Origin of the sequence: Alicyclobacillus shizuokensis NBRC 103103 (assembly GCF_001552255.1) — a bacterium.
Taxonomy (GTDB): domain Bacteria; phylum Bacillota; class Bacilli; order Alicyclobacillales; family Alicyclobacillaceae; genus Alicyclobacillus_G; species Alicyclobacillus_G shizuokensis.
This window is the reverse complement of the sequence record NZ_BCQV01000022.1, coordinates 1-57671: the sequence shown is the minus strand read 5'-3', so window position 1 is coordinate 57671 and position 57671 is coordinate 1. Positions and strand designations below refer to the sequence as shown.

Annotated in this window: 51 protein-coding genes; 9 read left to right on the top strand and 42 right to left on the bottom strand. The window is 62.0% G+C overall.

Translation table 11 applies throughout. The features are described 5' to 3' along the window. Positions 1–5: 5 nt before the first annotated feature. From ASH01S_RS09885 to ASH01S_RS19245, 4 genes are all read right to left on the bottom strand, one after another. The gene (locus ASH01S_RS09885; protein ID WP_067927221.1) at positions 6–194 is read right to left on the bottom strand and encodes a hypothetical protein; all 189 of its coding nucleotides are present in this window, start codon (positions 192–194) and stop codon (positions 6–8) included. Further along, positions 187–1308 (bottom strand): GerAB/ArcD/ProY family transporter, encoded by a 1122-nt coding sequence (locus ASH01S_RS09880; RefSeq protein ID WP_067927218.1) that lies wholly within the window; start codon positions 1306–1308, stop codon positions 187–189. Before ASH01S_RS09880 ends, ASH01S_RS09885 begins: the two co-directional genes overlap by 8 nt. Continuing rightward, complete coding sequence (locus ASH01S_RS09875; RefSeq protein ID WP_067927215.1) at positions 1308–3182, bottom strand: spore germination protein; 1875 nt, start codon at positions 3180–3182, stop codon at positions 1308–1310. The genes ASH01S_RS09880 and ASH01S_RS09875 overlap by 1 nt, the downstream gene beginning before the upstream one ends. A gap of 110 nt (positions 3183–3292) precedes the next feature. Continuing rightward, positions 3293–3901: a DUF2140 family protein gene (locus ASH01S_RS19245; RefSeq protein ID WP_067927212.1), complete on the bottom strand. Its 609-nt coding sequence runs from the start codon at positions 3899–3901 to the stop codon at positions 3293–3295. A 120-nt stretch (positions 3902–4021) separates the two neighbouring features. Between ASH01S_RS19245 and ASH01S_RS09865 the strand changes: the two genes are divergently transcribed. Continuing rightward, positions 4022–4324, top strand: a complete 303-nt coding sequence (locus tag ASH01S_RS09865; protein ID WP_067927208.1) for a DUF2614 family zinc ribbon-containing protein — start codon at positions 4022–4024, stop codon at positions 4322–4324. Here the strand turns inward: ASH01S_RS09865 and nth are convergent. From nth to ASH01S_RS09845, 4 genes are read right to left on the bottom strand one after another with little or no spacing between them, the layout of a single operon-like run. Then, the gene (gene nth, locus ASH01S_RS09860; protein ID WP_067927205.1) at positions 4312–4977 is read right to left on the bottom strand and encodes an endonuclease III; all 666 of its coding nucleotides are present in this window, start codon (positions 4975–4977) and stop codon (positions 4312–4314) included. The genes ASH01S_RS09865 and nth overlap by 13 nt on opposite strands. Then, positions 4977–6434, bottom strand: a complete 1458-nt coding sequence (locus ASH01S_RS09855) for a bifunctional metallophosphatase/5'-nucleotidase (protein ID WP_067927265.1) — start codon at positions 6432–6434, stop codon at positions 4977–4979. Before ASH01S_RS09855 ends, nth begins: the two co-directional genes overlap by 1 nt. 33 nt (positions 6435–6467) lie before the next feature. Further along, positions 6468–7040: an HD domain-containing protein gene (locus tag ASH01S_RS09850; RefSeq protein ID WP_067927203.1), complete on the bottom strand. Its 573-nt coding sequence runs from the start codon at positions 7038–7040 to the stop codon at positions 6468–6470. Continuing rightward, positions 7037–7678, bottom strand: a complete 642-nt coding sequence (locus ASH01S_RS09845) for a YktB family protein (RefSeq protein WP_067927200.1) — start codon at positions 7676–7678, stop codon at positions 7037–7039. The genes ASH01S_RS09850 and ASH01S_RS09845 overlap by 4 nt, the downstream gene beginning before the upstream one ends. A 335-nt stretch (positions 7679–8013) precedes the next feature. On the opposite strand from ASH01S_RS09845, the gene ASH01S_RS09840 reads away from it, so the two are divergent. Continuing rightward, entirely contained in the window at positions 8014–11490 is a 3477-nt protein-coding gene (locus ASH01S_RS09840; RefSeq protein WP_067927197.1) for an efflux RND transporter permease subunit, read from the top strand. Here ASH01S_RS09840 and ASH01S_RS09835 read toward each other — a convergent pair. Continuing rightward, positions 11481–12956, bottom strand: coding sequence for a ribonuclease H-like domain-containing protein (locus tag ASH01S_RS09835; protein ID WP_157067082.1), 1476 nt, complete (start codon positions 12954–12956; stop codon positions 11481–11483). The two genes, ASH01S_RS09840 and ASH01S_RS09835, sit on opposite strands and share 10 nt — an antisense overlap. Continuing rightward, on the bottom strand, positions 12949–15234 hold the full coding sequence (locus ASH01S_RS09830; protein WP_067927192.1) for a DEAD/DEAH box helicase: 2286 nt from the start codon (positions 15232–15234) through the stop codon (positions 12949–12951). The genes ASH01S_RS09835 and ASH01S_RS09830 overlap by 8 nt, the downstream gene beginning before the upstream one ends. Positions 15235–15459: 225 nt before the next feature. Here ASH01S_RS09830 and ASH01S_RS09825 point away from each other — a divergent pair, with 225 nt between their 5' ends. Next, positions 15460–16041: a transcriptional regulator gene (locus tag ASH01S_RS09825; RefSeq protein WP_067927188.1), complete on the top strand. Its 582-nt coding sequence runs from the start codon at positions 15460–15462 to the stop codon at positions 16039–16041. Positions 16042–16044: 3 nt separating this feature from the next. On the opposite strand, the gene ASH01S_RS09820 is transcribed toward ASH01S_RS09825, so the two are convergent. The 8 genes from ASH01S_RS09820 to mutY all read right to left on the bottom strand — a co-directional run bounded on the left by ASH01S_RS09820 (position 16045) and on the right by mutY (position 23896). After that, positions 16045–16548, bottom strand: coding sequence for a DUF402 domain-containing protein (locus tag ASH01S_RS09820; RefSeq protein ID WP_157067081.1), 504 nt, complete (start codon positions 16546–16548; stop codon positions 16045–16047). Next, positions 16545–17795, bottom strand: a complete 1251-nt coding sequence (ytvI, locus tag ASH01S_RS09815) for a sporulation integral membrane protein YtvI (protein ID WP_083517010.1) — start codon at positions 17793–17795, stop codon at positions 16545–16547. Before ytvI ends, ASH01S_RS09820 begins: the two co-directional genes overlap by 4 nt. 35 nt (positions 17796–17830) lie before the next feature. Next, positions 17831–18022, bottom strand: a complete 192-nt coding sequence (locus ASH01S_RS09810; protein ID WP_067927182.1) for a DUF5325 family protein — start codon at positions 18020–18022, stop codon at positions 17831–17833. A gap of 192 nt (positions 18023–18214) precedes the next feature. Beyond that, on the bottom strand, positions 18215–18649 hold the full coding sequence (locus ASH01S_RS09805; RefSeq protein WP_067927178.1) for a hypothetical protein: 435 nt from the start codon (positions 18647–18649) through the stop codon (positions 18215–18217). 125 nt (positions 18650–18774) lie between these two features. Next, the gene (locus ASH01S_RS09800) at positions 18775–19461 is read right to left on the bottom strand and encodes a FadR/GntR family transcriptional regulator (protein ID WP_067927176.1); all 687 of its coding nucleotides are present in this window, start codon (positions 19459–19461) and stop codon (positions 18775–18777) included. 4 nt (positions 19462–19465) lie between these two features. Beyond that, the gene (gene leuS / locus ASH01S_RS09795; protein WP_067927173.1) at positions 19466–21895 is read right to left on the bottom strand and encodes a leucine--tRNA ligase; all 2430 of its coding nucleotides are present in this window, start codon (positions 21893–21895) and stop codon (positions 19466–19468) included. Positions 21896–22054: 159 nt separating this feature from the next. Next, positions 22055–22696, bottom strand: coding sequence for a Bax inhibitor-1/YccA family protein (locus ASH01S_RS09790; RefSeq protein WP_067927170.1), 642 nt, complete (start codon positions 22694–22696; stop codon positions 22055–22057). Between the two features lie 42 nt (positions 22697–22738). After that, complete coding sequence (gene mutY, locus ASH01S_RS09785) at positions 22739–23896, bottom strand: A/G-specific adenine glycosylase (RefSeq protein ID WP_067927168.1); 1158 nt, start codon at positions 23894–23896, stop codon at positions 22739–22741. Between the two features lie 83 nt (positions 23897–23979). On the opposite strand from mutY, the gene ASH01S_RS09780 reads away from it, so the two are divergent. Beyond that, positions 23980–24198, top strand: coding sequence for a hypothetical protein (locus ASH01S_RS09780; protein ID WP_067927166.1), 219 nt, complete (start codon positions 23980–23982; stop codon positions 24196–24198). 91 nt (positions 24199–24289) lie between these two features. On the opposite strand, the gene ASH01S_RS09775 is transcribed toward ASH01S_RS09780, so the two are convergent. The 15 genes from ASH01S_RS09775 to ASH01S_RS09710 all read right to left on the bottom strand — a co-directional run bounded on the left by ASH01S_RS09775 (position 24290) and on the right by ASH01S_RS09710 (position 40057). Next, positions 24290–24808, bottom strand: a complete 519-nt coding sequence (locus ASH01S_RS09775) for a ribonuclease FAU-1 family protein (protein WP_067927164.1) — start codon at positions 24806–24808, stop codon at positions 24290–24292. 130 nt (positions 24809–24938) lie between these two features. Continuing rightward, the gene (locus ASH01S_RS19500; protein ID WP_281178210.1) at positions 24939–25067 is read right to left on the bottom strand and encodes a hypothetical protein; all 129 of its coding nucleotides are present in this window, start codon (positions 25065–25067) and stop codon (positions 24939–24941) included. A 108-nt stretch (positions 25068–25175) separates the two neighbouring features. After that, positions 25176–25853: a hypothetical protein gene (locus ASH01S_RS09770; protein WP_067927162.1), complete on the bottom strand. Its 678-nt coding sequence runs from the start codon at positions 25851–25853 to the stop codon at positions 25176–25178. Positions 25854–25928: 75 nt separating this feature from the next. Then, positions 25929–26186: an HPr family phosphocarrier protein gene (locus tag ASH01S_RS09765; RefSeq protein WP_067927159.1), complete on the bottom strand. Its 258-nt coding sequence runs from the start codon at positions 26184–26186 to the stop codon at positions 25929–25931. A gap of 124 nt (positions 26187–26310) precedes the next feature. Next, entirely contained in the window at positions 26311–27246 is a 936-nt protein-coding gene (gene whiA, locus ASH01S_RS09760) for a DNA-binding protein WhiA (protein ID WP_067927262.1), read from the bottom strand. Between the two features lie 99 nt (positions 27247–27345). Then, positions 27346–28353, bottom strand: coding sequence for a gluconeogenesis morphogenetic factor MgfK (gene mgfK, locus ASH01S_RS09755; protein WP_373278563.1), 1008 nt, complete (start codon positions 28351–28353; stop codon positions 27346–27348). A 174-nt stretch (positions 28354–28527) separates the two neighbouring features. Then, positions 28528–29397, bottom strand: a complete 870-nt coding sequence (gene rapZ, locus ASH01S_RS09750; protein ID WP_169794217.1) for an RNase adapter RapZ — start codon at positions 29395–29397, stop codon at positions 28528–28530. Between the two features lie 57 nt (positions 29398–29454). Continuing rightward, positions 29455–30387 (bottom strand): ROK family protein, encoded by a 933-nt coding sequence (locus ASH01S_RS09745; RefSeq protein ID WP_067927153.1) that lies wholly within the window; start codon positions 30385–30387, stop codon positions 29455–29457. Further along, on the bottom strand, positions 30384–30941 hold the full coding sequence (locus ASH01S_RS09740) for an NUDIX domain-containing protein (protein WP_067927150.1): 558 nt from the start codon (positions 30939–30941) through the stop codon (positions 30384–30386). Before ASH01S_RS09740 ends, ASH01S_RS09745 begins: the two co-directional genes overlap by 4 nt. 160 nt (positions 30942–31101) lie before the next feature. Continuing rightward, on the bottom strand, positions 31102–32700 hold the full coding sequence (locus ASH01S_RS09735) for a SagB family peptide dehydrogenase (RefSeq protein WP_067927148.1): 1599 nt from the start codon (positions 32698–32700) through the stop codon (positions 31102–31104). 18 nt (positions 32701–32718) lie between these two features. After that, entirely contained in the window at positions 32719–34662 is a 1944-nt protein-coding gene (locus ASH01S_RS09730; protein ID WP_067927256.1) for a TOMM precursor leader peptide-binding protein, read from the bottom strand. Further along, positions 34659–36593, bottom strand: coding sequence for a putative thiazole-containing bacteriocin maturation protein (locus ASH01S_RS09725; RefSeq protein ID WP_067927146.1), 1935 nt, complete (start codon positions 36591–36593; stop codon positions 34659–34661). The genes ASH01S_RS09730 and ASH01S_RS09725 overlap by 4 nt, the downstream gene beginning before the upstream one ends. Before the next feature lie 199 nt (positions 36594–36792). Further along, on the bottom strand, positions 36793–37014 hold the full coding sequence (locus tag ASH01S_RS09720) for a heterocycloanthracin/sonorensin family bacteriocin (RefSeq protein ID WP_067927144.1): 222 nt from the start codon (positions 37012–37014) through the stop codon (positions 36793–36795). Positions 37015–37304: 290 nt separating this feature from the next. Further along, complete coding sequence (gene trxB / locus ASH01S_RS09715) at positions 37305–38264, bottom strand: thioredoxin-disulfide reductase (protein WP_067927143.1); 960 nt, start codon at positions 38262–38264, stop codon at positions 37305–37307. Between the two features lie 68 nt (positions 38265–38332). After that, positions 38333–40057 carry a tetratricopeptide repeat protein gene (locus ASH01S_RS09710; protein ID WP_067927140.1) on the bottom strand — a complete coding sequence of 575 codons (1725 nt, stop codon included), beginning with the start codon at positions 40055–40057 and terminating at the stop codon, positions 38333–38335. Positions 40058–40280: 223 nt separating this feature from the next. On the opposite strand from ASH01S_RS09710, the gene argS reads away from it, so the two are divergent. Further along, positions 40281–41984 carry an arginine--tRNA ligase gene (argS, locus tag ASH01S_RS09705; RefSeq protein WP_067927136.1) on the top strand — a complete coding sequence of 568 codons (1704 nt, stop codon included), beginning with the start codon at positions 40281–40283 and terminating at the stop codon, positions 41982–41984. An 84-nt stretch (positions 41985–42068) separates the two neighbouring features. Here argS and ASH01S_RS09700 read toward each other — a convergent pair whose 3' ends face one another. Further along, the gene (locus ASH01S_RS09700; protein WP_067927130.1) at positions 42069–42494 is read right to left on the bottom strand and encodes a Fur family transcriptional regulator; all 426 of its coding nucleotides are present in this window, start codon (positions 42492–42494) and stop codon (positions 42069–42071) included. 227 nt (positions 42495–42721) lie between these two features. On the opposite strand from ASH01S_RS09700, the gene ASH01S_RS09695 reads away from it, so the two are divergent. The 4 genes from ASH01S_RS09695 to ASH01S_RS09680 are packed head-to-tail and all read left to right on the top strand — an operon-like array spanning position 42722 to position 46252. Beyond that, a complete protein-coding gene (locus tag ASH01S_RS09695; protein WP_067927127.1) occupies positions 42722–43675 on the top strand; it encodes a metal ABC transporter solute-binding protein, Zn/Mn family in 954 nt (317 codons plus the stop codon). A 17-nt stretch (positions 43676–43692) separates the two neighbouring features. Beyond that, positions 43693–44514 (top strand): metal ABC transporter ATP-binding protein, encoded by an 822-nt coding sequence (locus ASH01S_RS09690; RefSeq protein ID WP_217996311.1) that lies wholly within the window; start codon positions 43693–43695, stop codon positions 44512–44514. Next, positions 44514–45401: a metal ABC transporter permease gene (locus ASH01S_RS09685; RefSeq protein WP_245629021.1), complete on the top strand. Its 888-nt coding sequence runs from the start codon at positions 44514–44516 to the stop codon at positions 45399–45401. The genes ASH01S_RS09690 and ASH01S_RS09685 overlap by 1 nt, the downstream gene beginning before the upstream one ends. Next, entirely contained in the window at positions 45392–46252 is an 861-nt protein-coding gene (locus ASH01S_RS09680) for a metal ABC transporter permease (RefSeq protein WP_067927119.1), read from the top strand. The genes ASH01S_RS09685 and ASH01S_RS09680 overlap by 10 nt, the downstream gene beginning before the upstream one ends. A gap of 2 nt (positions 46253–46254) precedes the next feature. On the opposite strand, the gene ASH01S_RS19010 is transcribed toward ASH01S_RS09680, so the two are convergent. The 8 genes from ASH01S_RS19010 to ASH01S_RS09640 all read right to left on the bottom strand — a co-directional run bounded on the left by ASH01S_RS19010 (position 46255) and on the right by ASH01S_RS09640 (position 57573). Then, entirely contained in the window at positions 46255–46854 is a 600-nt protein-coding gene (locus tag ASH01S_RS19010) for a M23 family metallopeptidase (protein ID WP_373278562.1), read from the bottom strand. Beyond that, on the bottom strand, positions 46820–47749 hold the full coding sequence (locus tag ASH01S_RS09670) for a hypothetical protein (protein ID WP_157067079.1): 930 nt from the start codon (positions 47747–47749) through the stop codon (positions 46820–46822). Before ASH01S_RS09670 ends, ASH01S_RS19010 begins: the two co-directional genes overlap by 35 nt. 78 nt (positions 47750–47827) lie before the next feature. Next, on the bottom strand, positions 47828–48769 hold the full coding sequence (gene hprK, locus ASH01S_RS09665; protein WP_067927112.1) for an HPr(Ser) kinase/phosphatase: 942 nt from the start codon (positions 48767–48769) through the stop codon (positions 47828–47830). A 209-nt stretch (positions 48770–48978) separates the two neighbouring features. Next, complete coding sequence (locus ASH01S_RS09660) at positions 48979–50112, bottom strand: ABC transporter ATP-binding protein (RefSeq protein WP_067927111.1); 1134 nt, start codon at positions 50110–50112, stop codon at positions 48979–48981. 144 nt (positions 50113–50256) lie between these two features. Further along, complete coding sequence (locus ASH01S_RS09655) at positions 50257–51399, bottom strand: PucR family transcriptional regulator (RefSeq protein ID WP_067927108.1); 1143 nt, start codon at positions 51397–51399, stop codon at positions 50257–50259. Next, on the bottom strand, positions 51399–54284 hold the full coding sequence (uvrA, locus tag ASH01S_RS09650; protein ID WP_067927107.1) for an excinuclease ABC subunit UvrA: 2886 nt from the start codon (positions 54282–54284) through the stop codon (positions 51399–51401). The genes ASH01S_RS09655 and uvrA overlap by 1 nt, the downstream gene beginning before the upstream one ends. A gap of 107 nt (positions 54285–54391) precedes the next feature. After that, complete coding sequence (gene uvrB / locus ASH01S_RS09645) at positions 54392–56383, bottom strand: excinuclease ABC subunit UvrB (RefSeq protein WP_373278561.1); 1992 nt, start codon at positions 56381–56383, stop codon at positions 54392–54394. Between the two features lie 185 nt (positions 56384–56568). Further along, positions 56569–57573 (bottom strand): SPL family radical SAM protein, encoded by a 1005-nt coding sequence (locus ASH01S_RS09640; RefSeq protein WP_169794216.1) that lies wholly within the window; start codon positions 57571–57573, stop codon positions 56569–56571. Positions 57574–57671 lie beyond the last annotated feature (98 nt).

Here is a 57671-nt window from a genome sequence, read left to right as displayed (position 1 = left end):
GCAGCTCAGGTCATCATGCGCCACAGCACAACACCGGATACCGAGAGGGAGACGACGGCGAGGACGTAGGCGGAGACGCTGCCGATGGTGGAACCCTTGCTGCTCACCCAACGTCCGAAGCGGTAGGTGTAAAAGCCGATGCAGAGCGGAATCGACATGGTCAGAACAAACTCGAGAATGCTGATGCTAGGCACGTCCGAATCTCTCCTTGCCGCCACCACGGCGCCGCAGGGAGCCAAGGGTGACCATCAGGACCGGCAGGCCAAAAACCACCGCGGCCCCCCAGGCAATCAGATAGGTCTCGACCAGGTTCACAGCTTGGCCGACATCGGCCGGAAGGAGGCTGAGCGCAAAGCACAACAGCGCCAGGGCGGGAATCGCCGGCCGGGTGGTCGGCCAGTGCAGCCCGCGCGCAAACAGGTAGGCGGCCGCCCACAGGCTCATGCCCATGCGTACAATGGCCACGGTCACCCAGAGGAAGATGAAGATGCTCTCCATTCGCTGCACAAAGCGTCCGAGATAGATAATCCGCGCCAGTTGGAACAGTGGGAACGCGGACAGCTGCGTCTCAATCGCCGGGAACACCATGTTATACGTGGCGATAAACCCGGCCATGAGGAACGCCGGGACGACGATGCTCCAAATCCCCACCCAGCGCAGCGAACGCGCATTGTGGGCGTGCGGATACACGATGCACAGCAGCAGGACATTCATGAACACCGCTGCGTCGCTAGCGGCGGCGAAGAGGATGTGGTTGACGCCGGCGCCAAAGATGGGCAACAACATCAGCGGATGCCACCACTTGGCCGTAAGCAGGCACAGCCCGATGGCCCCGACCAACAGAATGGGCATCAGAAGGTGGGCAATGCGGCAGATGCCCTCCAGGCCATGGTAGGCGATGTAGCCAATGGTGATGGTGTACATGCTGCCCACCACAAGGATGGGCGTGTTGGGTAGGACGGTGGTCGTCACGTGCTCGCTGAACTGGCGCATCACCCCGGCCGTTTCCAGCAGAAAGTAGAGGCCAATGATGACCGCCAGGACGCTGCCGGCCACGGACCCGAGGGTGTCGACGGTGACCTCCACGATGTCCATGCCGTAAAAGTGCTTGCGCAGCATGCTGTCGACGTACAGGAAGATCGCCAAAGCGATGATGGCAGCCAACAGCGGCACCATCCAGGCGGCCTCCAGGGCCATCGCGGTGGCGTGCTGCGGAAAGCTCAGGAACGTGTCCGTGGAGACGAACAAAGTCATCATCGCAATCAGCTCTCTGGTTCCAATGCGCGCCTTCATGTCCGAATTGGCCATCACTTGTTCCTCCTTCGGAACAGATTGCGGCGGGCAGCTTTGCGTGTGTAAGGGCTCCACGGCCGCGTTATCGGCTCCTGCCGCTGCTGCATCTGTGTGCGCAGGTAGGACGGCCGCTGGTCCATGCTGTAGGTTTGTCCCCGCACCCACACATCGCGTGAGCTGGGAGTCACCGGCGTGATGGGCGAAAGCAACGGCACCCCGAACGACTTCATCACCGCCAGACGCACCATCAGCATGCACATCAGCAGGGCAATCGCATAGAAACCGAAAAACGCCGCGCAGATCAGAAACACAAAGCGCAGGATGCGCACCGCGTAGGACAGCCCGTAGTCCGGTATGGCAAAGGAACAAAGAGCGGTGACGGCAACCACAATCACCAGCAGCGGGCTCACCAATCCGGCCTCGACCGCCGCCTGTCCGATGATCAGCGCCCCGACGATGCCGATGGTGGGACCAACGGCGTTCGGAATCCGAATGCCGGCCTCGCGAATCAGCTCAATCGCGAACTCCATCATGATCACCTCCATGATCACGGCAAACGGAACCCGTTCGCGGCTGGCCGCGATGGCCAGCATGAGGTCGGTCGGGATCATCTCGGAGTGGTAATTGGTGATGGCGACGTAGCAGGCGGGAAGCAGGAACGCGGCCAACAAAGCGACCCAGCGAATGATGCGGCCGAAGGTGCCAAAAGGAAAGCGCAAAAAAGCGTCCTCTGGACTCTGCACCATGGTCCACAGCACAACGGGAACGGCCAGCGCATACGGGCTCTGCCCAACCAAGATCGCCACATGCCCTTCGCTCAGCATGTGCGCGATTCGGTCCGGGCGCTCCGTCGCCAGAACCTGCGGGATGAGGCTGCCAGGGTTATCCTCAATAAATTGTTCCAGCAGCCCGCTGTCGGGCAGATAGTCGACATCGATGGCCTGAATCCGGCGCTTGACCTCGGCCACTAGCGACTTGTTGGTCAGACCTTCGATATACATGACGGCCACGTCGGTTTTCCCCACCCGGCCAACCGACAGAATTTCCGTCACCAGGCGCTCGCTGCGCAAAAACGCGCGCACCAAACCCGTGTTGGCGCGAAAGCTTTCTGTGAACGCGTTGTGGGGCCCACGCACCACCTGTTCGGTTCTGGGCAGGTTGACCGAGCGGTGCTCCCAGCCTTTGCTTTCGACCACCACCGCCTGTCTGCAGCCGTCGACAAAGACCACGGTCGATCCGGCCACAACCCCGCTCACGACGCCCTGCCATGTCTCGACCAGCTGAATCTGGTTGCCGGGCAGGAGCGCCTGCGTAATCGGCTCCATGCGACGGGAGGTGTCGTCCTCCGCCACTTCCGAAAGGAACATCAACGGCTGCAAGATGTGAGTGTTGATGACCATCTTGTCGGCCATGCCGTCGATGAACACCGCCAAGGCCGGCCAACGCCCACGGCCGACGACAAACTCGCGGACAATCACGTCCTTGTTGGCCGGTAGATGAAAGAGGGCGGACAGCTCCCGCTTCACCTCTGCGAGCTCGGCAGGCAACCGATCGTCCTGCCCAGGCGGTTGGCGCGTTGTGTCTTCCTCCCGTTGCGCCTGTTGCACGTAGTCCTCTATCGCCACGGGACGCACGGGCCGCGGGCCGCGCGCGTCTTGCTGTCCTCTGCGCACAGGAGAGCCTTCCTCCGACTCGCCGCCTCTGTCTTGGTCTTGCTCCCCTGCTCGTTGCGCCTTTGCGTCTGCTGCGTCAGCAGATGGCTCGGTGGTCGGATTCTCTTTGGAAGGGTCGTTCGAGTCCTCCACGACCTCGTCGGTCAACACGAATTGCTCAGCCAGAAGGGAATCATCAACGCGAAACAAAGCCTGTATCCATGCTGGGATCTGCACGCTACCAAGCCCCTCACGCTGGTCGAAAATGACAGGTCGCAGGACTAGGTTGCGAAGTGAGGGCAGGAAATATGCGGGTCGCCCGCCAAAGAGGTGGATTGGCGGGCCGTTCAAGATTTGCCTGCAAGCAAGGTCTTGGGAACAATCGTCACTTTCAGGGTCAGAAGACGGGTCTTCGGCGCATAGCGGAGCACCCGCAGCCCATACGGTTGCTGGGGCCGTTGGCTGAAGTTGAGGTTCAGAGCCCGCTCCTCCCCGTTGACAGAAATCCATGCCGGCCACGGCAGGTGGCGGAGGATGACAATCAGGGCGGACGGAGGCAGAAACACCTGGCCGAGGTCGGCGCTGTCTATTCGCAGCTCCAGGTTCCCGTTGTGAATCACCGGTGTGAACACCACGTTGAACGGAACCACCCGATCCGCCAGTTTGGCGCCAAGCTGCACCTTCCATGTGGTTTCGCCGAAGCGCACGCGGGCATACGAGAGGGTATTCTTCAAGTCGGGCTGCTCGCTGAGGGCGTAATCCAGGTACGCGTTGACAGCGTCCTGCCCGATGCTCAACTGGATGGTAGCCGGCTTTCCGGCCTGTCGGCCGCTGGTCACCGGGCTCGGTGTCGATGCGGCCTTGGGCAGCGTGCCCCACCAAACGGTAACGGCGACCACGACCAGCAAGTCCAAGGCCAGCAAGACGATGAACGCCCGCTTCCAAAACCCACGCATGCCGCCGCCTCCTCTCGCTGCCCAGTCGCCTGGACACGCACCATGTATTCGGATACTATGAATTTACGGTTGAACATGAATTTTTCCTCGCATTCCAAACCTACCGGTGGGTGAGACTCGATGAACGTCAACAGGTGGCGCAACCTGGCCTTGGTCTTCCTGTTTGCTGGGTTCTTCGTGATGTACCTGGGTGTGTACAGCAAACGCCTGCTCCCCTACCTGACCATCGCAGGCGGGATTGGCGTCCTCGCCGGCATCCTGCTGTATTTTCGGTTTGGACCGGTCAATCCGAGCATTCGCACCATCCAGTGTCCGCGCTGCGGACGCGATACCCGGCCGACCGGCCAGTACGATGCGTGTGCCCATTGCGGGCTGCCGCTGCAGAGGACACCCGCCGGCACCTATGAACCCTATGTCAAGTGAGCCTTCTCTTCTTTTTGCCGCTGTTTGACATATTGACACTCAGCCTGAACCGGACACACAGCACACTCGGGCCTGCGGGCGTGGCAGACCTGGCGTCCGTGATGAATCAACCAGTGGTGGGCGGATGACCACAAACGCTTGGGCACCAGCTCGCACACCTGCTGCTCTATCTGCAGCGGATTGTCACTCTCCGCCAGGCCAATCCGATTGGCGACGCGCGCTACATGCGTGTCCACAGCCAGAGCCGGAACCCCAAACGCCACTGAGAGGACCACGTTGGCCGTCTTGCGCCCCACACCTGGCAGCCGTGTCAACTCTTCGCGCGAGGCCGGAACCTCGCCCCCGTACTCCTGGATAAGCATGCGGCAGGTCGCCACGATGTGCTCTGCCTTGGACCGATACAATCCCAACTCTTTGATGTCTTCTTGCAGTATTTCCGGAGACACGGCCGCGTAGTCCTCGGCTGTGCGATATTTCACGAACAGACTCTTTGTCACTTTGTTGACGCGGGCATCAGTGGATTGGGCAGAGAGCATCGTCGCTATCAACAGTTCCAACGCGTTTTTGTGGTTGAGTGCGCAGCGGGCGTCGGGATACACTGCGGCCAACTTTTCCAACACCCGCTCCGCCGTCTGTTTCGAAATCCGTGTCATCATGTAACGCTCCTGACCATAGGTTGACTGCCGGGCGGCTGCACGCGGTAGCGGCGGCGTCTCGCCGCCGCAATACAGCCCGCATCGCCCAACGACTTTTGCAAAAGCTCGCGCACCAACGGCGGCATCACCTGCACATCCCGCCCCCGCTGCATCTCTTCGAACACCGGCGCCAACCAGAGATATTCACAGGTGATGATGCGGTAAGCGCGCTCAGGATCAAGCTCCTGCCCGCCAATGCGCACCGAGCGCACGCGCGTCCCGGCCGGCGAGGCGCACAGTTCCACCTCTGCCCCCGCCACCGCCAGCCAGCCCACCACCGCGCCGCGAAAGCCAAAGCCTAGGCCCGGCCGCAAGTGGTATTCGGATTGCACAGCCTTTTCCAGAACGCGCCGGATCTCCGCGCCCGTCAAGGTCATCAGCAGCGGTCGCGTCGGGGTGGAGCAGGCGGCGAGCGTGTGCCGACGGGTGACCGGCCCCGCGAGCAAACTCGCCGTCAGCGCGCCCGCCATCATCATCCCCATGTCGCAGGGATATGCCTGGAACAGGCTGTCCACCAGCAGATTGGCAAACTCCGACTCCTCGTCATACGCCACCGGCAGCGGCTGTGCCAACTCGGCAATGACCTCTCCGAGCTCCTGTTCGACGGCCGGCAACCACCCCCGGTAGGCAGACAGCATCGATTGATCGAGCGGGCCGTGGATGTCTATCGGAATGGCCTCGCAGCGGACCTCCTTCACTCGCTCGGCATCCTCGTCCCACACAATCTGGGTGTGACCGAAGGCCAACGCATGCTTGCCGACCTGAAAGATGTGCGTCTCCCCCACCCGCTCCGGCTGCTGCATGAAGTGGTGGGTGTGTCCGCCCAGGATGACATCGATGCCCGGGACCTCCGCGGCCAATTGTCGATCCGCATACAATCCGAGGTGGGACAACGCCACGACAATCTGGCAGCCCGCGGCCCGCAGCTGCCCGACCTGCTCCGCGGCCGCCGCAAACGGGTCCACAGGGGTGGCGCCGAGCAACTCATAGGGCTTCGGATAGTCAGGGGTCAGCCCGAACACTCCCACCCGCAATCTGCCGGCGTGGAACACGGCCCGTTCGCGCACAAAGGGAAACCGGCCGCCGCCGCTCCGTTCCAGGTTGGCGACGAGAATCATCGTCTCGCTTTGCTCCGACAGGCGAGGCCAAACCTCGGCCGGCAACGTCAGGCCCTCGTTGTTGCCGAACACCCACGCTTCGCAACCCAGGGCGGCCAACAAAGCGGCGTTGATCTCGCCGAGCGTCCCTTCGCTCTCGGGGCGCATCCGGTCCACCAGATCGCCGATGTCGAACGTGAACGCCGGCTCCCCGCGCCGCCGCACCGCTTCACGGCGGCCGCGCAGCAGAGCGCCCAGGCGCATGTAATTTTCCAATCTGCTGTGAACATCGTTGACATGAAACAGGTGAATCCGCACCATGGCACCTCGGTTTTCGCCCCGCGCCTATACTTATGCGCTCTCTTGTCCGTTCAGTCCCAACCGCGCCGCCACCCGAGTGAGTGCGCCGATGACCATCTCAATGTGCTCCTCAAGCGCCACCCCCAGCTCCTCGGCGCCGCGATACACGTCATCGCGGTTGACCCCGCGGGCAAACGCCTTGTCCTTCAGTTTCTTCTTCACGCTCTTGACGCTGACATCACGCAGGTCTCGGGTCGGCTTGACCATCGCCACCGCCATGACAAAGCCGGACAGTTCGTCGCAAGCGTACAACGTCTTGGCCAGCAGTGTATCCCGCGCCACCCCGTTGCGGTCGTTGTGCGCGAGGATGGCGTGGACAATCTCTTCGGGCCAATCCTGCTCCCGCAAAATTCTCGCCCCGACCACCGTGTGTTGGCTGAGGTCGGGATAACGCTCATAGTCAAAGTCGTGCAGCAGTCCGGTCATCTCATACGTATCGGGGTCTTCACCAAATCGCTCCGCGTATGCGCGCATCGACGCCGCAACCGCGTACGCATGCCGGCGCAGCGATTCTCCCTGCGTGTACTCGTGAAGCAGCGCAAGCGCGTCGCCAATCGTTTTCAAGCCGTAACGACCTCCTCCATCGCCAGTTGATAGAACGGGGTCAGGCGTTGGAACGTTTCCTTCACCCGCTGTTCAAATCCGCTCGCCCCCAGCTGGACAGCTTCCTCCCGGGGCACGCGAATGCCCACCAGCAGCTCACCCTGGCGTGTCTCGCCCAGTCGCTGAATCAGCTCGACCAACCGCTCCCTGTTGACTGCGGCTGCCGGCAATGCCACAGGACTGGTATGATCAGGAATCCACACGTAATCCTCCGGTACCCAAGCCCGCACTTCATCCAGTCGCTCCAATAGCCGCCTGGCATACTGGGGACGCTGGGCGGATTCAGAAATCAACCCGAACACGGCGAACGCGTGCGTGCGCCAGGCACCCACCTGAAAGTGCGGATGCTTCTTGTACCCGCGCCGCTCATGACAGAACGCCACCCAGCTGTCATCGGGTGGGTTCACCGTCCGCCGGGCGTGCTTGGCCACGTGCGCCCATATCGGCCGCTGCAGGTGGGCGCTCAAGTATTCCGACAGGTCTGCCCCCAACTGTTCCAGCTTGGGCCGCAAGTGCGCTTTCAGTTCGGCCATTCTCGGCTCCAGCCCCGGCACAGCAAACACCTCGAAGTCTGCCTCCGTAAATCCGCTGAACTGCACACCCATTCCTCCCTACGCGCGCCGCACCGGCCGACCACAGGCTGGCCGCCTGCCCGGCATGGACTGTCATCATCTGCGCCATCGGCGGCCGCCCCGCCAAGCGGCCACGCCCCACCGCCATGGCGCGGCGAGGACGGCCCAGCGGCAGCCGGGACCGGCTCTCCTTACAACAGTAGACGAGAGGAGGATTGTCCGCAAGTCTAACAGCGATGACCCATCCTCCCCCATCTGTTTCTTAATGAAAATGTTTTATCACTAAAGTGCCTTGCGGTGCGTGTCCATGTGCGCTTAGAATTGAGGAAGAGACAGAACCATACTCGACAAGGAGTGCCAGCATGCGCTTTCTCACCCGTTTTTCCCTGCAAAACCCAATCGTCATCGCCATTCTGGTCGTCCTCGTAACGATTGGAGGCGTACTGTCAGGCCGTCAGCTCCAGGAAGAGTTGATGCCCGACATCTCTCTGCCCGTCGTGTCAGTGGTCACCTCCTATCCGGGCGCGGCTCCGGAGCAGGTGGCCAGCGACGTCACCGAACCCCTGGAAAAGGCGCTCAAAGGCCTGCCCGGAGTTCAGAACGTCCTGTCTACTTCGGTGGCCAATGTGTCGGAGATTCAGGTGCAGCTCGACATGGACGCCAACATACAGGACGCCGAGCAGAAGATTCAGGCGGCGCTGAACAAGGTCCAGTTGCCCGCCGGAGCGGACCAGCCGAGCGTGCAAGATTTCTCGTTTGACTCTTCGCCCGTCCTATACCTGACCGTGTCGGCGGGCCAGGACAGTGCGCGGCAACTGCGCGACGTGGTGAACAACACCATTGTACCCGCACTCACCGGCGTCAGCGGCGTGGCCAGCGTGAGCACAGCCGGCGCAGCCCCGGACCAAGTGGTGATGACGTTTGACCCGGATAAACTGAAGAAGTACAACCTCACCCTGGACCAGGTGCTGCAGGACCTGCAGGCGGACGACACGGCGATGCCGCTAGGAGCGGCGGTGATGGAAGGTAAGGAGCAGCCGGTCCAACTCACAAGCTCCGTGTCCACCCTCTCCGATCTCCGCAAGCTGCGCATCCCCGTACCCGCCAACCCGGCGGCGGGCCTGAACACGCTGAACAAGAGCATGCAGCAGTTGGGATCGGCCGTGGGACAAGTATCCGCCGGCCTCGGCCAGGTCGGCCAGGGGCTGGGCGTGGTTCAGGCTGAGACTGAACTCCTCAGCTCCCTGCAAAACGTCGAGGGCCAACTGTTTGGGGCGGAAATGGCGCTCAACCAGGAGCTCCAGAAACCGGCGGCGACCCGTGACAGCCAAAAAATTGCGCAGCTGCACGGCCAAATTTCCGGTCTGCAGAAGACGCAGGCCCAGCTTTCCGCTCAACTGCAAGCGCTGCAAAAGCAGGCGCACGCAAGCAATGGGCACACTGCCTCCGCCAGCGTTGCGGCGGCGCCACCCTCGGCGCCGGCCAGCCGCCAGGAGCAATCGAGCACGCAGAAGACAGTCGCCCTGGGAACCCTGGCCAAGATGGAACTGAAGCAGCCGGATACGGGATCCATCAACCGGACCAACGGCCGTACCAGCGTGTTCCTTGGCGTCAGCAAATCCGAGGACGCCAACACCGTTGCGATGGCAAAGGCGGTCTCCGCCGAATTGGCGCACTTGGCGCCCGAGCTCCCGCAAGGGGTGCGCGTGCACACCTTGTTCGACAGTTCACAAATGATCACCGCGTCGCTGAACGGAACCATCCGCGAGGCGGTGCTGGGCGCGATATTCGCGGTCGTGGTCATCCTCCTGTTCCTGCGCAGCCTGCGGACCACGGTCATCGCCGTCGTGTCGATCCCGTTGTCGATTCTGATTTCCCTGGTGCTGCTCAATCGCTTCCACGTTACCCTCAACATCATGACCCTAGGCGGCATGGCGGTCGCAACGGGGCGGGTGGTGGACGACAGCATCGTGGTCATCGAAAACATCTACCGCCAGTGGCGGCGTGGTGCCGAACGGGGGCGCGAGCTGGCGCTGTCCGCCAGCGCGGAGGTGGGACGGGCCATCACATCTTCGACTCTTACCACGGTCGCCGTGTTCCTGCCGCTAGGGCTGGTCAGCGGGCTGGTCGGCAAGATATTCTTCCCGTTCGCGCTGACGGTGGTCTGTTCCCTGTTATCGTCGCTGCTGGTAGCGCTGACGGTCGTCCCGCTATTATCGTGGCTCCTGGTCACGCGCCGAGAGCCGCGGCGGACCCGCGAGGATGGAGAGCCTAGACGGAATTGGCGGCGGCCATATGAACGAGCCCTGGGTTGGTGCCTAGACCACAAGGCCCTGGTGTTGTCCGGTACTGCGGTAGCCATAGTGGCATCGATTGCCGTGCTGCCGCTGGCCGGCAGCACATTCATTCCGCAGACGGAAGAGAAGTTTGTCACCATATCCATCAACATGCCCATCGGGACAGCGCGCGCGACCACCGACGTCAAGGCACGCCAGGTGGAAGCGGTGGCACGCCGCCTGCCTGCGGTGACGCAGATGAACACGCAGGTGGGCAGCGACAGCGGCCAACTGTCGATGAGCGGCAGTGTGGCCGGCAGCAACCAGGCCACCATCATGCTGAGATTGCGTCCGGATGCGGATGTGGACGCCGTCACCAGCAAGCTCCGCAGTCGGCTCAAGCCCATCGCCTCTCCGGCCAAGATTCAGGTGAACACCCTGAACATGGGAGGCTCGTCCGGATCGTTCTCCCTCGTCGTGAGTGGCGCCAAGGAGGAGAACATCCGCCGCGCAGCCGTGGACATCACCAAGGCACTGGCTGACGTTCCGGGTCTTGCGGACGTCACCAACAACCTGAGCCAGACGCAGCCACAAGTGGAGGTGCGCACAGACGCGCAGAAGGCGGCCAAGTACGGGCTCACCGCGTATCAGGTGGGAAGCTACGTAAAGGACTACATCGGCGGGAATCAGGTGGGCAACATCCAGTTGCAACAAAACACGTACGCGCTGGTGGCCAAGCTGAAATCCGATCATCCACTCGACCAACTGAACACCCTCAAACACCTGCCCATTCCGTCGACTACGGGCCAAAGCCTGGAACTGTCGGATGTGGCGACGGTGCGCATGGTGCAGACGCCGGTGTCCATTCAGCACCGTGACGGACAGGCGTACGCCAGTGTAACCGGCACCTTCACCACGCAAAACACCGGCCGTACGACCCAACTGGCGCTGGCGAAGGTGGACTCCCTGCATCTGCCGCGTGGCGTTCAGACCGAACTGTCGGGAGACAGCCAGCAGAAAGACCAAAGCTTTAACCAGCTCATCGAAGCCATCATTGTCAGCGTGGGGATTGTCTACTTGGTGATGCTCATCACATTCGGCGAATGGTCGGCCCCGTTTGCGATTTTGTTCTCGATGCCGGCAGCGCTGATTGGGGCGTTTTTCGGCACCGTTGTCACGCACCAGCCGGTCAGCGTATCCTCGCTCATCGGTATCCTCATGCTCATGGGCATCGTCGTCACCAACGCCATCGTGCTCGTGGACCGGGTGGAACAGCGACGGCGCGCCGGCCTCTCCATCCGCCAAGCGCTGTTGGAAGCCGGAGCGACGCGGCTGCGGCCGATTCTCATGACCGCTGTCGCCACCATTTGCGCCCTGCTGCCGCTGGCGCTCGGGTTCTCCGAGGGGGCGCTCATCTCACAGGGGCTGGCCGTGGTGGTCATCGGCGGCCTGGTCACGTCGACCTTGCTGACGCTGATTCTCGTACCGGTCATGTACGAATTGCTGCACCTGCGCCAGCATCGTCGTCAGCAGCAGACGGCCGCCAAAGGCGGTCAAGCCTGACCCAGCTTGTGGTTCAGCCGCCGCATGCGGTGCAGCAGTTGAGCGCGCACCCGATCCCGTTGGTGCTCCGGCACCGCACCGGCGACCGACAACTGGGCGTTTTGCCAGGCTCTCAGTTCGGCCTCGGTGCGGATGCCGCCCGCCTCGGTGCGGCCAACCGGCTCCTGGCTGTCCAGCCGCTGCAACGCCTGGCGCGTCCAGGCGGCCGCAGCGGCGAGATCCTTCTCGCGGTGCTCCGCCAGCTTCGCCAATTCCACCAGCGGCGCCACCGTCCACAGAAATCGTTCGGTCATCTCCCGCCACACGGCGCCCGCCTCCGGCCAACGCTGTTGACGCTTGAGCAGCAATCCGCGCAGCCAGCGCGCCTGCCAATCGCTGTCCGGACACTCCGCCGCGGCCACCAAGCAGCGCTCTGCCAGGTCGTACTCCCCCCACTCCCCATACCACCGCGCCAGAGCCGTGTACTCGCCGCCCGTCTCCACCGGACGGCGCCCGGCCAACACGTCGGACACCACCGCCGCCAAGCGCGCCAAGCTGGAAACATCCGCGGCGTTATGGTCACAGACCGGCACGAGCGGGAGCGGATCGGCGTCGGCGAGGAACTGAAAGTAGCGCCCCGGCGCCTCCTTGCCGGGCAGGTCCGCCGTGCGGTGAACGCCGAGAATCCCCTCCTCCACACTGGTCAGGTTGGTGCGGCCCAACCGCCTGCGCCACAGTCGTCGGCAAGGATGTACCAGGTCCAACTGGCGCAGCCTGCGCGGCATCGACAAGCGGTAGAGGGTAAACCGGCTTTCCAGCAGTGGCCAGTCAAAGCTGCGCCCGTTATAGGTGACGATGACCGCTCCCGGCTGAAAGTGCCGGCAGGCCAAGGTTTGCAGCAGCGCCGCTTCCTCCGTGTAATCGGCCAACAGGTACTGATGGACGACCCACTCGTCGCCTTCCACCTGACCCACCGCGTGCAAAAACGGAAAGGTCCCCGCTCCGCTGCCGAGACCGGTGGTTTCAGTATCGTAAAAGCGTAGCGCCGCCCACAGCTGCGGCGCGGACGGCTGTATACCGGGCAAAGCCGTCGACGACGCGACGGATTCAGCCTCGCCAGTGGCTTCGTCCGCCACGGCGAGTCGCAGCAACGTCTCCAGGTCACACTCCAGCAGGTCGAGGAACGGCCCCGTCCCGTACCAAGCTAGAACATCGTAGCGCAGTTCACGGTGCCACACGGGGCCAAACCCATCGTCCTCCAGGCGGAAACCAAGCCGTTCCAGGGAAGGACGGGATGATGCGAAAGCGTCGGGCCTGTCGCCTGCCTCATCCCCCCGCCATCCCACCTGGATTTCGTGCGGGCGCTGCCCTGCCTCCATCGCCTCGGCCGTCGGGGCACCGGCGGAAGCGGACGCGGACGCATCCGGGCCCTGGCGGCGGACGGAGTGCTCCAACGCGGCCAGGCGCTCAAGCAACGACCTACCCACGCGCGCTCACCCGGCTTTCCTCCACGCACGTGGCCAACAGCGTGCTGACCCAGCCTTTGGCGTCCCCGTCCTCTTCTCCCGGTCCGATGCAGGACGGGCATCCATCCGTGCAAGGGCAGCCAAGCACCATCTCCAACGCCGTCCGATAGACTTCCTCGGCGATGCGGTGGACGCGCTCGGCCAATCCGACGCCTCCCGGGTAGGCATCATACAGGTACACGGTCGGCAGACCGGTGTGCGGGTCTTTGATGTGGGCGGCGGCGTGCAAATCCGAGGGCATGCACATGCAGTGCAAGGATGCCGCCTGACGCAGCACGTGCGCCACTCCCTTCAGCGCGCTTTCCCACTGGCTGCGGCTGGCCAACAGATTCCTGTCTTGCCACGAGCACCAGTACCCGGTTGTGTGCAGTTCCGCCTCCGGCAGATAGATCTTGCCCCAACCCAGGTTTTCGTTCGTGTCAAACTTCATCTTCTTGAACAACGTCGGCACCGCGTTGACCATGACCTCTCCGAAATAGTGCTGGGCGGCGGACGCCTCCGCAACTGGCCGCGTCTCCATCTCGTCGAGCACCTGCAGGCGGACTGCCAGCTCAGCGTCGGTGTAGTAGTCAACCGACACGGCGCGGACATAGGCCTTCCCGTTCTCCAGGTCGAGCTTCTCCACCTGGTACACCTGCGACTGGTGCATGTAGATGGCTTCCTCGTGCAACATCGTCAACGCGCTGAACCTATCCATCTCGCCAATGACCACATGCCGCGCGGAGGTCGTATCGACAATGACCACGTTATCCTGAGCGGCGCTGCGCAGCGAAACGGAATGGCTCGGCAGTGAGTCGGCCATCCAATAATAGCGGCCGTCGCGCCCCTGGTGCACAACCCTGGCGGCCGCCAGGTAGTCGAGCAGCTCCTTCGTCGTCTCCACGCCGAACCGCTCATCCGGCTGAAACGGGAGTTCGAACGCTGCGCACTTCAGGTGATCCACCAAGACCAGCAGGTTGTCCGGATAAATCCGCGCCGCCTCGGGGGAACTGGAGAGAATCTGCTGCGGATGGGCGGCGACATACTGGTCCAAGGCGGAAGCGTTGGCGATGAACAGCGACAGGGAGAGTCCGCTGCGCCGCCCAGCGCGGCCAGCCTGCTGGCGGAGGGACGCGATGGTGCCCGGGTAGCCGACCGAGATGGCCGCTTCGAGCGATCCGATGTCCACCCCCAGCTCCAGTGCGTTGGTGCTGACCACGCCGCGGATGCGTCCTTCCCGCAATCCGCGCTCAATCTGCCGGCGCTCACTCGGCAGGTAGCCGCCACGATAGCCCATCACCAGACCGTCCTCCCCACCCCGTACGCCGCGCTTCCAATAAGTGGCCAGCAGCTCGACCTGGTTGCGGGACTTCACAAAGGCAATCGTTGAAATGCCCTCGTTGAGCAGCCGGGTGCCGATGCGCCGTGCCTCTCCCAGCGCGGACCTGCGCAGGCCGAGTTTAGGATTCACGAGCGGTGGATTGTAGATGACAAGATGCCGCTCCCCCTGCGGAGCGCCTGATTCCTCGACCAAGACCACCTCGTCGCCGATGAGCTTGGCTCCCAGCTCTTCTGGGTTGGCCAGGGTAGCCGAGCTGAGAATGAACTGTGGCTGACTGCCGTAAAACGCGCACACCCGCCGCAGGCGCCGGATTACGTTGGCCACGTGACTGCCAAACACGCCGCGGTACGTGTGCGCCTCGTCAATGACGATGTAGCGCAGATTTTCAAACAGCCGCAGCCACTTGGTATGGTGTGGCAGGATGGCGCTGTGCAGCATGTCCGGATTGGTGACGACGATATGCCCGGCCTCGCGGATCTTGGCGCGGGCGTGAATGGGTGTGTCCCCGTCGTACGTAAACGAGTGAACGGTCGTCGTCAGGCGACCAATGAGATCCGTCAGTTCGGCTACTTGGTCCTGGGCCAGCGCCTTGGTCGGAAAGATGTACAAGGCGCGGCTTTGCGGCTGCTTGCAGACGCTGTCGAGCACCGGCAGGTTGTAGCACAGGGTCTTGCCGCTGGCGGTCGGCGTCGTGACCATCACGTTACGGCCGCGCCGAATCTGCTCTACGGCCTCCGCCTGATGCAAGTAGAGGCTGCTCATGCCGCGCCCTATCAAGGCGCTCCGCACCTCTTCGTGCAACCACTCGGGCAGGGGCCGCGTGCGCGCCGGTCGCGCCGGCTCCACCTGCCAAGCCGCCACATTACGCATAAACGCCTCATTGCGTCGCCATTCGTCGAGCAACAGTGTGAGTTCCATCGGTTCGTCCTAACCTCTTTCGCGTTCCTTCACTCGTATCGACCTTCCTACTTATTTCGCGATGCAACGGCGAACTCCTGTTCGCACCTCTCTACGAATTTCAGTGCAACAGGTCACGATTGCTCGCCTCGCACATAGCATAATAGTGGGTTTTTACCTGACAGGGTATGAATCTCGTACACCTTGGAAATAAATGATAGCAGCCGGTAGAAGGAGGAAGATGTGATGGAAGGTGCAGAACGCTGGACGACACGGTCTGACGCATGGTTGCCCAGCGATGATGAACGGCTGTCTGAGATCGTCTTACGTCACATCCGCAGCGGCAGCACGCAGTTGAAGGCGTTCGAGGAAGCCGCGGCCGAACTGGGACGCACTCCGGCCGCCTGCGGATATCGCTGGAACGGCGTGCTGCGCAAGGAACGCCGCGAGGAAATTGAACAAGCCAAGAAGGAGCGCAAGTCTGTACAGAAGATGAACGCGACAAACCCATCCCTCAAAGACTCTGCCAGTGTCATCACGGTTACAACGTCAGAATCCATGCAGGACGTCATCAAGTTCCTCCAGACATTCGACGCTGGATACCAGAAACTGCGGGCCCAGCTGGAACAGGTCGAGGCGGAGCGCGACGAGCTGGCCGCCAAGGTCAGGGAACTGGAGGTACAACTGGCGCGCAATCCGGTCGGCGATCTCGGTCCCGTCACTGCAGAGCAGCTAGAGCAGGACTCGAAGACCCTGTTTGCCATCATGGAGCGAGCGCGCAAACTTCTGGACGTGGACCTGCGCACCAGCCAGCGGGACAACGCTTGACAGTCAATCGCCGCGGCCCTGGCCGCGGCGCTCCACCCACGCACGCCAGCGGCTGGCTATGGCGGGGGTAAACGGACCGCTCTGAGTGCGGGCCGCTGCCGTCAGCCAGTCCCGCGCCGCTTGCGCCGCCTCCACCCACGCGGCCGGATATCGACGGCTGCGGATACGGAACTCCTCCTCATCCACCACCCGCAACTCACCCTTCATCAGCAGCACGTCGATATCCAGATCACGAAAGTACACGCCCGCATCAGATTGATAGACTGGCGGCGTGATGATATTGCAATAATAGTCTGTCCCGTACGGGCGCAGCAGCAAGCACACCTGATAGAATGCCCCGGGCCAAAACATCAGCAGCACCGGGTCCTCGTCCGTCCAACGGCGGCCGTCCGCCTCCACGACCGGACTCCCTGGCGGCACGTAAAACACCCACGGGTCATCGGTGCACATGGCCTCCGGCCAGCACCGGTGTGGTCGACCGTCCCCATGTAGGCTGGTGATCTTCACCGCTTTCCACCCCGCCCGTTTTCGCGTTCCCCATGCTCTCGTTCATCAACTCGACTATCCGTCCGCTCGGCCTGTGCCGCGCGGATCGACACACTGGGTAAATCCGCCTCCCCGCTGGGTGTCCCACTCGCTGCAACCGTGCGCGCATCCGCCTCCTGCACCGCCTCAGGCGGGAGAAAGTCGACGAACAGCCGGATGCGCAACAAGGACTTGACCCCAATCAAGGCAATAGGTCCCACAAACAGCCCTAGCACGCCGAGCAGCTTCATGCCGACGTACAGCGCAAACAGAGTCGACAGCGTATCCAACCCCACGCTGTCCGCCAAAATTTTCGGTTCGACCAGGTGACGAATAAAAGAGATGACCACCTGAATCAACAGGACCTTGATGGCCAGAGGTACATCGCCCAGGAGCAGCGCCCCGGCCGCCCACGGCACGGTCATGATGGCGGAGCCGAGAATGGGAATCATCCCCGAGATCCCGAACAAGAGCCCGAGAATCAGGGCATAGGGGATGTTGAGCAGCCACATCCCAAGGACTCCCAGAACCGCCGAGAGAATCATCAAAATGACCTGAACACGAATCGTGCCGAGGAAGGCACGGACCACGTCGTTAACGACCACCTGCACCTTGCTCGACCAGCCGGGCGGCAGCACGCCCAAAAACCGCTGATACATCCGCTCTCGCCGCACGAGCATAAAAAAGGTGGCAATCAGGGAAATCACGACCAGGAACGTCCATTCCGGCAGCATCGTCAAGGAATTGAGAATAAAAGACGCGAGGTTGTTGAACCAACCTTCAACGCTCTGCAGGACATGGTTGATCGCGTCCTGCAATCCGGAACTGACCTGGGGAGGCAGTTGGCCGTACATGTCCATACCCGCGTCGAGGCGCTGTCTGGCCCATTTCTGTGCCTCCGCCAGGTACGCGGGCAACTGCGCTGTCAACGTTGTGGCCTCTCGTGCAATCGAGATGGCCAAGTAGGTGAAGATGACCAGGAACAAAACCACAATGCCGACCATCACGGTCAAAACCGCGATTGTCCGTCCCATGCCGATACGTTCGCACCAGCGTACCAACGGCAGGAGGACCATGGCCAGCACGCCGCCAATGACAAACGGAAAGATGTACGGCCAAGCGGCCGCAAACGCTGCACACAGGAGGACGACGAAGGCCAACAGAGAAACCACTTCAATGACACGCCACAAATACCTGTGCATTTCCGCTTGATTCGACGACAACCTCACGGCCCGACCACCTTTCCCGTCTCCGTAGGCGGGACTCACGAACGCTGTGCGTGGCGAAGGATGCGCTTGCGGGTCATAAATCCGAAACCGGTAAGAACAACCGCGACGACGAACAGGAGCACTGCCAGTCCGCCGTGCTCCTCGGCCAACATCACGCTGCCCAAGGCAAAACAGGCCATCGTACAAACAGCCAAACAGAAAAACGTCACTTTATGCCGTTGCGACACGGTGTCACCTTCCTGCGCAGTGCGTATCAATGACGATAATACCACATCTGCATAGACCGTGTCCGCAACCTGCGCACCAGGGAAACGGGCGGTAACACGAAAAACACCCCTTCGGCCTGCTCAAGGACACGAAGGGGCCAATCCGTCGTTGTCCCGCGGTTGTCCACATTGTCTACGGCGCCGACGCGACGCCTACGCCGGCATATGTTTGGGCAGATAGCGGTAAAGCTGCGCCCACGCCGCCTCCCTGCTGGAGGAGACAATCACCTGATGTGCTCCCAGACTGCGAAACATCCGCCGATGACTCGGGTGCTCGGTGACCACCAGCACCTCGGGCACCCCCGCCTGACACAGGGACTGCACCACCAGCGCGCTGCGCACGAAGTCCACATCGTCGTGCACGACAGCCACGTCCAACTGTTCCTGGACCGCCGCTTCACGCACAGCCGCCCGGTTGCCGTCGGTGGTCAACAACATGTCCCTCCCGTACCATTGCCGCAGTTGGCGATGGTACGTATCAAAACAGTCGAGTACGCGTACCCGCGCCCCCAGCTCTTGGGCCCTGCGCGCGTAATCCACGCCCGCCTCCGAGAACGCGACCAGCAACAGTTCATACTCTCCGCGCATAACCGCTCATCTCCCCAGATGAAGTGGGAGTCCGACCTTGATTGATAGCGCTTACATTCGTATTATACACCGATCCCGCCGGTTTGAAAACGGATCGCCCATCTTCTGCAACGACGGCCGCACGCTCATCCGGTGCGCGCATCCAATCGTTCCAGCATACGCTGGCCGTACTCGTACAAGATGTCTCGCGCCGCCCGCGCGTCACCCGCCACGACCGCGTCGTAGACCGCGCGGCATGTCTGCGGCCCGCTCTGCCAATCATCAGACAGCAAGCGCAGGGCGCTGCGCAGTGCCTCCTGCGTCACCCGCAGCGCGTTCTCCAACACCTGGTTGCCTGAACAGGCGGCGAGAGTCAGATAAAACGCCATATCCGCGGCCACCGCGTCCTCGCCGCGCGGATAAGCGCATTCCACCTGAAACATCGCCTGAGTCAACGGCCCCCAATCAACCTGCCCCGCCCGCTGAGCGGTCACGCTGGCTGCGCCCGCCAAGAGCGCGGTCATCGCCTGCACCAGCTGCCGAGTCTCGGCTTGTCCAAGCAACAGGGCGGCTTCCAGCGGCTCCATCCACATCTCCACCGCGGCCGTGCGCACATACGTGCCGTTGCCGTGGCGAAACTCGACCAGTCCCTGCCCGCGCAGCGCCCCCAGCGCCTCCCGCACTGTGGCCCGGCTGCACCCAAACTGCTCCGCCAGTGCCGCCAGCGGGGGCAACCTGTCGCCCGGGCGCAGCACACCCTCTTCAATCATGCCGCGGATCTGCTGGGCAATGCGATAGTAGAGCTTGTGCTCGTCAGCCTGGACGGGAGGCATGGTGTCACCCTTTCACGACCAGATTGACCAAGCGGCCCGGCACGTAAATCTCCTTGACCACCGTCTTGCCGGCCAGCCACTGGGCAAGTTCTGGCGACTGCCGGACCTGGGCCAGCACCGCAGCCTTGTCCGCATCGGCCGCAACCACCGCGTGCGCGCGCACGCGGCCGTTGACCTGGACGGCGATTTCCAGCTCGTCGTCGCGCAGCCAGCGCTCGTCGTACGTCGGCCAGGCGGCCGCAAACACCGACTCGGAGTGTCCCAACTGCGACCACAGCTCCTCGCCTAGGTGCGGCGCGAAGGGGGCAATCGTCACCGCCATCGTCTCCAAGGTGGCCCTGTCCAGCCCGCCCTGCCGCGCCTCCTCGGCAAGGGCGTTGGTGTATTCCATGAACGCGCTGACCGCCGTGTTCAGCTTGAAACCTTGCATGCGTTCGGACAGCGTCGCCACGAAGCGGTGGCGGAGCCTCGTCAGCGACTCCCGCTCCGGAGCAGGACGGTCGACATGAGACATGAACAGCCGGTAGTAGCGGTGGAGGAAGCGGCTGACCCCTTCCAGTCCGTTCGTGCTCCACTCGGCGTCATCCTCCGGCGGACCGACAAACAGCTCGTAGACGCGCAGGGCGTCGACACCAAACTGTTCAATAATGTCATCCGGGTTGACCACGTTCCCTTTCGACTTGCTCATCTTCGATCCGTTCAGCGTCAACATGCCCTGGTTGAACAGGCGCTGGAACGGCTCGTCAAAGTCAATCAGGCCGAGGTCGTGGATAACCTTGGTGAAAAAGCGCGCGTACAGCAGGTGCAGCACCGCGTGCTCCACGCCGCCGATGTACATGTCCACCGGCAGCCACTTGTTGGCCGCTGCACGGCTGAAGGGTTCCTTGTCGTTGTGCGGATCGGCGTAACGCAGGAAATACCAGCTCGATCCGGCCCACTGTGGCATCGTGTCGGTCTCCCGCCGCGCCGGCCCGCCGCACTTGGGACAGGTGGTGCGGACAAAGGATTCGATGGCCGCCAGCGGCGATTCGCCGGTGCCCGTCGGCTCATAGCGTTCGACATCCGGCAGTGTCACCGGCAATTGATCCTCAGGCACCGCCACCGCGCCGCAATGTTCGCAGTAGACGATGGGGATAGGCTCTCCCCAATAGCGCTGGCGGGCGAACACCCAGTCGCGCATGCGATAGTTGACCGCCGAAGCGCCTGCGCCCTGGGCCTCCAGACGCTCTATCACGGCGCGCTTGCCGGCTTCCACGTCGAGGCCGTCGAGATCGCCGGAGTGAATCAGCCGTCCCGGCCCCGTGTAGAGACCGCCCTGAACCTCGGCGGCCAGTTCCGGGTCCTCCGGCTCAATCACCTGCCGCACTGGCAGGCCAAACGCCTGTGCGAACTCGTAGTCGCGTTCATCGTGCGCCGGCACCGCCATGATGGCACCGGTGCCGTAATCCATCAGCACATAGTCGGAGATCCAGATGGGCAGCGCCTCGCCGGTTAACGGATGTTCCGCGTAGGCGCCGAGAAACACGCCCGTCTTGGTTTTGTCCACCACCTGCCGGTCAATTGCCGACTTTTTCATCGTCTGCTGTACATACGCCTCGACGCTGTCGCGCTGCTCCGGCGCGGTGATGCGTTCGACCAACGGGTGCTCAGGAGCTAGCACCATGTACGTTGCTCCATAGAGCGTGTCCGGGCGGGTCGAGAACACCTCAATGGTCTCGTCCGGGTGTCCTTTCACCCGAAACGTGATGCGGGCACCTTCGGAACGGCCAATCCAAGCCCGCTGCATGCGCTTCACCTTGTCCGGCCAATCGAGCTTATCCAGGTCCTGTAGCAACCGGTCGGCGTAAGCGGTGATGCGCAGCATCCACTGCTCCATCTCCCGCTTGGTCACGTCGCTGCCGCAGCGGTCACACTTGCCGTCAACAACCTCTTCATTGGCCAGCCCGGTCTTGCAGCTGGGACACCAGTTGATGGGCATCTTCTTCTTGTAAGCCAAGCCTCGCTCAAACATCTTGGTAAAAAAGTACTGGGTCCACTTGTAAAACTCCGGGCTGCTTGTATTGATCTCCCGATCCCAATCGTACATCGCGCCGATTTCTTCTAGCTGACGCTTGAAGTTGGCCACGTTTTCCGCGGTCGAAACGGCTGGATGAACGCCGTGGGAAATGGCGTAGTTCTCGGCCGGCAGGCCGAACGCGTCCCATCCCATTGGGTGCAGGACCTCGTACCCCTGCAGCTTTTTGTACCGGCTCCACACGTCGGAAATCGTATAGCCCCGCCAGTGGCCGACATGCAGGCCGCTCCCGGACGGGTAGGGAAACATGTCCAGACAGTAATACTTGGGTCTGTCGCTCGTCTCATCCGCTCTGTGCATACCCTGCTTGCGCCAACGCTGCTTCCACTTTCGCTCTACCGCTCGTACATCGTATTCCATCGTCCTTCGACTCCTTCAGGAAACAAAAAGCCCCCATCCTCGGGTGGACGAGAGGCCCATCTCCATCCGTGCAATCATGACCTGCGTCGGCCATTCGATTTTGCCAAACATTATAATCGACGGCACGTAATCTGCGCAAATCCAAGCGGATGAGCGCGCTCAATCGCGGGACGATTGCAGCACTCCCATCAGACGGAGGATGAACAGGAACAGGTTGAGGACGTCCAGATAAAGGGACAGCACCACCCACGGCACCTGCGCCTCCACCACGCCATGGCGGGCCATGCGGTTGATGTCAAACAGGACATAGCCGACAAAGACGGCAATCCCCAGCACGCAGTAAATCAGCTGCGCCACCGTCGAGAAACTGATGAACAGCGACACTACCCCCATCAGCAGCAGCGCCAGCAGGGCAATGAACAAAAACCCGGAAAGAAAGGAGAAATCAAAGTCGCTGCGCGCGGCCACAAGCGCGGAAATGAAGAACGTGGCCGCCGTCACGCCCGCCGCCTCCAGCACCAGGGTGGCGCCCAATTGCGACGCGTACACCGCGATCACGGGATAGAGGGTCAATCCGGAGACGAATGTGAAGACCAGCACAAACCCCATGCCGATGCGCCGCGACCGCTGCACGAACATGGCGACGATGATCATGACCACTTCGGCGACCATGGCAGCCAACAACAACGCAGGCGGCAGGTAGCGTCCCAGGCCGAGACCGACGAAGGCGGACAACAGGCTCAGGAAGAGACCAAAGAACACCTTGCTCATCAGCCGCTGACGGCTCAGGGTCAGTTCCATTTGGCATCCCTCCAGGCTTGTGGATGTCCCAATCCCATTCACTCACTCTTCACGGCAGAGATTCCTACCAGCTGGTATCGACCGCAGCAGCCGCTCGTATACCCTGGGCAGTGCAAACGGTCGCAAGTCATCCAGCCGGGCAAACCGATAAGGTTCTGGCAGACGCGCCGGATAGGCTGTCAACGAAATCGGGCGATAGACAAAGACCTCCCATTCCACATGCGAGAATACATGCCGGTCCCGGCCGACCAAGGCAAACGCACGCGGACCGGATTCGGCCACCGCTGTGGCCGCGGCCCCTCCTCCCTCCGTCCATTCGGCGGCGAACAGCTCGGCCAACTTTTGCCCGGCCGCCCGCTGCCTCGTCTCCTCATCGCTGGCCGCGAGCGGCATCGGCAGTTCGGTCGCCGGCAGCTGCCACAGGCGGGCCAGCAATCCCCGCCCTGGCCGCTGCTCCAGCAGGACCCCTCGAGCATCTTCGCACCACAGCGCCACCACGACCACCTCCCGCCGCGGGCGCGCCTTGGCGCGAACCGGCAATTCCTGCGTCCGATGCGTCCGGAAGGCGGTGCACTCGTCCTGCAGAGGGCAATCGGTGCAGCGCGGCTGCCGCGGCACGCACACCAGCGCGCCAAGCTCCATCAGGGCCTGCGTCAACTGGGACGGGCGGGTTTCGGCCAGCCATCCCGCGACCACGCTGTGAACTTGGCGCTTGACCGCCGGGGACTGAATCGGATCGTCAATGCCGAGAAAGCGCGCCATCACCCGCAGCACGTTCCCGTCGACGGCCGGCACCGGCTGGTCGAACGCGATGGACAACACCGCGCCGCGCGTGTAGGGGCCAACGCCCGGCAGCTCGGACAAACTCTCCTCGTCGTCCGGAATGCGGCCGCCGTACCGCGCCACCACCAGCCGAGCCGCCCGGTGCAGGTTGCGTGCCCGTGAATAATAGCCGAGCCCTTGCCACATCTTGAGCACATCCGCTTCTTCAGCTGCCGCCAGGGCGCCCACGCTGGGAAAACGGCGGAGAAACTCTTGGTAGTAGGAGATCACGGTTTCGACCCGGGTCTGCTGCAACATCGTTTCACTCAGCCAGATGGCGTACGGATCGCGCGTCCGGCGCCACGGCAGGTCCCGCCGATGCTGCTCGTACCATGTCACTAGTCTATGCGCTGCGCTGCATGAGTTTTCGTCCCGCACGCGAGTCCTCCTCACAGGTTGTCCTTGACTTCACAAATAGCAAATTCAACGGCTGGGTACAATACGCCCGGGAGGTGCTGGCCATGTGGGACCTGATGAGTGGAATGGCTGACGGTGTCCGTCACCGGATGATGCCCAGACGACGCAACGGCATGCATACGATGACCGCCATGTTGGTAGGGGCAAGCGTCGGCATCGCCGCCTGGGAGGCGCTGCGCAGGGGCGGACAGCGCTTCAAGCAAGACGGCGGGAACGCGGCGGCTGAGCAGGCCGCTGCAAAGGTGATGGAACAGATCGAGTAGCCTTATCTGCCCTGTGTCCACGCAGTCAGCAGGCAGGGTGCGGCCATCGGCCGCCTCTGTCTCCCTCTGCTTGTCTGCATCACGATGGTGGTTAGCGCGGGAGGTGCAACCGCGCCCCGTACTTTTGCTTCCACACCTGGTAAGACAGGCGGCTGCGCTTAATGCCGTCGACAAACCGCTGCGTGTTCTCCATCACCCGGTTTGCCTCAGCCGCGCTGATTTGCCGGTTGTATAGCGCCTCGCCGAACTCCTCCAGGTCAATCACATGGTAATAGGAACGCTCAAAGATGAGCACGTCGACGTACATATCTTCAACGTAGATGTAGTCTTGATCTTCCCACACCTTGACCAAGTCCACATAGTGATCAAAATGCAGGCGTGGGTGTTTGACCGGCTGACCATCAATCAGGCAGGTGCTCACACCAATCCCCCACTGTGGGTAGATCTCGCGCATCTGCTGCTTGTAGCCGCCCTCCAGGGCCGGTCGGCGGATGGTGATGAGCCCCTGACGACGTGAGAACCGCTCAATCACAAACGGCTCATTGCTTCGGTCGATGCCCCGATTTTCACGTTTATGAATACGCTGTACGCGCCCTGGTCTAAGCCCCATCGGCCGCCTCATTCCTCCTGGTTCTGCCTTTCCTCTAGGGTACCATGCCGCATGCGCGGGGGCAAAATCGTCCACTCCGCCACCACAAAGGCCGCCCCGCGGGGCGGCCTTCGCAAACGTTCATCACCGGTCAATAGCTGACTGTGGCGACAGCCCCGTCCTGGACGCCGGGTGCGGCTGCCGGGACAACCAGGAAGAAGAGCACGAAGATAATCAGGAACACAATCGCCCACTTGGTGTACACACCGAACACACCCATGCTATCCCTCCTCGACCTATTCTGCGGGCGAGCAGCGCTCCCGCCCATGATCCGTGCCCTTACAGTACATGAGATCCGCCCGCAGATTGTCGAGGACACCCGCACATTTCACCGCCGGCCCCTGAGCGGGCGCGGGCGAAACCGCCGCGCCCTGCGCCCGCGGCGCAGGCGGCGGGCTAAGCCTTTGGCTGCATACACCCAGCGCGACGGGCGCCGCCAACGCCGCCCCGGCGCCGGAAAAAACGGTGCCGTCGGCTGTGAGACCACTGCAACCACCCGCCGCCTGCTCAACCCGGATGCCAGCGAACGAGAAGATTGCCATCGCCGTCTGCGCAGCGCCCGCCGGCGGTGCCAGACGAAACCCACGCAGCCCGCGACGGCAATCAGGATGCCCATCAACCACGGCAGAGGAATAGCCGCCAACGGATACGCGAACGACAGGGTACTGGCCGAATGACCCTCAAGCACGACAAAGCGCCCGTCCAAATCCAGCACCCGGGCACTTGGCGGCAAAACGACCGTCTCGCCGTCATGGTAGAATTTAAGATATCCTTCCTCGTCCTGGCCACCGTACCGCCAGTCGCCGATCACCGTCTGACCTATGGTCACCTCGCGCCACAAGGGATTGAAAGATTGCGAGGGGTCGACGGCGCTGTACATCCCATACACGGCTGCCAACAGGAACAGGACGGCCGCCAATCCGGCCCACAAACGGCCTCGTCCTTTCGTCGCCTTCGGGCGAAAGCGACGCTGTCCGGACGCCGGCGCACGTGCCCTTCCGCGCATGTCGCTCCCCCTATCCGGCTGTCATGGTACAGCCTATGTGACAGGATGGAGCAGAAGAACTGTCGGCTGGCCCCCTTATTCCTCGCGGCTCACCATGGCGACCAGGTGCTGCACCGCTTCCGCCTCGTCCGGGCCGTCAGCCCGAATCGTGATCTCCTGGCCGTGAGCTATCGCTAACGACATAATGCCCATAATGCTTTTGGCATTCACCGATTTTCCATCCTTCTCGACGAACGTTTCACTGGTAAAGCGATTGGCTTCTTGGACAAACAACGCCGCAGGCCGGGCCAACAAACCCGAGCGCAAGCGTACGGTGACTGTGTTTTCAACCATAAGACGAACCTCCCCAGTCTCTGTTGTGGAAAGTATAGCATGTTTGCAAGTCTGAACCAATCGCCCCCAGCCCGCCAACTCCGGCCCTTCCTATGCATTTCGCCGCTTCGTCACAAGCTCCAGTTCAGGGATGGCCCTCCTGTCGCAGGCGTTGGGCGATCTCCTCCAGGCGGCGAAAACGATGGTTCAGCCCCGACTTTGTCACCTTATGCGGCATGCGCGACGCCAGCTCCTGCAAATTGACATCGGGGTGGCGCAGGCGCATCTCCGCCACCTCGCGCAGGTGATCCGGCAGACTGGACAGCCCAACCCGCTCGTCGATGTAGCGGATGACCTCCAGCTGTCGCACCGCCGCACTGATGGTTTTGTTGAGATTCGCCGTCTCGCAGTTGACCAGGCGATTAACCTGGTTGCGCATCCCTTTGAGGATACGCACGTCCTCAAACTTCAACAGCGCCTGGTGGGCGCCGATGATGCTTAAGAACTCTACAATCTTCTCGCCTTCCTTGAGGTAGAGCACGAACCCCTTTTTGCGCCTCAGCAGGCGCGCGTGCAGGCCGTATCCGTTCATCAACCCCAACAGCGATTCGGCTGTCCGTTCATCCTGGGCGCCCATTTCCAGGTGGTAGGAGTTGCTGCCGGGATCATTGACCGATCCGCCCGCGAGAAACGCCCCCCGCAGAAAGGCGCGCTTGCAGCAAGGCTTGTGCGCCCCGGCGCCGGTCAAGCGCAAGGGTTCGCCGATGCGTCCACTGAGCCCAAGCTCGCCCAGGACCCCGAACGCCTGCACCGCCACCCGTACGCAGTATACGTTGTTCTTCTTCAGGCGCATCTTGCGTCGGACCAGCACCTCCGGACGCACGTCGAGTACGTCCTTGATCAGCGTATAGATGCGCCGGGCAATGGCCACATTTTCCGTTTCTACGTCCAGCACCGGCCGCCTGTCCACCTCGCGGATGCGGCCGCTGCCCAGCACCAACGCCTGGAGCTCGGCCCGCCGGCAGCAGGCAGGTTCCTGCACCAGGGTCAATTCCTTTTTTGTGCGTGCTGCAAACGACAGGACCGGTCGCCTCCTTACGGACGGATGTCCAGCGTGTTTCACTCCCGCTCCCTGGGCAACGGGGTGTGCCATGAGGCCAGAAACCGGCTCCGCAGCGGCTCACAGCGTCACCGGGGCCGGATTTTGCCGCTCGTAGCCAATCAGGCTGACAATCTGCTCGGCCACCAAGCGGCTGTCGTGACGGGCATAGGTGGCGAAGTGCACGAAATCGCGCGCAATCACGCGCAGGCCCATGCGGTGCAACGCCTCCATGTCCACCTGCACCGGGTAGGAGTTCTGTGACTGATACTTTTCCAAGGCCTCCTTCGGCAGGGCTGCCCCATTCACAATGATGTAATCAAACAGCCGCTGGCCGACATGCTGGTAGATGACCTCCACGTGGCGAGAAGCCGAAAATGAATCGGTTTCCCCCGGCTGCGTCATCACGTTACAGACAAAGATCTTCTTGGCGGGGCTGGCCGCTATCGCACTGGCCAGGCCTGGCACCAACAGATTGGGCAAGATGCTGGTGTACAGACTGCCGGGCCCAACCACGATGGCGTCCGCCTGGGCAATCGCCTCCAGCGCTTCCGGGAGCGGATCTACCTCGGCGGGCACAAGTTCCACGTGATGAATCGGCCGCTCCGCGTTCGGAATGTTGGACTCCCCATCCACGACCGATCCGTCTTCCAGCACTGCCCGCAGCGTCACGTCCTGCTTGACCGCAGGCAGCACCCGGCCGCGCACGGCCAGGACGCGGCTGGTCTCGCGGATGGCCGACTCAAAATCGCCCATGATGTGGGTCATCGCGGCCAAAAACAGATTGCCGAAGCTGTGCCCGGCCAGCCCACCGCCACTCGGAAAACGAAACTGCAGCAGCCGCTCCAGAAGCGGCTCGGTATCGGCCAGGGCAACCAAACAGTTGCGGATGTCACCGGGGGGCGGCATGGCAAAATCGGAGCGCAACCGGCCCGAGCTGCCGCCGTCGTCGGCGACGGTCACGATGGCCGTGATATCAGCCTGAAACTCCTTCAAACCGCGCAAAATCACGGACAATCCAGTGCCCCCACCGATGGCGACAATGCGCGGCCGGCGCTGCAGGTGCTTCACCCGCTTGCGGTTCTCCATGATCGACCGCCACCAGCCGAATGCCAGCAGGAGCATGGCGAGCGCCAGCACGGCAGACCCAAGCCAGAACATGTCATTGGGCCCGACCGCCCGCCGCCAGCCCATAGCACCGGCGAGAATACCGCATCCGAAGATGCCGAGGGTCCAAGCCAGCAACCACCAACGTTTCACAGCCTACCCCTCCCGCCCGGAATCTCGATGCGTCAGGTAGACCTCCGCGTTCGCCCGAATGTGTCGCTTCAGATGGCGGGCTATCGCCACCGAGCGGTGTTTGCCGCCGGTGCAGCCAATACCGATGACCAGGTGGCTTTTCCCTTCGCGCGTGTACTGGGGAATGAGAAAATCCACTAAGTCCTCCATGCGCCGCAGAAATTCCCGTGTCGCCGACCACTGCATGACGTAGTCGTACACCGGACCGTCCTCACCCGTGTAAGGGCGCAGCGCCTCAATGTAGTGCGGATTGGGCAGGAAGCGGACATCGAAGATCATATCGGCATCGATGGGAACGCCGTACTTGAAGCCGAAAGAGATGATGTGTACCGGCAGCAGACGTTTCCCTTCGCCAAACCGCTGGACAATCTCGTCCCTCAGCTGCGCCGGCTTCCAACCGGAGGTATCGATGATGATGTCGGACTCCTCCCGGACCTGCGCGAGAGCCGCCCGCTCCGCCTGAATGGCGTCCAACAGCCGCGTCCCTTCCACGAACGGATGGCGCCTGCGCGTTTCCTTATAGCGGCGCACCAAGGTCGCATCATCGCCGTCAAAAAAGACCAGCGTGACCTCCATGTCCGGCTGGGATCGCAACGAGCGAACGGTGTCGACCAACGGCTGAAAGAGGTCGCCTCCGCGCAGGTCACAGACCAGTGCGGTCTTATGCAGCGTTTCGGCCGACTGGCGGATCAGGTCGACAAACTTGGGAATGAGCGCGGGCGGCAGGTTGTCGACGCAATAGTAGCCCATATCTTCGAGAGCTTGCATGGCCAGCGATTTGCCGGCGCCCGACATGCCAGTCAGAATGAGGATTTGCAACGATGCCGCAGCCACGTTCTTCCCCCCTTTGCGAACCCTGCCTCACCAGTCCAAGGGACAACCTTGCGCCCGTTATCCGAACGCCTGCGCCGCCAGCCGCGCCGCCCCCACCACACCGGCGTCATTGCCCAGGCTCGCCAAGCGAATCTCAACCGCTTCGTGCACCCGGCTGGCCGAATACTCCACAAACGCGGCGCGCACAGGCCGCAGCAGTTCCTCGCCCGCCTTGGAAACCCCGCCTCCGACCACAATCACGTCTGGATTCAGCACCGACGCCGTACTCGCCAGGCCATAACCCAGCCAATGTCCGGCGTCCCAGATAATACCTGCCGCCACCTTGTTTCCCGCTTCCGCCAGCGCAAAGATCGGCTGCGCCCCATCGATTTCCAGGTCGTCCGGCAGTTCGCCCACCGATTGCAGCCGTTTTGCCTCGCGAACCAATGCGCTCGCCGACGCCAACGTTTCCAGACAGCCGTGATTGCCGCAATTGCACAACCGGCCCCCGGGCCGAACCACCATGTGACCGATCTCACCCGCCGATCCGTTCACGCCCCGATAAATCTTTCCATCGATCACGATGCCGGCGCCGATACCAGTGCCAACCGTCACGCACAACGCCGTTCGGGCGCCGGCACCTGCGCCCTTCCAGGCTTCGCCCAGACCGGCCACATTGGCGTCATTGTCGACGCGCACCGGTTTGTGCAGGGCGTCTTCCAAATACTGACGCAGTGGAACATTGTGCCACCCGAGGTTCACCGCCTCCCGAATCACATCCCCGTCCAGGAAGGCCGGCACCCCGACACCGACCCCGCAAACATCCTCCACAGTGAGGCCGGCCTCTTGCCGCAGCTCGTCCAGGATGCGGCTGAGCCGCTGGGCCAGGTCCTCGAAGCCGCGTTCGGCCTCTGTTGGAAATTCTCGCTTTGCGATGATGACCCCGTCTTCGTTCAACACGGCCGTCTTGACCGCCGTGCCCCCTACATCGACCCCATAGTAACACCTCACCGGTCCCGTCCGACTCCTCTCCGCCAACTGGCAAAATCCAATCCTACCAGCCCAGATTCAAGCGATGCGGCGATATCCGTCTCCGGCAGCAATCGCCACTCCAACAGTTCGTGCGCCGGTGTGTATCGGAATTTTCCATAGAATACCGTATTCACACTTCCAGCATCCGCCCACAAGAGCGCCTGCACCATCCGCCGGTCCCCTTCATTCATCGGCAGGCGCTCCAACTCCTGCGGAGCCACGACGGCCAGACGCCCTTCTTTGGACTGGGAGAGCAGCTCGCCTGTGGCCTGCGCTGCGGAATACTGAATGATGGCCTGCTCGTGTCCCGGCTCACCGGAGCCCGGCTCAATCTGCACCAAGTGAATCCCGCGCAGGCGCAGGTTGTCGACCGTCAACCCTGTTTCCTCCAGGACCTCGCGGACTGCCGCCTCCAACCAGATCTCGCCCGGATCCACCTTGCCGCCCGGCAGGTACCACCAGCCGCGGCGCGGTTTCTGGATCATGACAATGCCACCCTGCCACGGCACGCAGCAGTTGACAATGATCTGCAAGCGCCCTCCCCCCTCCACGAGTAGCATATCACGCCGCGGTCCTGGGGCTCAAACCGTGCTCTTGGCTACACGGGTGCGCCGGGGCTCACCATAGGCCAGCCGCCGTTCACAAACTCCGGTGACTTGAACCTCGTCCAAAATCGCCCCTTCCTCTCCTTCCCTACGTGTGCAACCCTGCCTGCAGCCGGGGATGAGGCCGGTACGGGCCAATCGGCACCTGGATGAGGCTGGTTTTCCCCTGCTCTGGCAGACAGTATAACTGATCACACGGGATCGCCTCGAAGCCCAGCAGCGGGTGTCCGCCCATACCGAGCGAGCACGCGGCAAGCAACAATCTCTGTACCAACATCCCCGCTTCCATCTGCTGAATCCGATACCCCCGCGCGCCAAATGGTCGCAGATGGTGGCGATGGCCCGCCACGTGCAGGCAGACGGGAACCTGAAATAGGTTCACGGTAGGCAGCGTCATCGCCTGTTGCAACCGGTGCCTATGATCCCCTCGGCTCATACAAAGGAGTTCATGGTGGGCAGGTTCATAGACGTAGGCGCCGTCCGGGATGCCGTCGACACCGTACAGGCAGCAGCAGAGAGACAGCCGCGACGCAAGTTGACCCTGAACTCCATCGAGATCGTTCGCGTACCCGGAGGTTGCCATGGTCTCGTGCAACAGGGCGGCCAACTGCGCGGCGTCCACCCTTCCCAGGATGAAATCCGTGCCTGGGGAATGACGGGCTCGACAGGCCGCCGCCAGGTCGTGCACGGGAGCCCCCGTCGCAGGCAGCGAGAACGTCGCGGCTACCGACGGCACCAACTCTTTCCCCTCCTTCTCCCGTACCCAGCGAGTCCATGCGACGGCATCCCACGCCGCCGCTTGGTTCAATTCTACCAGCGTCGGGCAGTCTTTGACCGTCCGCGAGCGGACGAAGTGCCGGTGCGGCAACGGCGGCAACGAGTCGCAAAGATCCGACGCGGTGACGCTCTCCCTTCTCTTCCGGTCGCTCGTGAACCAGACGTCCACCGGCTGCTGTGACAGCGGAACGACGGCGAAGACGGTCTCCTCCCGCCAATCGAGCCCGAGCAGATGGTTGACGGCCAGATCGAGAAACTGATAGTGCACGGCGCAGGTGAAACCAAACCGCTCCGCCACGGACAGCGCCTGCCCCAGCAGAACTCCCGCGTCCAGGCCTTGCAGGCGAGCGGCGAAGTTCGAGTACTTGTAGAAGTTCTTCCAATACATGGTTGACACCAACAACGCCCCTAAGCAGGCGGACAGGTCACAGCCGCGACCGAGCGCCCGCTCCAGGTACGAGTCAAAGTCTCCTTCCCGGAGCAAGACCAGACGGTGGTGCGCCGCGTCGTAGTGGTACACACCTTGGGGAAGGCCGCGGATTTTCAGGTAGGTGTACAATTCACTCGGGTACAGCGCCCCGCCCGAAGGCACAAACCGCCGTGGCGTATACACGGGAAGTGCATCGGATCCTTCCGCGCTCAGAGCCAGAGCCGAGTGGCTGAATTGGCTGAGCCCGTACATATACCACAGAAAGTGGCCAATCCGCCCCAAATCCGCCTCCGCGCCTGGGACGGCGACTGGGGCATCGGGCGCAAGGGTCAGCGGCACCTCCGCGGACAGCGGGAAGGCGGGCAAGCCACGGTAGAGTTTGTAAGGCAGCGGGGCGTCCGCCCAATCCACGTGCCAGTCCGGTGGACGCACCTTGTCGACATCAAAATGCAGGTTGTGGAGGAACTCCTGCAAATCCATCCTATAACCTCCAAGCGTTCATGGAAACGGGTGTGGATGCGGGTTCAACTGACTCCGTCGCAACGGCCGCTTGGTATACCCCAGCTGCTGGGGCACCCGCAGCACGCGCTCCAGCCCCTCGAGGCGTGTCAAGTGATGCCCAAAGGTCATCGGCAGCATGCCCGGAATCAGGACTTTCACACAATGTAGCCCGTTGCGCCTCAGTTCAGGCGCGGTTTGATCTACCACAATGACGTCAAGCTGGAGGCGGCGAAACACTGCCAGCACGTCCCTCAGGTCATCCGCCAGGTCCGCGTGCGTCTCCCAGTGGGGGAAGGCGGCACTGAACGCCCGCGATTCATCGCGACCGTCGAGCAAAAAGGACAGCCTCTCCTCGGCCTGCGGCAAGCTGTATAACAGCGAATGGTCCTCCATGCGGCGGACGGAGAACGGATCGTAATACATCTGTTGGCACCGATTCCGGTTGGCTTCGTACCGGTCATTGAGGAACGCCAAGGTTCCGGTTAACTCATGCAAGGCGCTCTTGATGGCCCGGACGGGGTCCAGATGTGCGCCGGCCGCACAGACGAGGTTGGCCCCGGTGGAGCGGCGGTTTTTTGCCGTCAGCCAGACGCTGGGAATGCGGTTCTCCATGGTGATGTTGTGCAAAAACAAGTCGTAGCCGGTGAATTCCTGAAAGCGGTGAATCATGGCGCGCAGCTCCGGGTCGTCCAGGGAACTTGGGTCCAGGCGCGGGGCCGGCAGCCGCGCGTACCAAGTGAGCAGAAAGGCGTCGCGTTCGACGACCTCGAGAATGCCGTGGAAAATCGCCTCCACCAGAGTCCCCCCGAGCGCGCACCCGTTCGACGTTTCATAGACAAAGCCGTCCCCGCAGCCAAGGCTGTAATAGGCCAGCAGCCGCGGCACCAAGATGGGACCCTGGCGCAGGAACGAGTAGCCCCACACCCAATCCAATTCTCGGTCCGGATGATAGGGTTGGAACGGGAAGTCGGGCCGCGCGTACTGGTCGGGACGGTGCAGGCCGACGGCGGCGGGATTGAGCGCGTCGGCGGCCAGGCTGCGGAACGAGCCGCGCACCCCCGCCCGCTTGCCGCGCGGCGCCAATCCGCAGTAGCGTTCCAGCGCTTCCAGCATCGCGGTCAACTCCGCTTCATCGTAAGCGAGTGTCCGGCCGGCCGTCGGCTCGTCGCCCTGAACCAAGGGCAGATTGACGCTGGCCGCCGCAAAGGGAGAGCCGAGGTCGTGCAGTTTGCCGTTCAGAAGTCCGGTCTCGCCGTCCAGGTAATCGCGCTCCAGAACCGGTTTCAGTTCTCCGAGGGAACGGCAGCGAAAGCTGTCTCGGCTGACTTTTGGACTTGATAGCAGCGGAATCTGCGCGTTGGTTGGCGAGTCCTCGGCCGGTTGTCCGCAGACGGCGCACAGCGGATTGGGCAGAAACCGGTGCCGAGAACTCCGCAGCGTTTTCAAATGGACCAGGTACATGTGGCCCTCCGTCCGCGGCGGGCGGCCCGCCAACAGGCGTCGCGCCTCCTCCGCCACCAGCTGCGCCACCTGCAGCAGGCCCGAGCGCGACGCCCAGGGGTCGTGTTGTGGCCCGCCACGCTCCGTCCACCGCTGCATGAGCTGTCGCATCTCCGGCCTGTCTGGCCCCGCCATCCAGCGCCGGAAGTCGGCACACTGGGAGCAACCCACTTGTCCCGGGAGCACCAGCGGGCCCACCGCCGCCACTCCCAAGGCGACAAACCCGCGCAGCCACGGGATGCCGCGCGGCGGAAACACGTCTTCCGCCCGCCGGTGGACCGCCGGGTGCCATTGGTCATGGACAACGAGCGCCAGGCGCACGGAATCGGGCCATTCGGCCGCCACGTCCGGCTTAAGAACCACATCATGCTCGGACGCCAGTTCTTCACTCACCCGATTCGCCAGCAGACCTTCGCCAATCACCAGGACCGTGCTCATCAGGCTCCCTCCTCGTCCCGCACGAGTACGCCGAAGACACCGACCAACGGCTGGCTCAGAAACGGCTCCAGCGTCAGGTCCAGGATGTCGATGCGTTTGTGATTCCGCTCCAACACGGTGCAGGCCGCCCGCAGGACCTCTGGCCACGAGGCAGCCGTACAGGCGGGAACGGCCAAGAGGGATGCCGGTCCGCCGGCCAGGTGGACGGACTGGAGTTGGACGGCGGACGTCGTGGGACCCTCTAGGGAGTTCTGTGCGCGCAAAGCCTGTTGCAGGGCGGCCCGCAGGGCCAAGGTTTCGTTCAACCCCACGCTTCCGTACCAGCGCCCGTTCTCACCCACCCACACCAGCGGGAGGCCACAGACCGCCTGCCCCAGCCCAATCACCGGGTTCGCTCCCAGCGCCGCCAAAGCCTGCAGATAGAAGCGACAGTGCTTGTCTTCGACCGCGCCCAGCTGCACGGCGTGGGCCCGCGGACTGCCACCAGCCAGGCGCCGGGGCAGCGCCGCGGCCAAACATTTGGCCAGACCGCGGCAGACCGCTTCCGCAGCCGTGACACCCGTTCCCACGCCGATACACTCGTCCGGATTGGCCAGCGCAGGGGGCACCACCTGCTCCGCCAAACGCGCCACATAGGCCTCGATTCCCAGCAATCCAGCTTCCCGCCGCGCCTCTTCGTGCGTGAGGCCGGCGGCGACCAGGTCCGGAAGCAAGCGAGCCGGTCCGAGAGACAGCGGATCGACCGGCTGCACTCGGCACTGAGGGAGTGGAAACTGCGGGAGGCTGCCTTCCTCCCAGAGGTGGAAAACACCGGTCGTCGCCGATGTCAGTCCGGCGAAGTAGGGAAGGACACCGTGCTCCCCGTCGCCGGACTCGCGCGGAGGCTCCAGGATATCGAGACGCTCCACCCGCTTTGGCGACCCCAGCCCAGAAACCAGCGGATGAGGTAGACACGAGTGCCAGTCGCCCTCCAGCGTCTCCAGGTTGAGCAGGAAGACCGACGCCTGCGCGTGCGGATCGTCCACTTCGGTGACTACCTTGAACCACTCGAACACCACCACGTTCGCCAGCAGTGCGGCTGCCGTCGCAGAGAACGGGTGCAGCTCGGGGTCTTTGCACACAGTCGAGCGGTGCAAACGACGCCAAGCCGACTCCCAGCAGACCTGGCTGTCCGGGCGCACGAGGGGCCCCGCGATGCCCGCCTGCTCCGCAAACACAGCCGGCACAAACAAGCAGTGTTCCGCGCGGCACGCCGACTGCAGGGTGAGCAATTCCGTCAGGTCCAGCGACGGACTCACGTAGAACACGGCGTCAAAGGGGCGCACCGTCTCCCGCCAGGCTCCCATTTTTTGCGGCGGATCCACTTCCACAACGCTCACTTCAGGGTCCGCCTGTCGGAAATGTTGCGCCAACTCCGCGATTCGCTGGTGATTTGTGGGCGTGGAATCTGTCACCGACAGGTGCATCCGCGGCAAACCGGACTCGAGCAGCGCCCCGATGAGCGCGAGGAGAAACGGACCGCACCCCACCACCAACGCCTTGGCCCCGCGGTAACGTTGAAAGCGATATGCTCCGTTCCCGCCCAGGCTGTCAAGGAACTCGATCTGCGACGCGTACTTCGTCACCACCTGGTGCGGCAACTGATGGGGAAGGTCCGTGCTCACATCGCGAACATAGCCGTTCATATACAATAGTTCGGCAATCTCGTAGACCCGGTCGCGGTACGGTCCCGGCAATCCGTCGGTCAACTCCTGCAGCGTGTGCTGCCCGTTGAACATGGGCAGCAGTTTCTCCATCCACAGCTGGATTGACCTCCCCTCTATGCGAAAAGAACCTTCGTTGTTCCGGAAATACACGTTGTCACCGTCCGGGTCCGGAACAAAAAACGTGTCCGCCTTGACTTTCATTCGCATCGAAGGCTGCAAAGCGCTCATTCGGCCCCTCCTCCATGTCCGTCATGCTCCGACAAGGCTCCCGTCTTCCCCATCTTATGTGCCCATCCGGAATCTGCCCTTACGGCAAATGCCCCTGTGCGATGCGGTGCGCACAGGGAGCATTTGCCGTACGGACAACCTGTATGTGTTCCTCGTTCACTTCGCCAGCACAGTGCTCCAGCCGCCTTGCCCATAGGATTCAGAAGCAACGCCCGCAGGCGCCGCAACGGAAGCAATTGAAGCAGCGGAAGCAGTTGAAACAGCGGAAGCAATTGAAACACCGAAAGCAGTTAAAGCAGCGGAAACAGCCGAATTGGGCAAGCACCGCATCCTTGGACCCTTTGCCCTCTGCAGGAGCAACCTCGCTGGCTTTGAACTCGTCGATGTTCAGCTTTTGCAGTTCCTTCTTGAAGTCGTCCATCCTCCGTATCCCTCCCTCCCCATAGCCTGTGATGTACATGTATGTAATGGGAACGAGCACCGTAAAGGCCTATATCTTGTCGCAAAGACCTATTTTGCAGTGGATGCGTACGAAAGAGGCCAGAATGGAGGCGTGATCACCATAAAAAAGCGGCGCCGACAACGCGGCGCCCAACAAGCATCTATATGAATAAGGGGGTCAAATGTGATGCATCTTTATCCTACAACGGTCATGTTTCATGTGTATTACATCCGCTTTAAAAATGTGTGACATCGCAAATTCTCTCACGCTCACGGCTTGACGGTCACCTCGCCCGCCTCCTTCGGTACCGGTTCCCCGTCGGCGAGCGATTCCACGTAATGATACGCGGACATAGCGGCTATCGCCCCTTCCGCCGCCGCCGTGATGATTTGCCGCAGCCCCTTGGCCCGCACATCGCCGGCGGCAAACACGCCAGGAATCGAGGTCTTCATATCCTCGTCGGTCAGCACGTAACCATTCTCGTCCAAGATGCGGCTGCCCTGAAGGAACGATGTGATAGGGTCAAACCCGACATAGATAAAGAGACCGTCCACATCCAAGGTTTGCTCCTCCCCGGTCGCGACATGGCGAATCCGGATGCCGGTTACCTTATCGTCACCCAGCACCTCGACCACCTGATGGTTCCATATGAACTCCATCTTCTCGTTCTCCAAGGCGCGCTTCTGCAAAATCGGCTGCGCCCGCAGCTTGTCGCGCCGGTGAATCAGGGTCACCTTCTCGCCGAAGCGGGTGAGGAACACGCCTTCCTCACAGGCGCTGTCACCGCCGCCGACCACAGCAATCCGCTTGTTGCGAAAGAACGCCCCGTCACACACGGCGCACCAACTGACGCCGCGCCCCGACAGTTTGTCCTCGCCAGGGATGCCAAGACGCCGCGGTGTGGCGCCGGTGGCGACAATCACCGCCTTGGCCGACACCTCACCCTCGCTGGTGTAGACCCGCTTGGGCTGGCCTTCCAGGTCAACCCGTTCGACCTCGGCCATCTTGAACTCCACGCCCAACGACTCTGCGTGGTCCCGCATCGATTCGGAAAGCTCGGGCCCCAAGATCGTCTTGATGCCGGTGTAGTTTTCCACTTCCAGCGTGTTCTGCATTTGACCGCCCGGCAGGCCGCGCTCCACAATCAGCGCCTTCAGGTTGGCACGCGCCGCGTAGACCCCCGCCGAGAGTCCAGCCGGCCCGCCACCGATAATGACGACGTCGTACATGTCTGCACCTCCAGTGATTTTGTCATGACCGGTTCTGACCCGGGTTGCGTTCGCCTTGCAAACTGTCCTCATTCAAACAAAGGCTGCAGGCGCATGGCCACCTTGCGTACCGACGATACAGACACCCCGTAGCGAGCGGCCGCATCCTTTTGCCGCACCTTGAGCCCGTCCACCTTCAGCTGACAATAGTACAATCCGGCCGCCCAGATCTCAGGTTTGACCATGCGCACGTCATCCCGCAAAAACAGCCGACGAAGGAAGGTCAACCAGACACTTTTGGCACGAGCCAGCGACGCCTCGCCCACATGTTCACGCAGTCCTTGCTCCGTGATCTGCCAAACCCGCTGCCACAAGGGCTCGGCCTCCAGTAGCAGATCCCAGGTCAACTCCGTCAATTTCGCCGTGTGCATCTCACCATCCTGGTACCACTCCACAGTGGCGCGGGCATCACACGTCTTGAGCGCGCACAGGGCGGCCGCTTTGAGGTCCCAATCGACGTCCGCGCGCTTGACAAACAGGCGCAATGCCTGCTGCGCATCCTCATCGGCAATCAAGGCGAGGGTGCGAATCACCGCCCGCCGCGTCACCGACGTGCCATGCCGCAACCCCCAGTACAGGGACGCGCGCAGAAGCGCATCGTCTCGCCACTCGGACGGATTAGCCCGCCGCAGGCGCTCCTTCATCATCCGCAGCTGTTGCTGCAGGGGATAGTCATACTGATAGCTGACGCGCAACAGCGGCTGACGATGGGCAATCGCCGCCTCGACCTTGTCCAGATAATAGCGGGCGACCTCATGCATCCCGGGCGCCTGGCAAAGCGTTTGCCAGTACCGGCGCGCTGTGCGCAGCCGTCCCGAATTCGCGGCGGCAGCGGCCAGCGAGTGCAGCAGAACCGGCTCCACATCATCCACCAGCCGCGCCAGCCCGCGGAAAATCCGGTAGGCTGTCTCATGCTCGCCGACGATGCCGAGCGTGGTCGCGACTTTCATTGCCTGGTCATAGTGCAGCGGAAAGACCTTTTTCAACCGTTCAATGCACTCATACAAACGGAGAATCGGCCCACAGCGGGCGCTGAAGATGGCGAGGTTGCAAAGCGCGTGGATGTTGTCAGGCTCCGCGTCGAGAACCGCCTCGGCTGTCGCGATGGCCCGCTCATAGTGACCCGCGTAGTAGTACGCCAGTGAGAGGTTGTTGCGTGCCGCCAGGTTGTTCGGGTCGTTCGCCACCAACCGTTCTAGGCACTCAACGGCTGCCTCAAACTGCCCCTCCTCCAGCAGCTGCCGGCCGTCGCGACGGGCTGCTGCCCGTTCTTTCTCAATGGCCCGCGCCTTCCACTTTTCGTATACCTTACCGCCGCCGAACTCCTCCACCAGAATGGTCAGCATCTCCCGCGCCTCAAGGGCGAATTCCCCGTCCGGATCGGCATCGAGATAGCGCAGCACATGCTCCTCCGCTGCTTCGTAATCGCCCATGTTGGCGTAATTGTTGGCCAGATAAAACTGACACTCGGCCATGGACGGGTCTAGCTCGCGGAGAATGTGGAGGAGTACCCGGTTGGATTCCTCGAAGTTCCCCAGTTCAGCCAAAACTCCCGCCAAATTGCAATGGTTCACCGGATTGTCCGGATCGTACTCTACGGTCTTGCGGAACGCCCGCAGGGCTTTTTCCAGGTTGTTTCGCTCGAGGTAGGTGAGTCCCCGCTCCATAAAGAAGTCCGCATCCTGGCGCAGGGAAATCACATTGCCTTGACGATCCGCCTGAACCTGGTTGTCCGATGTGGCCGTTCGTTTCACCTGACCACCTCCCGTGCGATTGCCCGCGGTCCATCCTTTGTCCAGCCTGCGCCAAAGTTATGTGAACCACTGGAATGTGACTGCAGTATACCATACAGCCGGAAACGGGTGAAGGCTGGTGGGAGGCCGGCCTGGACCATGGTATAATTCTAGAATTATGACATGCGGCGGGCCGCGGCTTTGACCGCCCTCCCGCCTCTCGGAATGTGGAGGAGATTCATCGATGAAATCGCAGAAATACGCTGTCGCCGAAGTGGCGGCGCCGGTGCTCAACGCGACGGCCGATGAAGTGGCGGCGCTGGTCGAGTACCCGCCACAGCCGGAGATGGGTGATCTGGCGCTGCCTTGCTTTCGTTTTGCCAAGCAGCTGCGCACAAGCCCACAGCTGATTGCCGCCCAGGTGGCGGAAGCGCTGACCGCCAGCGGCCGCTTTGCCACGGCCGAGGTCGCGGGAGCATACGTCAACATCCGCCTGAACCGGGCGGAGGTAGCGAATGAGTTTGTCAACCTGGCGGCGAGCGACCCAGCGTCCCTGTTCTCCAAGCGCCGGCATCAGGGCGACACGGCGGCCATTGACTACTCGTCTCCCAACATCGCCAAGCCATTTGGCGTCGGGCACCTGCGGTCCACCATGATTGGGCAAGCGCTGGCGCGCATGATGAGGTGTGACGGCTTCACCGTCATCGGCATCAACCACCTGGGCGATTGGGGCACCCAGTTTGGCAAGAACATCGCCGCCTACCTGCGTTGGGGCGACGAAGAGACGGTGCGCCAAAACCCGGTGCGGGAGCTTTTGCGCTTGTATGTCCGGTTTCACCAAGAGGTGGAGAACAACCCGGAACTTGAAGAAGAGGGACGGATGTGGTTCAAGCGCCTGGAATCTGGCGATGCCGAGGCGGTCCGGCTGTGGCGCTGGTTTATCGACGAAAGCCTGAAAGAGTTTCGCAAGACCTACGACCTGTTGGGCGTCGAATTTGACCATTATCTGGGCGAGAGTTTTTACAACGACAAGATGCAGGCGGTCATCGACGAGCTCCGGGCCAAGAACCTGCTCATCGAGAGCCAAGGCGCCGAAGTTGTGGACCTGTCGGACGTGGACATGCCCCCGTGCATCATCGTGAAATCGAACGGGACCAGCATCTACGCGACCCGCGACCTGGCAGCCGCCCTCTACCGTCACGACGTGCTCGGCGCCAATCACCTGATTTACGTGGTCGGGGCGGAACAAAAGCTCCACTTCGCGCAGCTGTTCGAGGTGCTGCGCCGGATGGGCCGCGAGTGGGCGGCCAACTGCCGTCACGTGGCGTTCGGTCTGATGAAGTACAACGGCAAGCGTCTGTCGACGCGTCGCGGTCAGGTAGTGTATCTGGAAGACGTGCTGGCACAGGCCGTCAGCGAAGCCGCACGCATTATCGAAGAGAAAAATCCGTCATTGCCGAACAAGGAGCAGGTGGCGAGGGATGTCGGCATCGGCGCGGTGATTTTCAACGACCTCAAGAACTACCGCCTGCACGAAGTAGACTTCCGCTTCGAGGATGTACTCAACTTTGACGGCGAAACCGGCCCCTATGTGCAGTACACGCATGCGCGGGCGTGCAGCGTCCTGCGCAAGGCCGAGGCGGAAAGTGTGCGGGTGCCAGAGCGAGCTTCCTTCACGCAGGTCATAGAGAGCGAATGGACGTTAGTGCGCTTGTTCGCCCAGGCCAACGAGGTGTTCGAGCGCGCGCTGGACGATATGGATCCGTCCCAGATTGCGCGCTACGCGCTGGATGTCAGCCACGCCTTCAACCGTTTCTACCACGACGCCCCGATTCTCGGGGCAGAGCCTGTGCTGCGTGAACAGCGCTTGGTCCTGACCCATGCCGTCCGCCGGGTCCTGACGTTCAGTCTCTACCTCTTGGGCCTCAAGGCACCGGAAGCGATGTGACGCAGGGCTCGTCAGGGATGGCCGCAGATTCGACCGCCGGCAAGCAGGCGCGATTTGTGGCCATCCTGCGGCCATTGTGTAGCCCTACCGTGCTTGCTGGCACGCCTTGCAGTAGCCGTAGAGTTCAAATCGATGATCCACGATGGAAAAATCCTGCACCCCGCGCTCCACCTCGGCCAGCGGACAGTACGGAAGCGGCATGACCGCCCCGCAACGCAGGCACACCAGATGATGGTGATGTTCCATCCCGCAGGCCAGCCTATACTTCCGCGCCTCATCGGAAAAATCCAACGGCTCCACGACACCCAGCTGTTCCAGCAACGCTATCGTGCGATAAACGGTGTCCGGGCTGACATGCGAGCATTCCCTCTGCACCTCTGCCAGAACATCCTTGGCCGCCAACCCTCCTTCGGGATGGCGAAAGAACACGTCTATGACGAGTCGGCGTGGGCCTGTGAACTTGTAGCCTGCTTCCTTGAGCTGCCTTGCGACTTGCTCTCGGCCTATCAACGCTCATTCCCCTTTTACCTGCCCTGCGTCTTGTAGGGTCAGTGTACCACCACGCGCCAGCTGCTTCATGTCCGGTAGCGAACCGGCCGGTCGCAGCCCGGCAACGTTCGGCTCGAGAGCTAAAATAAGAATGATTCCTATTTACAAAGCCCAAGGACCTCTGCTATACTTCCGTCCAGCCAAATTAATAGAAAATCATTTTCTATAAGACAAGGGGTTGTGAACTCATGCCCAGGCGTCGATTGGTGGCGGCAGCATGCATCGCCGCGACAACGGTCACCGTCACCGCCTGCGGATCATCCTCGGTTTCCGGGCGATCTACGATCGACAAGGCCGATTCGAAAGCCGCACCGAAAGTCATCCACGCCATTGGAGCGGAAAACGAGTACGCGGACGTCATGAAACAGATTGGCGGGAAGTACGTGTCTGTCCAGGCCATCATGAGCAACCCGAACACAGACCCGCATACATACGAAGCGGGAACCCGTGACGCCGCAGCCGTGGGCCAGGCCACGCTTGTGGTACAAAACGGACTCGGTTACGACAGTTTCATGAACAAGCTGGAAGCGGGAGCGCCGAATCCCAACCGCAAAGTGATTGACGTGAGCCAGGCTCTCGGCCTCAGCAAAAACACGCGTAATCCGCACCTTTGGTACAAACCTGAGACCATGACCAAAATCGCGCAATTGGTGGCCGACGCCCTGTCGGCTCAAGATCCGAAGCAAAAAGCCTACTTCGAAGCCAACCTCAAGAAATTTCAAGACTCGCTGCGGACATGGCACCAAGAAGTGACAAACCTCAAGCGAGAATACCCGCACGCCGGCGTAGCGGTTACGGAGCCGGTTGCCGATTATCTCCTGCAGGCAGCGGGCTTGGATATCAAGACGCCATGGGCGTATGAGGCGGCGGTTATGAACGACACAGACCCGGCTCCGCAGCTGGTTCAGCAGGAGGATAACCTGTTGAAACAGAGGCGTGTCAAAGTCCTGGTCTACAACCAGCAGGTGGTAGACCCGGCGACCAAAGCCCTGCTTGGCTTGGCCAAGCAGAACCACATTCCCGTCGCCGGGGTCTATGAGACAATGCCAGCGCACCACGATTATCAATCCTGGATGGAGGCCGAGGTCACGGCATTAAAGCGAGCCCTGCAGAAGGGGCAATCGACGGAGAGGATTGACTGATGCAAGAAGGAGCACCGATGCTTGACGTACGGGACGTCCACGTTCACCTGGCAGAGAGGTTGGTGCTAGCAGGCGTCCAATTCCAAATTGAAGCCGGAGAATTTGTCGGTCTCATCGGCCCCAACGGGGCCGGCAAGACGACTTTGCTCAAGACCATCCTGGGACTGGTCACCCCCGACCTGGGACAGGTGCTAGTGGATAACCGGCCCATCCGCCGGGGCAACCCGGCCATCGGATACGTGCCGCAAAAGGTCCATCTTGACCCAGACACCCCCCTGCGGGGCCGAGATTTCGTCGCCCTCGGTCTGGACGGCGTGCGCTGGGGTGTGCCCCTGCCGCGCCGGTCACGGCGGGAACGTGTGGAACGGGCGCTCGGGTCTGTCCAAGCGTTGACCTATGCCGACGCGCCGGTGGGGCGACTGTCCGGCGGCGAACTGCAACGCCTGCAGATTGCCCAGGCGTTGGTTGGGGAACCACGACTGCTCTTGGTCGATGAACCGCTGTCCAATCTGGACATTCGCAACGCTCATGAGGTCGTTCGTCTCCTCCATGAACTCGCCCGCTCCCGCGGGATGGCCATCCTGCTCGTCGCGCACGACCTCAATCCACTCTTGTCCGCGTTGGACAAGGTGGTCTATCTGGCACGAGGCAGGTCAATGGCAGGCAGAACCGACGAAGTCATGACGTCGGAATCGCTCAGCCGCCTCTACGGATACCCGGTCGAAGTGATGCGGACGCGCGGTCGGATTGTCGTCGTCGGCGGTCCAGACATGCACCTGGTCCCGCCGGAGGCAGCAGATCACGCAGGTCTTGGGGAATGGGAGGCGACGACGCCGTGATGTACCTGGACGCCTTCGTGCATTCGCCGTTCTGGCACAGCCCACAGGTATGGCATGCACTCTTCATCACCACTTCGGCCGGCGTTGTATCCGCTGTTGTCGGCGTGTTCATTGTGCTGCGTGGCCAGTCTTTCGCCGGCCACATTCTGACCGATGTGGGTGCCACCGGTGCCTCCGCCAGCTTCCTTTTCTCCATCAATTCCTGGTACGGCTTCCTGTCCTTCGGCCTGCTGGCCGGCGCCGGTATGGAAGCGTTGGGCAAACGCACCCGCGGCCGCGACACCGCGACCGGATTGGTACTCAGCTTTTTCATGGGATTGGGAGCGCTGTTTCTGTTTCTCGATACGCGGGTCAGCAACACCGCGGACGTTACCATGTCGGTCCTGTTCGGCTCCGTGTTCACTGCGGATCCGAACACGACCCCTTGGCTCATCGGCACGTCGGCGGCAACTCTGCTCGTGGTCGCCGCCATCTATCGGCCATTGCTGATCTGCTCCATTGACGCCGAGTGGGCGCAGGCGCGCGGCATCCCCGTTCGCTGGGTCGGGCTGTTGTTCATGCTGGCATTCGTAGTGGCAGCCGAAGACAGTGCACTGGCCATGGGCGCCCTGCTCAGCACCGCCTTCCTCATGGGACCTGCGGCGGCGGGCGTGCGGATCGCCCATCGCATAGGCGCGGCCATTGGCATCTCTGCGCTGCTGGCCGTCATGGCGGCGTGGCTCGGCGTCGGTCTCGCCTACGCCAGTTACAACTGGCCGCCGGCGGGCCGCGGCTACCCCTGCAGTTTTCTCATCGCCGACATCCTGTTCATGGAGTACCTCGGCGCCGGCATGGCCGCCAGGTGGCGCGCTCACATCCGAAGACTGGGAGGGAAAAGATGCACATGATGGGTGTGCTGGATACCTTGCACCTGTGGCTGTTGCCGTCCGGGCTGCTGACAACGCTGTACATGTGGCACGCCTACGTCTGCGGGACCATCGTGGCCCTGACGGCAACGCTGGTTGGGTACTTCGTGGTCTTGCGAGGAGTCGCCTTCATGGCCCACAGTCTGCCGAAGATTGGCTTCGCCGGTGTTGCCGGCGCCACTGTGCTGCAGGTACCGCCGCTGGTGGGGCTGCTCACCTTCAATCTGCTCGGGGGTCTCGTCATGTCCACGCTCTCCCGGCGGGGAAGGCGGGATGTCGTCACCGCGCTGACTTTGGTACTCGCGCTGGGTGCAGGCGAGTTGTTTCTGACCTTGGGCCAGGCTTATGGCGAAACGGCCTATGCGCTGCTGTTCGGACAGATTGTCGGCATCAGCGGCCCCCAGGTCGGCCAAACCCTGGCGGTCGGTCTGGTCACAACCGGGCTCTGGATGATTCTCTACCGCCCGCTGCTGTTTGTCACGGTGGCGCGAGACCAAGCCCTGGCTCGCGGGGTGCGGGAACGGCTGCTGGACAACCTGTTCGCCATCCTCGTCGGCCTTGTCTGTGTCATGACCGTACCGGTGGTGGGCGCACTGCTCGGTTTCAGCCTGCTCATCGGTCCCGTCGCCACCGCCAGCTTGGTCACCCGCCGCGGCGTGCATACGCTGCTCCTCGCCGGCGCGCTCGGCCTGGCGGCGATTTGGCTGGCCCTGTTGTTGGCCTACGATTCCGGTTGGCCGGTCGGATTCTTCGCCACGACCATCATCGTGCTCGAGTACAAGGTCGTGTACATAGGCCGATGGGTGAAAACCCGGCGCGCATTGGCCATCTGACTCTACATATACGGCCGCGGATTCACCGGCCGGCCGTCCACTCGCACCTCATAGTGAAGATGCGGTCCGGTGACGCGGCCGGTGGCGCCTGAATAGGCAATCAATTGCCCCTTATGTACCATCTGTCCAACATGTACTACCACGCGGGAGAGATGGCCATAGACAGACTGGAGACCGCCCCCATGATCCAGCACGACCCAGATCCCGTAGCCGCCGTTGTTGGGACCCGCCTCCGCGACGCGACCGTTGTTGGCCGCATACACCGGCGTCCCGACCGAACAAGCAAGGTCGATACCCGGATGGAACTCGTGCTGCCCGCCCAGAACACGATCGCCAAACCCGGAAGTCACGACATGTGAGGAAATCGGCCACTGCCAGGTGCTGCTTGCTTCAGCCTCATTCGTTCCGCGCAACCGGATCTCCGGCCGGGATTGGGTTGTCGTCCGGCGCGCCATCACCTGAGTATGCTCAAGTTTCCCGTTGACGTAGCGTAACCGCAGCGTCTCCACCACACGCCCTGCCTTCCCGCGTTGGATGACCTTCGAGTCACCCGCCGGGAGGCGCGCGTCATCTTGATAACGAACAGCGTACGGTACACGCAGCGCACGCTGCTGGATGACTCACGTCCAACTGCAACAGGGACTGCTGGGTACGGTCCGCGTCCCCGTTCCCCGTCGGCGCTGGCACTTCTTTGCGGCTCCCGGATGCGGCCCGCTGGCGCGCCCCGCCTTCCCCCGACTCTGCCGACGCAGCACCAGTTTCCAGCGTCTGAACCGACGACAGGCCGCCAGATCGATTCTCCAGCCTCTGCACTGGGGAGTTGGACTGTGAATACAAAATCTCCTGCACCGCCGCGTCCGCCGACACCACCTGCGTGACGCCTACCGTCACCGGTCGCAGCGATATATCCTGGCGAAAGTGACCAGTCGCGTGCCCCTCCGCCTCGGGCCATAGAGCATGCCGGACCTCCTCAAGGACCCGCTGTGCCGCAGCGACATCCCGGGTGTAGACAATCGGTCGTCCGCCGGCCACAATCGCCGTCGCCGGCGTGGGCAGCTCACAAACCGCCGACCAGTCGTAGGATTTCGGGACCAAGGTGTGGACAGGCTGCAGACTTACGTTCACATCATACCCAAGCGCCAATCGCCTGATGGAGGCAAGTACCGATTCGTCATTGGGCACCATGCCAACGTAAGCGCCATCCGAGTAAACCTTCACCCACTCGGAAGTCTCAACCAGTTTGCGGTGAACCAAGCACCCTACCCCAGCCAGCAACATCACCGTAAACCCTGCCGCTGCAAACAGGCGCGCCCGATTCGAGCGCCGCGTACCCTCCCCGTCCGTCCCCCCCGCTCCACTGCAAAACTCCGTCGCTCGCTGAAAAAAGCGCTGCCATCGGTGAAAACACCCATCTCCCCGCGTCGCCAAAACATCCTGGTCTGTGCAGGTGCTGCGAGCTCCGCCCGCGTCCACCCCGCATTGTCGTCTCCCTCTCAACAGAATAAGCCCCTCCCCGCCAAATATCCTAATTCGACGGGAAGGGACAAAATCCTACTGCACCGGCCAATGTCCAGATTATGGACGGTGTTCCGCCAAGATGGCCTGCGTCAGCTGATCCGTGAATTCACGCGCCGCATGATAGCCCAGCACCTTGAGACGGTAGTTCATCGCCGCCACCTCAATGATGACCGCCAAGTTCCGGCCGGGCCGGACCGGGATGGTGAGGGATGGAAGTTCCGTGTCGAGGATGCGCACCTTTTGTTCGTCGATGCCAAGCCTGTCGTAAGCCACATCCTCCCGCCACGCCTCCAGATGCACCACCATAGCTAACTTTTTGTGCGTACGCACCGCGCCCGCTCCAAACAGGGTCATCGCGTTGAGCACGCCCAGCCCGCGAATTTCGAGCAGGTGCTGCAGCAGCTCGGGAGCGCTGCCTACCAAGGTGTTGTCGGAAATCTGCCGGATGACCACCGCGTCGTCCGCCACTAACCGGTGTCCGCGTTTGACCAATTCGAGGGCGGTCTCGCTCTTGCCGATCCCGCTCGATCCGGTGATCAAAATGCCGATGCCGTAGACGTCCACCAGTACGCCGTGCACCAATGTCTCGGGCGCCAGCCGCGCCTCGAGGAAACTCGAAATGACGGCCGCGGCCCGGGTCGTTACCATATCGGTGCCCAACACCGGCAGCCCCCTGCTCTCCGCTTCGCGCAGCAGAGCCTCGGGAGGAGTTTGTCCCCGAGAGACGACCACACACGGCGTTTGATCATACGAGCAAAACGCAAACAGGCGCAGCGCCTGCTCGCGACTGTCCATGCCCGCCAAAAAAGACAATTCGGTCCGTCCCAAGAGCTGAATTCGATCCGCAGGATGATACTTCAAGTACCCAGCCAGCGCCAGGCCTGGACGATTGATGTCTATCGTCGACACCATGCGGTCAAAGTCCGCGTCTTCGGTGAACACCCTGAGCCGCAGCCCATCCACCAGCTCCGCCACGCTGACCCCTCGCTCCTTGCTCACCGCCTGTCACCTCTTTCGCCAATCGGGTGGCGCCAGCGACGACCAGCGCGAATCTAGCGCCGGCCGCTCCACACAGAACAGAACGCCGGCCCTGATGTTTCGGGCCGGCCGGACACGCCACATCCTTACCTCTATTGTGACACGCACCGTGAAACGAGGGCAACGCCCAAACCCAGACAATGGATAGCTTGATTCAGACGAACAGGCACTCACGCGGTCTGCAGCTGTCCGACCAACGGAATCGCCTGCTCCGTCTCCGCGTCAAAGATATGAATCTTGTTACCATCAAGGACCAACTGAATCTCCCCGCCCGGTTGCGGATGGCTGCGCGCACTGATGCGGGCCACAATCGTCTGTCCGCCCTTGCTGGTGTGCAGATACAGCTCGGACCCCATGTTCTCTACCACGTCGATGCGCGCTGTGAACGAGGTTTCCGGATAGGCGGAGAGGAACACCTCTTCGTTGTGCAGGTCTTCCGGACGGATGCCGAGCACCACCTCTTTGCCGATGATACCCGCGTCGCGCAATGCCGGATAACGGCCCTCGGGAATCAGCAGGTTCAATTCTGGAGCCCGGAAGTACACCTTGCCGCCCTCCTCGACCAGGTCTCCGCGGAGGAAGTTCATCGCGGGCGATCCGATGAAGCCAGCCACAAACAGGTTGCTGGGGTAGTTGTACACGTTTTGCGGTGTATCCACCTGCTGGATGACGCCATCGCGCATAACGACGATGCGGTCGCCCATGGTCATGGCTTCCGTCTGGTCGTGCGTCACGTACACCACCGTCGTCTGAATGCGCTGGTGCAGCTTGCGGATCTCCGCGCGCATCTGCACACGCAGCTTCGCGTCGAGGTTGGACAGCGGTTCGTCCATCAGAAACACCTGGGGTTCCCGGACGATGGCGCGGCCCAGTGCAACGCGCTGCCGCTGACCGCCGGACAGTGCCTTCGGTTTGCGGTCTAACAGATGTTCGATATCGAGAATACGCGCCGCCTCGCGCACCCGTTGGTCAATCTCTGCCTTCGGGACCTTCCGCAGTTTCAAGCCGAATGCCATGTTCTGATACACGCTCATGTGCGGATACAGAGCGTAGTTCTGAAAGACCATGGCAATGTCTCGGTCCTTCGGAGCGACATCGTTGACCCGCCGGCCGCCAATGTACAGATCTCCTTCCGAGATATCCTCCAGGCCCGCAATCATCCGCAGCGTTGTCGTCTTGCCGCAACCCGATGGACCGACAAACACGACAAACTCTTTATCCTGAATATCCAGGTTGAAATTTTTCACCGCAGTGACTTCGTTGTTGTAGCGCTTGTAAATGTTCTTCAGGATGACCTCTGCCATGCCGTATCCTCCTCAATTCAAACGGTTTCATTGAGAACGTGAGAGATCCGACAACTTCCCTTGCTTGTGAATATACCAGCCCGCGCTGGGCCACCCAATAGACAAAATGCCCCATGTCCGGACGTCCGATTGGGCAGGTTGCCCTCAAGGCCGACGCAACAAAGCTTGGGCCACATAGAGAATCATCGCGTCTTCAAAGCAGCGGGGGTCATATCCGGTCTCTTCTCGGATCCGCTCAATGCGGTGCAGCAGCGTGTTGCGGTGCAGGTACAAAAGCCGCGCCGCCTCGCTCACGTTCAGATTCGCCCGCACCAGCCCCGCCAGCGTCGCCTGAAGCTCGTCCGGCAAAACGCGTGCAGACGCGCTGGTCACAGGAGGGTGCTGACGCAACGCCGCCAAGAACACGCTTGCAGCCGCATCGGTCTGGAGGATGAACAGACTCTCAAGCGGATTCTCCTGCCAGATGTACAACCGGTTTGGCCCGTGCATGCGGTGGCGACGCTGCCAGGTTAAAACCGTCGTCGCCAGCGCGTGCGGTAGAGCGCCAGGGGCCGAGGCAGGTGCTCCGACCGCCGCCTCGCAGGAGATAAACAGCTCCGCGCCCAACGCCTGCAGGAGCTCCGTCAAGCGTGTGCGCAACTCCACCAACGTGTCAGCCTGCTCGGCAGCAAGCGATGAAGGCTCACCTTGTCCAGACTCACCGCCGGTAACAGCACACTCATTGGGCTTCCCGGTCCTAGACCCATCCGGCCAAAACAACCACACCCCCGAACTCCCATCGGCCAAGCGCAGCCATCCCCCCTCGACACTGTCGTCGAGTTCACGCACCAAATCCAGAATAGACCGCTCCATATCGTCGCTCTCGTCACGGGGGTCAGTGTGGCTGAGCGGAAACGGTTGCAGCCAAACCAACCGACCGGAATCGGCCCGAAACGGCCACTGCGCGGCTAGCGAAGGCGGACTGGACAAAGCCAAGACGAGGTCGTCCGGGTCCTTCACAAACAATCGCCGTAACTCCCCCTCTAGCCACAGGTAGCCGGTGTCCCCTTTTGCCTCCGCCCACTGTCGCACCAGCCACGACAATGTGGTACGAGTCATTCCGTCCGGTGTCCTGTCCAAGCGTGCGTACACGGCGTCGTCCAGGTGCAAGCACCACGCGTGTCCGTACTTCCACCAATCCCCCGGCTCTCGCCTTCGTTCCGGCGCATCATAATGGCCAATAACGAGGGAACACCCGGTGGCCTCGGCCCACTCGAACAAGGGAGCGTACCACGCATCCGAAGCCATCAGCGGCCGACCTCCAGTACGGTGCTGGCGGTCTCCTCCTGAGCCTGCTGAGCTCGCGCCCGATCCCGCTCGAGAATGGGGGCCAGGAACCTCCCAGTCCAGGATTGTTCCACCTGACACACCGCCTCCGGTGTCCCCGCGGCCACCAGTTCCCCGCCCCGGTCACCGCCCTCGGGACCGAGGTCAATCAGGTAGTCGGCCGTCTTGATGACGTCGAGGTTGTGCTCAATCACCAGCACTGTATCGCCCGCATCGACCAAGCGGTGCAGCACCGCCAACAACTTCTCAATGTCAGCGACGTGCAAGCCAGTGGTGGGCTCGTCCAGAATGTACAAGGTCCGGCCGTTGCTGCGGCGGTGCAGTTCCGAAGCCAGTTTCACACGCTGGGCCTCTCCGCCGGAGAGTGTGGTCGCCGGTTGGCCCAAGCGCATGTAGCCCAAGCCCACATCCTCAAGAGTCTGCAACTTGCGCTGGATGCGCGGGATGTTCTCGAAGAACTTCAAGGCATCGCTGACCGTCATATCCAGGACTTCAGCGATGTTCTTGCCCTTGTAGTGGACCTCCAGCGTCTCCCGATTGTACCGCCGGCCTTTGCACACCTCGCAGGGGACATACACGTCGGGCAAAAAATGCATCTCAATCTTGATGATGCCATCCCCGCGGCACGCCTCGCAGCGGCCACCCCGCACATTGAAGCTGAACCGGCCCTTCTTGTACCCGCGCATCTTCGCCTCGTTGGTGGTGGCAAACAGATCACGGATGTCGTCAAACACACCGGTGTATGTGGCCGGGTTGGATCTCGGCGTGCGCCCAATCGGCGATTGATCGATGTCCACGACCTTGTCCAGGTGCTCCAGGCCGTCGATGCCGTCGCAGGCACCCGGCCGTACCCGAGCACGATTCAAATCGCGCGCCAGCGTCTTATAGACAACCTCATTGACAAACGTCGATTTTCCAGACCCGGATACCCCGGTCACGCACGTAAACACGCCAATCGGGATCTTCACGTTGATCTTTTTGAGATTGTTCTCGCGAGCTTTTTTCACCTTCAACCAGCGCCCGTCCGGTTTGCGGCGCTTCTCGGGCACCGGGATGAACCGCTTGCCAGACAGGTATTGTCCGGTCAACGAGCGCTCGTCTGCCATCACTTCCTGCGGCGTGCCGGCGCTGACCACTTGGCCGCCCAAATCCCCAGCGCCCGGCCCCATGTCGATGATGTAATCGGCGGCCAGCATGGTGTCTTCGTCGTGCTCGACGACAATCAGGGTGTTCCCCAGGTCCCGCATGTGTTCCAGGGTCCGGATGAGTCGTTCATTGTCCCGCTGGTGCAGACCAATGCTGGGTTCGTCGAGGATGTACAGGACGCCCATCAGGCTCGACCCCAGCTGCGTGGCCAGGCGGATGCGCTGCGCCTCGCCGCCGGACAATGTGCCGGCCGACCGGCTCAGGGTCAAGTATTCGAGCCCGACGTCACGCAAAAAGCCAAGCCGCGATGAAATTTCACGCAGGATTAACCGTGCAATGGCGGTTTCTTTGTCGGTTAATTCGAGCCCTGCAAAAAACGTCAGAGCCTCCTGCACAGACAGGTCAGTCACCTCGGCAATGTCCTTGCCTCCCACCTTCACCGCCAGGCTCTCCGGACGCAGACGCTTGCCGCGGCATGCCGGGCAGGGGCTGGCCGCCATGTACTCCTCGATGAATTCCCGAATGGAGTCGGACGAGGTATCTCGGTAGCGACGCTCCAAGTTGGGAATGACACCCTCGAAAGGAATCTCGGCCGTCTTCGTCTGGCCAAAATCATTTTCGTAGGTGAAGCGGATCCGCTCGCCGTTGCCGTACAGCAGTTTGTCCAGCTGCTCCGGTGGAAGCTGGGAAACGGGAATCCCCATGTCAATCCCGAAACTGCGACAGGCCGCCGCCAACAACTGCGGGTAGTAGGTCGAGAATCCACCCGACCAAGGTGCAATCGCCCCGTCCGCAATGGACCGGCTCTCGTCCGGGATGACCAGATCGCGGTCGACTTCCATGTGCACCCCCAGTCCGGAGCAGGCCTCGCAAGCGCCGAACGGGCTGTTGAAAGAGAACATGCGCGGGGCCAACTCACCCACACTGAAACCGCAGTTAGGACAGGCAAGGTTCTGGCTAAACAGCAGCTCCTCTCCGTCCTTCATCAGGTCAATCAGGACAATGCCGTCGGCCAGGCTCAGGGCAGTCTCCAGGGAATCCGCCAGACGCGCGCCCACATCCGGGCGGATGATGATGCGGTCCACCACCACTTCAATGTTATGCTTGCGGTTTTTCTCCAAACGGACGGGTTCGCCCACCTCATGCGTTTCCCCGTCGATGCGGACCCGCACGTAACCACTCTTCTTTAGGTCCTCCAGCAACTTTTGGTGTTCCCCTTTGCGGCCGCGGACCACCGGGGCCAATACCTGCAGACGCGTGCCCTCCGGATAGGCGAGCAGCCTGTCAACCATCTGCTCCACCGTCTGCGAGGTGATGGGAATGTGGCAATTCGGACAGTACGGCCGTCCGATGCGCGCAAAGAGGAGCCGCAGATAGTCGTAGATCTCGGTCACCGTTCCGACCGTGGAGCGAGGGTTACGACTGGTCGTCTTTTGATCAATGGAGATAGCTGGTGACAGACCATCGATGGAGTCCACGTCCGGTTTATCCATCTGGCCCAAAAACTGCCGCGCATAGGCGGACAGAGACTCCACGTAACGCCGTTGCCCCTCGGCGTAGATGGTGTCAAACGCCAGGGACGACTTGCCAGAACCGCTCAATCCCGTGATCACGATGAACTGGTCCCGCGGAATGGATACGTCGATGTTTTTCAGGTTGTGGGCGCGCGCCCCTTTGACGACAATACGGTCTTGTGACATCCGCAGCCTCCTCTTTCACTGCAACCACTTGGCCCCGCGACTGACCCTGCCCTGCCAATCCGCCACCTGCGCCCGCAGCCGCTCCCAGCGGGCTCGCATACATCGCGTCAAGCAGAGGCCGACTCGGACAGCTCGACAATCATGTCCCGCAGCTCGGCCGCGCGCTCGAACTGCAGCTCCTTGGCCGCCTGCTTCATCTCTCTCTCCAGTTTCTGAATCAGCGACTTGCGATCCCGCGGAGACATCTTCTGCGCCTGCTCGATGACGCTGACGTACTCCGCCTTCTCTTCCGCCGCGCGCGTAGCCTCTATCACATCCCGCACCGCCTTCTGTATCGTCTGCGGGGTGATGCCATGCGCTTCATTGTACGCCTGCTGCTTGCGGCGGCGCCGCTCCGTCTCCTCAATGGCCACCCGCATGGACTCTGTGATCTGGTCCGCATACATGATGACCTGGCCGTTCGCGTTGCGGGCCGCCCGCCCAATCGTCTGAATGAGTGACCGCTCAGCGCGCAGGAACCCTTCCTTATCCGCGTCGAGGATGGCGACCAAGGACACCTCCGGCAGGTCCAATCCTTCCCGCAGGAGGTTGATGCCGACCAACACGTCAAACGTTCCCAACCGCAGCTCGCGCAGGATTTTCATGCGCTCTATGGTCTTGATGTCCGAGTGCAGATAACGGACCTTGATCCCCAGTTCCTTGAGATAGTCGGTCAGGTCCTCCGCCATCTTCTTGGTCAGTGTGGTCACCAGCACCCGCTCGTCGCGACGAATGCGGGCATTGACCTCGCCAACCAAATCGTCAATCTGGCCCTTGATGGGACGGACGAAAACCTCTGGATCCAAAAGCCCGGTGGGACGAATGATCTGCTCGACCAATTGCTGCTGGTGCTCCAGTTCGTACGGCCCCGGCGTGGCGGAGACAAAGATCACCTGACCCAGCCGCTGCTCAAACTCCTCAAACGTCAGCGGACGGTTGTCCGCCGCCGAAGGCAACCGGAACCCGTGCGAGATCAATGTCTCCTTGCGCGTCCGGTCGCCACCGTACATCCCCCGCACCTGCGGCAGGGTGACATGAGATTCGTCAATCAGGGTCAGGAAATCCTCAGGAAAGTAGTCGAGGAGGGTATGCGGCGGCTCTCCCGCCGCCCGCCCCTCCAGGTGGCGCGAATAGTTTTCAATCCCGGAGCAGTAACCAATCTCCAGCATCATCTCAATGTCATAGTTCGTCCGCTGCTCCAACCGCTGCGCCTCCAGGAGCTTCCCTTGACTGCGTAACTCCTCCAGCCGCTCGGCCAGTTCCTGGCGGATGCGTTCAATCGCCCGCTCCAACCGTTCACGCGAGGTCACAAAGTGCGACGCCGGGTAAATCCCGACGTGCTCCCGCACCCCCAGCACCTCACCGGTCAAGACGTCGATCTCGGTGATGCGGTCGATTTCGTCGCCAAACAGCTCTACACGAATCGCCTGCTCCCCGCGCGAAGCAGGAAAGATCTCCACCGTGTCGCCGCGCACCCGAAACGTCCCGCGCGTGAAGTTGATGTCGTTGCGCTCATACTGCATATCGACCAACCGGCGCAGGATATCGTCGCGGCTGCGCACCATGCCGGTGCGCAGGGAAAGCACATGGCCGCGATATTCGGCCGGATCGCCCAAGCCGTAAATGGCCGACACGCTGGCCACGACGATGACGTCCCGCCGCTCCAACAAAGAGGCGGTCGCCGAGTGGCGCAGTTTGTCGATCTCGTCATTGATCTTCGCATCCTTCTCAATGTACGTGTCGGTCGACGGGATGTACGCCTCCGGCTGGTAATAATCGTAATAACTCACGAAGTACTCGACCGCATTATGGGGAAAAAACTCTTTGAACTCGGCCGCCAGCTGTGCGGCCAACGTCTTGTTATGAGCAATGACCAGGGTCGGTCGATTGACTCGAGCCACGATGTTCGCCATGGTAAACGTCTTTCCAGACCCGGTAACTCCGAGCAATGTTTGGTAACGCAAGTTGGCATTCAAGCCTCGCACCAGTTGCTCGATAGCCTCTGGCTGATCGCCTGTTGGTTGGTAATCCGAAACCAGTTCAAAACGACCGTTGTCGATGGACAACACGGATCGCCCCTCTTGTGCCGGTTTGCACATAATGCCCTGTTTCGGGCAGCTGTTGGGCCCGCCGCAGCGAGTGCCACAGCTGCGGCACGAAATCCTGTCTTTTATGTTACCATAACAAGAAAAAGGGAACCATTGTTCTCTCCCAGGGTGTCGCTTGCATAACTACCAGAATCCTCTCATATCGGCAGCACCAACTGCCTGCAGCGGCCGTGTCCCGCGTCCGTGCCCGCCAAAACGCCGGCTGTCGAAACCTCAGCAGTTTCCGTCGGCACCGCAAGGGACGGCGACGGACGCACCTCTGCCGGGATGCGCGACTCCAGCCCCATCTCCGCCATTAGGGCGCGCGCCCGGCGCAGGACGGGATCGACATAACTGGCTGGCGGATAGGCTCGGCGGTACAGCCGGCGGTACGGTGCCAGCAGGTGCGGATAGTGCTCGCGCAGGGTCTGCAGAAACCAGTGTTTGACCTCGGGAACAAGCCGGAGAACGGAGGGAACCAAGAAACGGGCATCTGCGGCCTTGGCCGCCTCGACCACAGCGCGCAGCTCTGATGTCGAGTCAGTCAAATAGGGGACGATGGGCGCCAGAAACACCCCGACCGGGAGACCGTTGGCTGCCAACTTACGCACGGCGGCCAACCGCTTCTCCGGCGCCGGTGTGGCCGGCTCAAGCCTGCGCCAGACCTGTTTGTCCAGCGTGTGCACACTGATGTTAATGGCATGCAGGCGGACCTGTTTCAGGATATCGATGTCACGAAGAATGAGCGGGGAACGAGTGGTGATGGAGGTCGGCACTTGGTACGCGGCCAGCACGTTCAGACACTGCCGGGTCAACTTGCGCCGCGCCTCAATCGGTTGATATGGATCCGTAGCTGTACCAAGAGTAACCAGCCCAACCTCCCTGACCAATCGGTCCATGTCTCCTCCCAATCGACGCAGTCTGCGCTCCAACTGTTCAGCGAGAACGTCCGGTGCGTCCGCCTTCACGAATATCCGGCTGCGGAACGTGTCGTCGGCCCCCATGCCCAGGTACGTATGCGTCACACGCGCGTAGCAGAAACTGCATCCGTGTGTGCATCCACGGTATGGATTGATAGACCACTGAAAAGGCATTCCTGGGGCGGTCACTCGATTCATCACCTGTCGAGTGCTGATATCGTCGAACTTCGGTGCATGTCTCATCGCCATCTCCCCATTCACGGCGGGCTCAGGAATGACCGTTTCCCATGCCGGCAGTCGATATACTCGATTTCCACGCAGATACGAACATATGTTCCTAT

What these genes read in the sequence shown, in the direction of transcription:
- ASH01S_RS09880 (WP_067927218.1), bottom strand. Translation starts at nt 1,308, where the DNA reads ATGGCCAATTCGGACATGAAGGCGCGCATTGGAACCAGAGAGCTGATT.
- ASH01S_RS19245 (WP_067927212.1), bottom strand. Translation starts at nt 3,901, where the DNA reads ATGCGTGGGTTTTGGAAGCGGGCGTTCATCGTCTTGCTGGCCTTGGAC.
- ASH01S_RS09865 (WP_067927208.1), top strand. Translation starts at nt 4,022, where the DNA reads ATGAACGTCAACAGGTGGCGCAACCTGGCCTTGGTCTTCCTGTTTGCT.
- nth (WP_067927205.1), bottom strand. Translation starts at nt 4,977, where the DNA reads ATGACACGGATTTCGAAACAGACGGCGGAGCGGGTGTTGGAAAAGTTG.
- ASH01S_RS09840 (WP_067927197.1), top strand. Translation starts at nt 8,014, where the DNA reads ATGCGCTTTCTCACCCGTTTTTCCCTGCAAAACCCAATCGTCATCGCC.
- ASH01S_RS09830 (WP_067927192.1), bottom strand. Translation starts at nt 15,234, where the DNA reads ATGGAACTCACACTGTTGCTCGACGAATGGCGACGCAATGAGGCGTTT.
- ASH01S_RS09825 (WP_067927188.1), top strand. Translation starts at nt 15,460, where the DNA reads ATGGAAGGTGCAGAACGCTGGACGACACGGTCTGACGCATGGTTGCCC.
- ASH01S_RS09805 (WP_067927178.1), bottom strand. Translation starts at nt 18,649, where the DNA reads ATGCGCGGAGAGTATGAACTGTTGCTGGTCGCGTTCTCGGAGGCGGGC.
- ASH01S_RS09800 (WP_067927176.1), bottom strand. Translation starts at nt 19,461, where the DNA reads ATGCCTCCCGTCCAGGCTGACGAGCACAAGCTCTACTATCGCATTGCC.
- leuS (WP_067927173.1), bottom strand. Translation starts at nt 21,895, where the DNA reads ATGGAATACGATGTACGAGCGGTAGAGCGAAAGTGGAAGCAGCGTTGG.
- ASH01S_RS09790 (WP_067927170.1), bottom strand. Translation starts at nt 22,696, where the DNA reads ATGGAACTGACCCTGAGCCGTCAGCGGCTGATGAGCAAGGTGTTCTTT.
- ASH01S_RS09780 (WP_067927166.1), top strand. Translation starts at nt 23,980, where the DNA reads ATGTGGGACCTGATGAGTGGAATGGCTGACGGTGTCCGTCACCGGATG.
- ASH01S_RS09775 (WP_067927164.1), bottom strand. Translation starts at nt 24,808, where the DNA reads ATGGGGCTTAGACCAGGGCGCGTACAGCGTATTCATAAACGTGAAAAT.
- ASH01S_RS19500 (WP_281178210.1), bottom strand. Translation starts at nt 25,067, where the DNA reads ATGGGTGTGTTCGGTGTGTACACCAAGTGGGCGATTGTGTTCCTGATT.
- ASH01S_RS09770 (WP_067927162.1), bottom strand. Translation starts at nt 25,853, where the DNA reads ATGCGCGGAAGGGCACGTGCGCCGGCGTCCGGACAGCGTCGCTTTCGC.
- ASH01S_RS09765 (WP_067927159.1), bottom strand. Translation starts at nt 26,186, where the DNA reads ATGGTTGAAAACACAGTCACCGTACGCTTGCGCTCGGGTTTGTTGGCC.
- mgfK (WP_373278563.1), bottom strand. Translation starts at nt 28,353, where the DNA reads ATGGAGAACCGCAAGCGGGTGAAGCACCTGCAGCGCCGGCCGCGCATT.
- ASH01S_RS09735 (WP_067927148.1), bottom strand. Translation starts at nt 32,700, where the DNA reads ATGGATTTGCAGGAGTTCCTCCACAACCTGCATTTTGATGTCGACAAG.
- ASH01S_RS09725 (WP_067927146.1), bottom strand. Translation starts at nt 36,593, where the DNA reads ATGAGCGCTTTGCAGCCTTCGATGCGAATGAAAGTCAAGGCGGACACG.
- ASH01S_RS09720 (WP_067927144.1), bottom strand. Translation starts at nt 37,014, where the DNA reads ATGGACGACTTCAAGAAGGAACTGCAAAAGCTGAACATCGACGAGTTC.
- trxB (WP_067927143.1), bottom strand. Translation starts at nt 38,264, where the DNA reads ATGTACGACGTCGTCATTATCGGTGGCGGGCCGGCTGGACTCTCGGCG.
- argS (WP_067927136.1), top strand. Translation starts at nt 40,281, where the DNA reads ATGAAATCGCAGAAATACGCTGTCGCCGAAGTGGCGGCGCCGGTGCTC.
- ASH01S_RS09695 (WP_067927127.1), top strand. Translation starts at nt 42,722, where the DNA reads ATGCCCAGGCGTCGATTGGTGGCGGCAGCATGCATCGCCGCGACAACG.
- ASH01S_RS09690 (WP_217996311.1), top strand. Translation starts at nt 43,693, where the DNA reads ATGCTTGACGTACGGGACGTCCACGTTCACCTGGCAGAGAGGTTGGTG.
- ASH01S_RS09685 (WP_245629021.1), top strand. Translation starts at nt 44,514, where the DNA reads ATGTACCTGGACGCCTTCGTGCATTCGCCGTTCTGGCACAGCCCACAG.
- ASH01S_RS09680 (WP_067927119.1), top strand. Translation starts at nt 45,392, where the DNA reads ATGCACATGATGGGTGTGCTGGATACCTTGCACCTGTGGCTGTTGCCG.
- ASH01S_RS09660 (WP_067927111.1), bottom strand. Translation starts at nt 50,112, where the DNA reads ATGGCAGAGGTCATCCTGAAGAACATTTACAAGCGCTACAACAACGAA.
- ASH01S_RS09655 (WP_067927108.1), bottom strand. Translation starts at nt 51,399, where the DNA reads ATGGCTTCGGATGCGTGGTACGCTCCCTTGTTCGAGTGGGCCGAGGCC.
- uvrA (WP_067927107.1), bottom strand. Translation starts at nt 54,284, where the DNA reads ATGTCACAAGACCGTATTGTCGTCAAAGGGGCGCGCGCCCACAACCTG.
- ASH01S_RS09640 (WP_169794216.1), bottom strand. Translation starts at nt 57,573, where the DNA reads ATGAGACATGCACCGAAGTTCGACGATATCAGCACTCGACAGGTGATG.